The sequence below is a fragment of the Streptomyces sp. NPDC037054 genome (genome assembly GCF_055606745.1).
Map to the genome: position 1 here is coordinate 340,154 of NZ_JBVJSJ010000003.1, position 57,671 is coordinate 397,824.

Annotated in this window: 38 protein-coding genes (2 of these 38 running past the window's edge); 24 read left to right on the forward strand and 14 right to left on the reverse strand. The window is 73.1% G+C overall.

The window, feature by feature from the left end; genetic code table 11:
- Together ACZ7D7_RS10030 and ACZ7D7_RS10035 are read right to left on the reverse strand one after the other, a co-directional pair.
- Window positions 1-628, reverse strand: partial view of a LuxR C-terminal-related transcriptional regulator gene (locus ACZ7D7_RS10030; RefSeq protein WP_470823510.1) — the 5' portion only. 92 nt of this gene lie to the left of the window's left edge; 628 of the gene's 720 nt are visible here — the first part of the coding sequence; its start codon is at window positions 626-628; its stop codon lies off the left edge, out of view.
- A 285-nt stretch (window positions 629-913) separates the two neighbouring features.
- On the reverse strand, window positions 914-2,032 hold the full coding sequence (locus tag ACZ7D7_RS10035; protein ID WP_470823512.1) for a MurR/RpiR family transcriptional regulator: 1,119 nt from the start codon (window positions 2,030-2,032) through the stop codon (window positions 914-916).
- Here ACZ7D7_RS10035 and ACZ7D7_RS10040 point away from each other — a divergent pair.
- Genes ACZ7D7_RS10040 through ACZ7D7_RS10080 form a run of 9 tightly spaced genes read left to right on the forward strand, consistent with a single transcriptional unit; the run spans window position 2,031 to window position 27,334 of the window.
- The gene (locus tag ACZ7D7_RS10040) at window positions 2,031-5,117 is read left to right on the forward strand and encodes an AMP-binding protein (RefSeq protein ID WP_470823513.1); all 3,087 of its coding nucleotides are present in this window, start codon (window positions 2,031-2,033) and stop codon (window positions 5,115-5,117) included. The genes ACZ7D7_RS10035 and ACZ7D7_RS10040 overlap by 2 nt on opposite strands.
- Window positions 5,089-8,097: an amino acid adenylation domain-containing protein gene (locus ACZ7D7_RS10045; protein WP_470823514.1), complete on the forward strand. Its 3,009-nt coding sequence runs from the start codon at window positions 5,089-5,091 to the stop codon at window positions 8,095-8,097. Before ACZ7D7_RS10040 ends, ACZ7D7_RS10045 begins: the two co-directional genes overlap by 29 nt.
- Window positions 8,094-11,366 (forward strand): non-ribosomal peptide synthetase, encoded by a 3,273-nt coding sequence (locus tag ACZ7D7_RS10050; protein ID WP_470823515.1) that lies wholly within the window; start codon window positions 8,094-8,096, stop codon window positions 11,364-11,366. Before ACZ7D7_RS10045 ends, ACZ7D7_RS10050 begins: the two co-directional genes overlap by 4 nt.
- Window positions 11,363-22,051, forward strand: a complete 10,689-nt coding sequence (locus tag ACZ7D7_RS10055; protein WP_470823516.1) for a non-ribosomal peptide synthetase — start codon at window positions 11,363-11,365, stop codon at window positions 22,049-22,051. Before ACZ7D7_RS10050 ends, ACZ7D7_RS10055 begins: the two co-directional genes overlap by 4 nt.
- 10 nt (window positions 22,052-22,061) lie before the next feature.
- Window positions 22,062-23,285 carry an FAD-dependent monooxygenase gene (locus ACZ7D7_RS10060; protein WP_470823517.1) on the forward strand — a complete coding sequence of 408 codons (1,224 nt, stop codon included), beginning with the start codon at window positions 22,062-22,064 and terminating at the stop codon, window positions 23,283-23,285.
- Window positions 23,282-24,511 (forward strand): acyl-CoA dehydrogenase family protein, encoded by a 1,230-nt coding sequence (locus ACZ7D7_RS10065; RefSeq protein ID WP_470823519.1) that lies wholly within the window; start codon window positions 23,282-23,284, stop codon window positions 24,509-24,511. The genes ACZ7D7_RS10060 and ACZ7D7_RS10065 overlap by 4 nt, the downstream gene beginning before the upstream one ends.
- 5 nt (window positions 24,512-24,516) lie before the next feature.
- Window positions 24,517-25,254 (forward strand): thioesterase II family protein, encoded by a 738-nt coding sequence (locus tag ACZ7D7_RS10070; RefSeq protein WP_470823521.1) that lies wholly within the window; start codon window positions 24,517-24,519, stop codon window positions 25,252-25,254.
- The gene (locus ACZ7D7_RS10075) at window positions 25,254-25,859 is read left to right on the forward strand and encodes a class I SAM-dependent methyltransferase (RefSeq protein ID WP_470823522.1); all 606 of its coding nucleotides are present in this window, start codon (window positions 25,254-25,256) and stop codon (window positions 25,857-25,859) included. Before ACZ7D7_RS10070 ends, ACZ7D7_RS10075 begins: the two co-directional genes overlap by 1 nt.
- The gene (locus ACZ7D7_RS10080) at window positions 25,856-27,334 is read left to right on the forward strand and encodes an MFS transporter (RefSeq protein ID WP_470823524.1); all 1,479 of its coding nucleotides are present in this window, start codon (window positions 25,856-25,858) and stop codon (window positions 27,332-27,334) included. Before ACZ7D7_RS10075 ends, ACZ7D7_RS10080 begins: the two co-directional genes overlap by 4 nt.
- 22 nt (window positions 27,335-27,356) lie before the next feature.
- Here ACZ7D7_RS10080 and alr read toward each other — a convergent pair whose 3' ends face one another.
- Together alr and ACZ7D7_RS10090 are read right to left on the reverse strand one after the other, a co-directional pair.
- Window positions 27,357-28,484: an alanine racemase gene (gene alr / locus ACZ7D7_RS10085; RefSeq protein ID WP_470823525.1), complete on the reverse strand. Its 1,128-nt coding sequence runs from the start codon at window positions 28,482-28,484 to the stop codon at window positions 27,357-27,359.
- 119 nt (window positions 28,485-28,603) lie between these two features.
- On the reverse strand, window positions 28,604-29,455 hold the full coding sequence (locus ACZ7D7_RS10090; protein ID WP_470823526.1) for a phytanoyl-CoA dioxygenase family protein: 852 nt from the start codon (window positions 29,453-29,455) through the stop codon (window positions 28,604-28,606).
- 118 nt (window positions 29,456-29,573) lie between these two features.
- Here ACZ7D7_RS10090 and ACZ7D7_RS10095 point away from each other — a divergent pair, with 118 nt between their 5' ends.
- Complete coding sequence (locus ACZ7D7_RS10095; RefSeq protein WP_470823527.1) at window positions 29,574-30,590, forward strand: LacI family DNA-binding transcriptional regulator; 1,017 nt, start codon at window positions 29,574-29,576, stop codon at window positions 30,588-30,590.
- Window positions 30,591-30,608: 18 nt separating this feature from the next.
- Here the strand turns inward: ACZ7D7_RS10095 and ACZ7D7_RS10100 are convergent, their stop codons facing one another.
- Both ACZ7D7_RS10100 and ACZ7D7_RS10105 read right to left on the reverse strand, forming a co-directional pair.
- Window positions 30,609-31,496 (reverse strand): transferase, encoded by an 888-nt coding sequence (locus ACZ7D7_RS10100; RefSeq protein ID WP_470823528.1) that lies wholly within the window; start codon window positions 31,494-31,496, stop codon window positions 30,609-30,611.
- The gene (locus tag ACZ7D7_RS10105) at window positions 31,493-32,824 is read right to left on the reverse strand and encodes a glycosyltransferase family 4 protein (protein WP_470823529.1); all 1,332 of its coding nucleotides are present in this window, start codon (window positions 32,822-32,824) and stop codon (window positions 31,493-31,495) included. Before ACZ7D7_RS10105 ends, ACZ7D7_RS10100 begins: the two co-directional genes overlap by 4 nt.
- 132 nt (window positions 32,825-32,956) lie before the next feature.
- Here ACZ7D7_RS10105 and ACZ7D7_RS10110 point away from each other — a divergent pair, with 132 nt between their 5' ends.
- The 5 genes from ACZ7D7_RS10110 (at window position 32,957) to ACZ7D7_RS10130 (ending at window position 37,797) form a co-directional block, all read left to right on the forward strand.
- On the forward strand, window positions 32,957-34,948 hold the full coding sequence (locus ACZ7D7_RS10110; RefSeq protein WP_470823530.1) for a LamG domain-containing protein: 1,992 nt from the start codon (window positions 32,957-32,959) through the stop codon (window positions 34,946-34,948).
- 80 nt (window positions 34,949-35,028) lie between these two features.
- Window positions 35,029-35,163 carry a hypothetical protein gene (locus tag ACZ7D7_RS10115; protein ID WP_470823531.1) on the forward strand — a complete coding sequence of 45 codons (135 nt, stop codon included), beginning with the start codon at window positions 35,029-35,031 and terminating at the stop codon, window positions 35,161-35,163.
- 44 nt (window positions 35,164-35,207) lie between these two features.
- Entirely contained in the window at window positions 35,208-35,642 is a 435-nt protein-coding gene (locus tag ACZ7D7_RS10120) for a VOC family protein (protein WP_470823533.1), read from the forward strand.
- Between the two features lie 887 nt (window positions 35,643-36,529).
- Window positions 36,530-37,141 carry an RNA polymerase sigma factor gene (locus ACZ7D7_RS10125; protein ID WP_470823534.1) on the forward strand — a complete coding sequence of 204 codons (612 nt, stop codon included), beginning with the start codon at window positions 36,530-36,532 and terminating at the stop codon, window positions 37,139-37,141.
- Window positions 37,138-37,797 (forward strand): hypothetical protein, encoded by a 660-nt coding sequence (locus tag ACZ7D7_RS10130; RefSeq protein WP_470823535.1) that lies wholly within the window; start codon window positions 37,138-37,140, stop codon window positions 37,795-37,797. The genes ACZ7D7_RS10125 and ACZ7D7_RS10130 overlap by 4 nt, the downstream gene beginning before the upstream one ends.
- Before the next feature lie 306 nt (window positions 37,798-38,103).
- Here the strand turns inward: ACZ7D7_RS10130 and ACZ7D7_RS10135 are convergent, their stop codons facing one another.
- Together ACZ7D7_RS10135 and ACZ7D7_RS10140 are read right to left on the reverse strand one after the other, a co-directional pair.
- Window positions 38,104-38,940: an oxidoreductase gene (locus ACZ7D7_RS10135; protein WP_470823537.1), complete on the reverse strand. Its 837-nt coding sequence runs from the start codon at window positions 38,938-38,940 to the stop codon at window positions 38,104-38,106.
- Window positions 38,937-39,521 (reverse strand): TetR/AcrR family transcriptional regulator, encoded by a 585-nt coding sequence (locus tag ACZ7D7_RS10140; protein WP_470823538.1) that lies wholly within the window; start codon window positions 39,519-39,521, stop codon window positions 38,937-38,939. The genes ACZ7D7_RS10135 and ACZ7D7_RS10140 overlap by 4 nt, the downstream gene beginning before the upstream one ends.
- A 213-nt stretch (window positions 39,522-39,734) precedes the next feature.
- On the opposite strand from ACZ7D7_RS10140, the gene ACZ7D7_RS10145 reads away from it, so the two are divergent.
- The 6 genes from ACZ7D7_RS10145 (at window position 39,735) to ACZ7D7_RS10170 (ending at window position 48,466) form a co-directional block, all read left to right on the forward strand.
- Window positions 39,735-40,709 carry a LacI family DNA-binding transcriptional regulator gene (locus ACZ7D7_RS10145; RefSeq protein WP_470823539.1) on the forward strand — a complete coding sequence of 325 codons (975 nt, stop codon included), beginning with the start codon at window positions 39,735-39,737 and terminating at the stop codon, window positions 40,707-40,709.
- A gap of 294 nt (window positions 40,710-41,003) precedes the next feature.
- A complete protein-coding gene (locus tag ACZ7D7_RS10150) occupies window positions 41,004-42,359 on the forward strand; it encodes an ABC transporter substrate-binding protein (RefSeq protein ID WP_470823540.1) in 1,356 nt (451 codons plus the stop codon).
- Window positions 42,360-42,428: 69 nt separating this feature from the next.
- Window positions 42,429-43,340 (forward strand): carbohydrate ABC transporter permease, encoded by a 912-nt coding sequence (locus ACZ7D7_RS10155; protein WP_470823541.1) that lies wholly within the window; start codon window positions 42,429-42,431, stop codon window positions 43,338-43,340.
- Window positions 43,337-44,236 carry a carbohydrate ABC transporter permease gene (locus ACZ7D7_RS10160; protein WP_470823542.1) on the forward strand — a complete coding sequence of 300 codons (900 nt, stop codon included), beginning with the start codon at window positions 43,337-43,339 and terminating at the stop codon, window positions 44,234-44,236. The genes ACZ7D7_RS10155 and ACZ7D7_RS10160 overlap by 4 nt, the downstream gene beginning before the upstream one ends.
- Window positions 44,233-46,269 (forward strand): beta-galactosidase, encoded by a 2,037-nt coding sequence (locus ACZ7D7_RS10165; protein WP_470823543.1) that lies wholly within the window; start codon window positions 44,233-44,235, stop codon window positions 46,267-46,269. Before ACZ7D7_RS10160 ends, ACZ7D7_RS10165 begins: the two co-directional genes overlap by 4 nt.
- A gap of 46 nt (window positions 46,270-46,315) precedes the next feature.
- The gene (locus ACZ7D7_RS10170) at window positions 46,316-48,466 is read left to right on the forward strand and encodes an alpha-galactosidase (protein ID WP_470823544.1); all 2,151 of its coding nucleotides are present in this window, start codon (window positions 46,316-46,318) and stop codon (window positions 48,464-48,466) included.
- Between the two features lie 33 nt (window positions 48,467-48,499).
- Here the strand turns inward: ACZ7D7_RS10170 and ACZ7D7_RS10175 are convergent, their stop codons facing one another.
- Window positions 48,500-49,117 (reverse strand): TOPRIM nucleotidyl transferase/hydrolase domain-containing protein, encoded by a 618-nt coding sequence (locus ACZ7D7_RS10175; RefSeq protein WP_470823546.1) that lies wholly within the window; start codon window positions 49,115-49,117, stop codon window positions 48,500-48,502.
- 68 nt (window positions 49,118-49,185) lie between these two features.
- Here ACZ7D7_RS10175 and ACZ7D7_RS10180 point away from each other — a divergent pair, with 68 nt between their 5' ends.
- A complete protein-coding gene (locus ACZ7D7_RS10180; RefSeq protein WP_470823547.1) occupies window positions 49,186-50,874 on the forward strand; it encodes an immunity 49 family protein in 1,689 nt (562 codons plus the stop codon).
- Window positions 50,875-50,882: 8 nt separating this feature from the next.
- Here ACZ7D7_RS10180 and ACZ7D7_RS10185 read toward each other — a convergent pair whose 3' ends face one another.
- Window positions 50,883-51,764, reverse strand: a complete 882-nt coding sequence (locus tag ACZ7D7_RS10185) for an NAD(P)-dependent oxidoreductase (protein WP_470823548.1) — start codon at window positions 51,762-51,764, stop codon at window positions 50,883-50,885.
- Window positions 51,765-51,860: 96 nt separating this feature from the next.
- Here ACZ7D7_RS10185 and ACZ7D7_RS10190 point away from each other — a divergent pair, with 96 nt between their 5' ends.
- Together ACZ7D7_RS10190 and ACZ7D7_RS10195 are read left to right on the forward strand one after the other, a co-directional pair.
- The gene (locus ACZ7D7_RS10190) at window positions 51,861-52,205 is read left to right on the forward strand and encodes a winged helix-turn-helix transcriptional regulator (RefSeq protein WP_470823549.1); all 345 of its coding nucleotides are present in this window, start codon (window positions 51,861-51,863) and stop codon (window positions 52,203-52,205) included.
- Between the two features lie 42 nt (window positions 52,206-52,247).
- On the forward strand, window positions 52,248-53,033 hold the full coding sequence (locus ACZ7D7_RS10195; protein ID WP_470823550.1) for a DeoR/GlpR family DNA-binding transcription regulator: 786 nt from the start codon (window positions 52,248-52,250) through the stop codon (window positions 53,031-53,033).
- A 97-nt stretch (window positions 53,034-53,130) separates the two neighbouring features.
- Here the strand turns inward: ACZ7D7_RS10195 and ACZ7D7_RS10200 are convergent, their stop codons facing one another.
- The 4 genes from ACZ7D7_RS10200 to ACZ7D7_RS10215 form a co-directional block, all read right to left on the reverse strand.
- Complete coding sequence (locus tag ACZ7D7_RS10200; RefSeq protein ID WP_470823551.1) at window positions 53,131-54,006, reverse strand: geranyl diphosphate 2-C-methyltransferase; 876 nt, start codon at window positions 54,004-54,006, stop codon at window positions 53,131-53,133.
- A gap of 16 nt (window positions 54,007-54,022) precedes the next feature.
- Window positions 54,023-55,501 (reverse strand): family 2 encapsulin nanocompartment cargo protein terpene cyclase, encoded by a 1,479-nt coding sequence (locus ACZ7D7_RS10205; protein ID WP_470823552.1) that lies wholly within the window; start codon window positions 55,499-55,501, stop codon window positions 54,023-54,025.
- A gap of 225 nt (window positions 55,502-55,726) precedes the next feature.
- The gene (locus ACZ7D7_RS10210) at window positions 55,727-57,142 is read right to left on the reverse strand and encodes a family 2B encapsulin nanocompartment shell protein (RefSeq protein ID WP_470823553.1); all 1,416 of its coding nucleotides are present in this window, start codon (window positions 57,140-57,142) and stop codon (window positions 55,727-55,729) included.
- Window positions 57,143-57,363: 221 nt separating this feature from the next.
- A protein-coding gene (locus ACZ7D7_RS10215) for a hypothetical protein (protein ID WP_470823554.1) crosses the window boundary here: on the reverse strand, window positions 57,364-57,671 show its 3' portion. The gene runs 214 nt beyond the window's last position; 308 of the gene's 522 nt are visible here — the last part of the coding sequence; its start codon lies beyond the right edge, outside the window — the gene reads right to left on this strand; it ends in the stop codon at window positions 57,364-57,366.

A 57,671-nucleotide genomic window follows, 5' to 3' on the forward strand; every position in this document is an offset into this window, starting at 1 on the left:
CCAGGACGTTGGACACGTGCCGCTTCGTGCCGTTCTCCGAGATGCCGAGCCGGTGCGCTATCTGCTTGTTGCTCATGCCGTGCACCAGCAGCGTCAGCACCGCCTCCTCACGGGGGGTGAGCTGCGGCCCGCGGTCCCGGCGCCCACCCGACTTCACCTCCGACATCAACTCCCGTACCAGGCTCGGCGGTACGGGCATCTCGCCGCACGCCACCGCCTGGACGGCGTGGGTGAGCGACTCCTCGGTGAGGCCGCTCTCCAGCAGGAAGCCGTCCACGTTCAGACGGCTGGCGCGCTGCACGCACTCGCGGACGGCGTTCGGGAGCATCAGCAGGACCTTGGCCCCGACGAGGCGGACGGTGTCCAGTACTTCCTGCAGCGGACCGGCCTCGAACGTGGCCGGCAGAACCACGATGTCGGGCCGACATCGCGTCAGGACCTCACGGACGGAACGGGGGTCGTCGAGCACCTGGACCGCGCCGACGGCCGGCAGGGAGTGCAACAACGTCTGGAGTCCGCAACGGATGATCGCGTCCTCGTGGAACACCGCCACGTCCAGGGCGTGGGGTGCGGTGCGGCGGTCCCTCAGGCTGACGACGTCGTGATGGTGGATTGCCTGTTCGCTCACCGACCATCCTCCTCGTGGTTGGTCGAACAATGTGGGGATGGGCGCGCAGGGGGACCGTGCCGCACCCATCAGCACGAGTGACCGGTGGATGATCGTCACCGCGGATGGTGTCAGCGTTCCGCGCAACCATGACGCGGACGTTACAACCAAGCCGGTTTTCCGGGAAGATGAAACACGGGATCGATCGCGTCGCACCTGGAAATCCCACGAGAACGGGTAAACCTCGATTGTCGAGCGCGTTACAAGTGGCCTTGCGAGAGGGCGTCTTGTACTACTTGGTTGCTTTCAGTCCGAGGGGTGGCGGTCGCCGGAATCGGCCAGAACTGTCACAAGCGTCTCGATGAGTGCCAGTGTCGGCACCAGACTCGTCCGCGGAACCGGCGACCGCACCGCCGCCGTCAGCACCACGTCGGCGACCTCCGTGACCGGCGAGAACCACGGATCGGTGAACAGCACGATCCGGGCCCCCGACGCCTTCGCCCGCTGGGCGAGGCGCGCGGTGCGCTCCTCGTAGGGCCGGTGGTCGAACAGGACCAGGACGTCCGTGCGCCGCAGGTCCCGGGCGAGCGACGTCAGGGACACCGGATGCTCGGGCATCATGCGCACCCCCTCCCGCAGCCGCATCAGGCGCAGCGCCAGACAGCGGGCCGCGATCCCGGTGAACCGCCCTCCGTCGAGGAACACCCGGTGCCCGCCCCGGCCGAGCAGCCGCACCGCCGCGTCCAGCTCCGCGGACGGCAACGCCGCCAGGGTCTCCCGCGTGCTCTCCGTCAGCAGCGCCGCCGCACGGTCCATACCGGCGTACGGCGCCGGCGCGGCCCGCACCCCGCGCGACACGGCCGGCCCCGCCCGCCCCGTGCCGCCGCCCGTCCCGGCGTTCGCCGACACCTCAGCCCGCAGCGCCTCACGCAGCGCCGTGTACCCGGCGAAACCGCACCGACGGGCGAAGCGGACCACCGTCGGCGCGCTCACCCCGGCCCGCCGCGCGAGCAACGACACGGTCTCCGTGGCGATCGCCGGATCCTCCAGCAGCAACCGCGCGACGCGCCGCTCGCTGCGGCTGAACCGGCTCATGTCCCTCCACAGCCGCGTACGCACCCCCTGGTGTCCTGAGTGCACCCCGGTCACCCCCCTCGCAGACGTCGACCGTACCTCACCGCCCGCACTCGGCACGGACCTCAACTGGCCATCCTGGAGGCGTAGTTGACCGGACTCGCTCGGCCGGGGCGGCGGCCGGGCCCGATCGGGCACCTCGTCCGGCGCACCCGTCGGGCGGGGCCCCCACCGCCCCGGTCGGGCGGATCGGACGACCCTGGGGCGCGCCCGCCGCCGATGCCACCGTGAACCCCCGGTACGGCGCGCCGCGGGCGACCCGGCGCGCACCGCTGCGAGGGGAGCCGCCATGACCCAGACCGTGCCAGGGCGTTCGGCCAGGAACGCGCCGCTGCCCGCCGACGTGCTGCGCTCCCTGTGCGAGCGGGACCCCGACCGCGAGGTGCTGCGCGTGGTCCGGCCGTCGGACGAACCGCACGCCCCGGACCTGACCGTCGGCGTGAGCCGCGGCGCGCTCATGGCCCGCTCGTACGCCCTCGCCGCCGCCCTCGCCGACCGCGTCGAGCCCGGCGACCGGGTGCTGGTGCTGCTCGACGGCGGCCCCGACCTCTTCGCCGCCTGCCTCGCCGCCTGGCACCTCGGCGCCGCCGCCGTACCCGTCCCGCCGCCCGCCGGCACCGACCCGGAACGGGCGCTGCGGCTCGCGGACATCGCCCACGACGCGGAGGTCTCCGCCGTCGTCACCACCCGGCCGGTCATGGACCGCTGCCGCTCCCTGTGGCAGCGGCGCGCCGTGGCCCCCCTGGCCTGGCGCTGCGTCGACGACCTCCCGGACTCCGCCCCGCCGCCGCCCGGGCCCTGCGCCCCGCGGGCCTCCCAGCCGGCGCTGCTGCTGTACACGTCCGGATCCACGTCCAGTCCCAAGGGCGTCGTGGTCCCGCACGAGCGGCTGAGGGCCACCCTCGAACTGCAACGCGAACGCACCGCGCTGCCCGACGGCGGCCACGTCGTCAACTGGCTCCCCGCACACCACGCGCTCGGCTTCGGCAGCGCGCTGCTCGCCGCCTACGTCGGCGGATGCGCCACCCTCATCCAGCCCGGCGACTTCGTCGACGACCCGATCCGCTGGCTGCGCGCCATCACGGCCGCCGACGCCCCCGTCCTCAGCGGCGGCGCCCCCTTCGGCTACGAACGCTGCGCCGCCGCGGCCGACGAGGAGCGCTGCGCCGGGCTGGACCTGTCCCACTGGAAGACCGCGCTGATCGGCGCCGAACGGATCAGGCCGCGCACCCTCGCCGGCTTCACCGACGCCTTCGCCCCGTACGGCTTCCGCACCGGGGCCTGGTTCCCCGCCTACGGCCTGACCGAGACGATGCTGATCGTCACCGGCCACCGCGGCAGCCGGCCCCCGGTCCGCATCGACGCCGACGCGGCCGCCCTGGAACGGGGCAGCGTCGAACCCGCCCGCGACGACACCCCCCGCACACAGACGCTGGTGGGCTGCGGCTCCCCGGGCCCCGGCGCCGAGCTGCTCATCGTCGACCCGGACACCCGCCGCCCCTGCCCCGCGGGAACGGTGGGCGAACTGTGGATCACCGGACCGGTCGTCATGGACGGCTACTGGCGCCGCACCGAGGAGACCGCCGCCACCTTCCACGGCATGCTCACCGACGGCGGACGCCGCTACCTGCGCACCGGCGACCTCGGCTTCCTCCACGAGGGCGAACTCGTCGTCTGCGGGCGCCTGAAGGAACTCGTCATCGTCCGGGGCCGCAACCTCCACCCGCAGGACATCGAGCAGTCCTGCCGCCAGGCCGAACCCCGGCTCACCGGACTGCCCGCCGCGGCCTTCTCCGTCGAGGAGGAGGAACAGGAACGCCTCGTGGTCGTGCAGGGCATCGACGACGCCACCGCCGACGCCGTCGGCGACCTCACCGCCCTCGCGCGCGACCTGGCGCGGGCCGTCACCGCCGCCCACGACGTCGAGGTCCACGACCTCGTCCTCGTCCCGGCCCACCGCATCCCGAAGACCGCCAGCGGAAAGGTGCGCCGCGCCGCCTGCCGCACCGCCCACCGAAGCGGCGAACTCTCCGTCCTGGCACGGGCCGGCACCGCCACCGCACCGGCCACCACCCCGCCCGGCACACCCGGCGACGCCTCCCGCCCGCCCCTCTCCGACACCCTCCGCGCGGCCACCGACGCCACACGCCACGAGGTGCTCGTGGACCAACTGGTCCTGCTCCTCGGCGACATGCTCAGCCGGCCCCTGGACGCCACGGACGCCGAACGGAACCTGCTGCACCTCGGCATGGACTCCCTGCGCACCATGGACCTGCGCGCACGGCTCCACCGCGAACTGGGCGTCCTCCTGCCGATGACCCTGCTGGCCGGCAGCACCCCGCACGACCTCGCGGGCGCCCTGCTGGAACGGCTCCCGCACCACACCGGCGCACCGCCCGCGCCCCCCGCCCCGACGGTCGCGTCCGCGCCCGGGGACCGCTACCAGCCCTTCCCCCTGACCGACCTCCAGCAGGCCTATCTGGCGGGCCGCGACCCCGAGTTCCCGCTCGGCGGCGTCGCCACCCACTTCTACGCGGAGTTCGACGCCGAGGGACTCGACACCACCCGTCTCGGCGACGCCCTGGACCGTCTCGTGACCCGGCACGACATGCTGCGCGCGGTGTTCGCCGCCGACGGCACCCAACGCGTCCTGCCGCCCGAGATGGTGGCCGGCGGTCACCTCACCCAGTACGACGTGCGGGACAGGACGGCCGACGAACTCCGCCGGCACCTGGACGCCGTACGGGAGGAGATGTCCCACGACGTCCTGCCCACCGACACCGCGCCCCTCATGGACATCAGGGTGAGCCTCCTGGACGCGGACCGCTGCCGCGTGCACGTGGGACTCGACCTGCTCGTCTTCGACGTGTGGAGCCTGCGGCTGTTCTTCCGCGAATGGCAGTGCCTCTACGAGGGCCGCGACGACGAACTGCCCCCACTGGACCTGACCTTCCGCGACTACGTCCTCGCCACCCGGCACGACGACGGCCCGGTCCGGGAGGCCGCGCGGGCCTACTGGCACGAGCGCCTCGACACCCTGCCCCCCGGCCCCGAACTGCCCCTGACCGCGGCCCTCGAACCGCGCGCCGGCCACCGCTTCCGGCGCCTGGAGCACCGGCTCGACGCCGGCACCTGGGCCGAACTGCGCCGCCGCGCCGCCACCTACGGCCTCACCCCCGCCGCCGTCCTGCTCGCCGCCTACGCCACCGTGCTGGGCCGCTGGTCCCGCAACCGGCGCTTCACCCTCAACCTCCCCACCTTCAACCGCCACCGGATCCGGCCCGACGTCGACCGCGTCATCGGCGACTTCACCTCCGTCACCCTAAGGGCTGACGCCGGGCGAACTCGTGGCGGTGTCCATCGGCAAGGGCCGTGAGCAGATCGTCGCGGTGCTCGGCGTGCTGATGGCCGGGGGCGCCTACCTGCCGCTCGACCCCGAACTCCCCGCCGAGCGGCGGCACTCCCTCGTGGAACGTTCCGGCTGCCGCGTCGTGCTCACCTCCGGCCGCGAGGCTCCGGCGCAGTGGCCGCGCGGCACCACCGAGGAACTCGTGGACATCGGCGGGCCGCTGGTCGACGCGCCGGTCCCCACCACCGCGGCCGGCCCCGGCGACTTGGCATACGTGATCTATACGTCGGGTTCGACGGGTGTGCCGAAGGGTGTGGCGGTCTCGCACCGGGCGGCGTTGAACACGTGTGTGGATGTCTGTGAGCGGTTCGGGGTGGGGGCGTCCGATGTGGTGCTGGGTCTGTCGTCGTTGAGTTTCGACCTGTCGGTGTTCGACGTGTTCGGGGTGCTGGGGGCGGGTGGGACGCTGGTCCTGCCGCGCGCCGGCACGGGACGCGACCCGGGGCACTGGCAGGACCTCGTGACCGAGCACGGGGTCACCGTGTGGAACTCGGTACCGGCTCTGCTCGGCATGATCGTGGAACACGCGACCCAACTCCCGCTGCGGCTCGTGCTGTTGTCGGGGGACTGGGTTCCGGTGGATCTGCCGGACCGGGTGCGTGCGGTGGCTCCGGGCGCTCAGGTGGTGAGCCTGGGCGGGGCGACGGAGGCGGGTATCTGGTCGATCGCCCATCCGGTGGGGGAGGTGGATCCGGGGTGGGACTCGATTCCGTACGGCAGGCCTCTGCGCAACCAGCGTTTCCATGTGCTGGACGGGCAGTGGCGGGAGTGTCCGGTGTGGGTGCCGGGGGAGTTGTTCATCGCCGGTGCGGGTCTCGCCGAGGGGTACTGGCGGGATCCGGAGCGTACTGCCGCGTCTTTTGTGACGCATCCGGTGTCGGGGGAGCGGTTGTACCGGACGGGGGACGTGGGGCGGTGGCTGCCGTCGGGGGACATCGAGTTCCTGGGCCGGGAGGACTTCCAGGTCAAGGTCGGCGGGTTCCGGATCGAACTCGGTGAGATCGAGGCGGTGCTGGCCGGGTGCGAGGGGGTGCGCGCGGCTGTGGCTGCCGCTCCGGGCGCGCGGCATCACCGGCGTCTGGTCGGTTACGTCGTGGCCGAACAACCCGGCGGCGAGGCGGGGCTGCTGGAGCGGGTGCGGGAGCATGCCGCGCGGCATCTGCCCGCCTACATGGTGCCCCCGGTCCTGAAGGTCATCGACGAGATCCCGCTGTCCGTCAACGGCAAGGTCGACCGCGCCGCCCTCCCCGACCCCACCGACACCGCCCCGGCCCCGCCGGCCGCTCGCGTCGCCGCGCTCGGCCCCACCGCCGCCGCACTGGCCGCACTGGCCGCCGAGATCATCGGCGTCGACGGCATCGACCCGCACGCCGACTTCTTCACGCTCGGCGGCGACTCCATCATGGGTGTCCAACTCGTGTCGCGGGCCGGGGCCCAGGGCATGGACATCACGGCCGCCGACCTCTTCCGGCACCGCACCATCGCCGAGCTGGCCGCCGTAGTGGACGAGCGGACCGCCGGGGCGGAAGCCACCGACGACGAGACGCTGCCGCTCACGCCGTACCAGCGGCACCTGTTCGACCTGGCGGCGCCGGAAACACCCACGGCAGCCCACCGGTTCACCATCGCGGTGGACCCCGGCTTCGCACCCGAGCGGGCCGAGGAACTCCTCGAACTGCTGCGGCGCCGGCACCCCGGACTGCGCATCCGGTTCGCCCGGGGCCCGCAGGGCCCGCACCAGATCGAGTCCAACCGGGCCGACCGGGCCGGCCGGGCCGACGACACCGCCGACCCGGCGACGTACGTCCCGCTCATCGACCTGTCCGCCCTGCCCGCCGAGCGGCGCGCCCCGGCCATGGAGCAGATGGCCGACGACATGCGGGAGGAACTGGATCCGCTCGCCGGCGTCACCGTCAAGGCGGCCCTGTTCGACCTCGGCCCGGACGACCGCCGGCTCGTCTGGCTCTCCCACGCCCTGGTCACCGACCTGCGCAGCGTCCAGTTGCTGCTGAGCGACTTCTCCGCCGCCGCCGAGCTGCTGCGGGACGGCCGGCCCGCCGACCTGCTCCCGCCGACCCGCCCGTTCCCCAAGTGGGCCAGGGCCGCCGCCGCGTTCACCGTGGACGAGTCCGCCACGAGCGACGCCTCCCCGCTCGCCGCGGCGGCCGTCGCGGAGCCGGTGCACCGATTCGCCACCGTGCTGGACCGTGCCGAGGCCGAGCGGCTGCTGGACAGCGCCGCCGCGGCGTACCGGCTCACCGGGCGCGAAGTCGCCTTCGCCGCCCTCGCCGGCGCCGCGTTCGAGGCCACCGGACGGCACAGCCTGCGCTTCGCCGTCGAGGACGACGCCCGCGCGCTCAACCTGGCCGAACTGGACGTCGGTTCAAGCGTCGGCGCGTTCTCCCGCATCCTGTCGGTGGCGCTCGAACGGCACGCCCCCGGCAAGACGAAGGCCCTGCTGACGGCCGCCAAGGAACGCCTGCGGGCGGCCGTGCGCGACGAGACGCTCACCACCGGCCGCACCGCCCCGTTCCTGCTCCTGCGCGACCTCGACGACCTGGCCGAACTGCCCCGCGCCGGACACCCCTTCACCCCCGACGGCCCCGTGGCGCCCCCCGTGTGGGACCCCGGCACGGCACCGGGCCATCCGCTGGTCGTCACGACCTACCGCCTCGACGGCCGCTGGCACCTCGACTGGGCCTGCCGCGGCGAGGCGGCCCGCGCCCTGGCCGAGGACCTGGCCGGGCGCACCGCCGAGGCCCTGCGCACCATCGCCGACCACTGCGCGCAGGCCGGCAGCGGCGCGGTCAGCCCCAGCGACTTCCCGCTCGCCGACCTCGACCAGGCGGCACTCGCCGCGCTGGCCGCCGCCCTGGACGACGGGACGGACCCGGACGGCACAGCCCCCTCCCCGAACGACGGCAGCGACCGCGAGGTGAACCGATGAGGCTCGACGGCATCGAGGACGTGTACGAACTCTCCTCCGTCCAGGAGGGACTCCTCTTCCACAACCTGTTCACTCCGGGCGCCGGCGTGTACCTGGAGCAGATCACCCTCACCCTGCGCGGCGAACTCGACGTGGCCGCATTCCGGCGCTCCTGGCAGACGATCGTCGACCGCCACCCCGTGCTGCGCACCAGCTTCCACTGGGAGGGCGTCGGCAAGGCACTCCAGGTCGTGCACCGCGCCGTGCCGCTCGACATGCCCGAACTGGACTGGCGGGACGCCTCGGCCGAGGAACAGGACGCCCGCTACGAGCGGTTCGCGCTGGACGACCGCATGCGCGGCTTCGCCTTCGACAAGCCTCCGCTGATGCGCCTCGCCCTGCTGCGGACCGCCGACGACACGTGGAAGTTCTTCTGGAGCTTCTCCCACCTCCTCCTGGACGGCTGGTCGTTCGGCCTGTGCTTCTACGAACTGACGCAGCTCTACAACGCGTTCGCCCAGGGCCGCGAGCCCGTCCTGGAGCGCCCCCGCCCCTACCACGGCTACGTCGCCTGGTGGAAGAAGCGCAGCACCGAGCAGGCGGAGAAGTTCTGGACCCGCCACCTCGCCGGGTTCGAGCCGCCGGAGCGGCCCCTCGAACTGGGCAGCATCGACCGCAGGCCGCCCGGCCCCGGCGAGCCCAGCCACGGCATGCTGCCCGACCGCGACCTCGTCGCCCTGGTGCCCCGCCTCGGCGAGGTGGCCCGCGAGCACGGACTGACCGTGAACACGATCGCGCAGGGCGCCTGGATGCTGCTGCTCAGCCGCTACCTGGACCGCGACGACGTGATCGCCGGGTCCACCGGCACCCAGCGCCCGGCCGGGCTCCCCGGTGCCGAGCAGATCATGGGCCCGATGCTCGCCACCATGCCGGTGCGCGCCCACGTCGACCCCGACGCGAACCTCGTCGAGTGGCTGCGCACCCTCCAGCAGGACATGGCGGAGGCCCGGGAGAACGCCGACATCGCCCTGCCCGAACTGCGCCGCCTCGGCGGACTGCCCGGCAGCGTCCCGCTGTTCGACATGGACCTGGCCTACGAGAACGTGCCCGTGCCGGACATGACCCTGCACAAGGTGGAGATCGGCGAGTCCACCTACGACGGGCGCCCACACTTCCCCATCACCATGATCATCATGCCGGGCGAGCGGCTGCCCGTCCCGCGCCTCGTCTACGACCGGACCCGCTTCCCGGACAACGCCGCGCAGCGGCTCGTCGACCACTTCTACACCGCCCTCACGGCGATCATCGACAATCCGGACCGCCGCCTGGCGGACATCCCGGTGCTGCCCGAAGCCGAGCGGGCCCGACTGGCCGCGTTCACCGCCACCGAACCGGTCCCGGTGACGGACACCCTGCACGGCATGTTCGCCGAGCGGGCCCGCGAACACCCCGAGAAGACGGCGGTCGTGTGCGGCACGGACCGGCTGACCTACGGCGAACTCGACCGCCGCGCCAACCGCCTGGCCCGGCACCTCGCCGGCCTCGGCGCCGGCCCCGGCCGCACCGTCGGCCTGGCCGTGGAGCGGTCCACGGACATGCTCGTCGCCGTCCTCGGAGTCCTCAAGTCCGGTGCCGCGTACGTCCCCCTCGACCTGACCCACCCCGCCGAACGCCTCACCTACACCCTGCGCGACGCCGGCGCCTGCGCCCTCGTCACGCACGCCCCCGGCCGCGACCGCGTGCCCGGCTTCGACGGACCCCGCGTCGACCTCGACGCGGACGCCGCCGCCCTCGACGCGCTCGGCGACGAACCGCCCGCACCGCGGGCCGACCCGGACGCACCGGCGTACCTCATCTACACCTCCGGATCCACGGGCCGCCCCAAGGGCGTCGTCGTCACGCATCGCAACGTGGCCCGGCTCGTCGCCGGGGCGGGCACGCGCTTCGACTTCCGGCCCGACGACGTGTGGAGCATGTTCCACTCCTACGCCTTCGACGTGTCGGTGTTCGAGACGTGGGGCGCGTTCCACAACGGCGCGACCCTCGCCGTCGTGCCGCGCGAGGACGCGCGCTCGCCCGAGGCCCTGCACGCCCTGCTGCGCGAGCACGGCGTCACGGTGTTCAGCCAGACACCGTCCGCCTTCCGCGCCTACATGGCGGTGGCCCTGAACGCACGGGACGAGGAACAGCCGCCGCTGCGCTACGTCGTCTTCGCCGGCGAACCACTGGACGCGCCCGCGCTCACGCCGTGGGCGGAGCGGTTCGGCACCGACAGCCCACAGCTGATCAACATGTACGGCATCACCGAGGTCACCGTGCACTGCACCTTCCACCGCGTCACCGACGCCGACCTCACCGGCGGCATCCCCAACAACATCGGCAGGCCGCTGCCCGACGTGGCCGTGCACGTCCTCGACCGGTACGGCAGGCCGGCGCCCATCGGGGTGGGCGGCGAGATGTACGTGGGCGGACCCGCCGTCGCCCGGGGATACCAGAACCTCCCGGAGCCGACCGCCGAACGCTTCCTGCCCGACCCGTTCTCCGACGACCCCGACGCCCGCCTCTACCGCTCCGGCGACCTGGCCCGCTACCTCGAGAACGGCGACCTCGAATTCCTCGGCCGCGCCGACCAGCAGGTCAAGGTCCGCGGCTACCGCATCGAGCCCGGCGAGATCGAGACCGTGCTGCGCGACGACGACGCCGTGCGCGACGCGGTCGTCGTCGCCCGCGAGGACACCCCCGGCGACCGGCGGCTCGTCGCCTACGTCGTCACCGGCGACGGGGCCGACCCGGCCGAGCGGCTGCGGGAGAGCGTCCGCGCCCGGCTGCCCGAGCACATGGTCCCCTCCGCCGTCGTCCGCCTCGACGCCCTGCCGCTCACCGTCAACGGCAAGATCGACCGCGCCGCGCTGCCCGCGCCCGGCGGGGAGCGCCCCGACCTCGCCGCCGCCTACGTCGCGCCCCGCGACGAACGCGAGGAGGCCCTCGTACGGGTGTGGGCCGAGGTGCTGGGCGTCGAACGGGTCGGCGTGCACGACGACTTCTTCGCCCTGGGCGGTCACTCCCTGCTCGCCACCCGTGTCGCCTTCGGCGCGTCGGCCGCCCTCGGCGTCGAGGTCCCCGTCCGGCTCGTCTTCGACCGTCCCACCGTGGCGGCCATGGCGGCCGACCTGGCCGCCGCCGGCCCCGCCGCACCGGCCGACGAACCGCCGGCCCCCGCCGCGGACGCCCCCATCACGCGCCGCGCCCGCGTCACCCGGAACACCGCGGCGGGAGGTGGCGCGGCATGACCCAGGAACTGCCCGCCACCGCCACCACCCCCGACGACGCGTATCTGATGCCCTGCTCGTCCGGGCAGCACCGGCTCTGGCTGCTGGAACAGCTGGAACCCGCGGGCGCCGCCGCGCACGTGGAGCACGTGGCCGTCCGCATGCGCGGCCCGCTCGACGCGACCGCCCTCCACCGCGCCGTGAACCTCCTCGTGGAACGCCACGAGACCCTGCGCACCGCGCTCGTCGAGGCCGACGGCGAACCGGTGCAGGCCGTCCTGCCCGAGCTGACCGTGCCCCTCACCCGGATCGACCTCACCGGCCGGCCCGAGGACCTCGACGCGACCCTGCGTGACCGCGTGCTCGGCCCGTTCCCCCTGGACCGCGCCCCGCTGTTCCGCGTCGCCCTCGTCGCCCTCGGCCCCGACGACCACGCCTTCGTGATCGCCTTCCACCACGCCGTCTACGACCAGTGGTCCGGCAGCGTCTTCCTGCGCGACCTCCTCACCTGCTACCGCGCCCTCGTCGGCGGCGCACAGCCGGAGCTGCCCGAACTGCCCGTCCAGTACGGCGACTTCGCCGCCTGGCAGCGCGAGCGCGCCGGGGACGCCCGGGAGCGCGCCGAACTCGACCACTGGGCACGCCGCTTGTGGGAGCTGCCCGTCCTGGACCTGCCCACCGACCGGCCCCGGCCCGCCGTACGGGCCCACCGCGGCGCCACCCTCACCGGCGACCTGCCCCCCGACGTGGTGCGCGACCTGGGCGAGCTGAGCCGGGCGCACGGCGCCACCCCCTTCATGACCGCCCTGGCCGCGTTCGGCGCCGTCCTGCACCGCTGGAGCGGCCAGGACGACATCCCGATCGGCACACCCGTCGCCGGACGCGACCGGCCGGAGGTCCAGGACCTCGTCGGGTTCTTCGTCAACAACCTGGTGCTGCGCACCGACCTGACCGGCGACCCCACCTTCACCCGTCTCCTGGAGCGCGTCCGCGGCACGTGCCTGGACGCCTACGCGCACGCCGGCGTGCCCTTCGAGCGGCTCGTGGAACACCTCGCGCCGAGCCGCGACCTGTCGCGCAGCCCGCTGTTCCAGGTCATGTTCGTCTTCGGCAACGTCCCCATGCCCGCCACCGACGACCCCGCCCTGCCCCGCCTGGACATGCTGCGCACCGACACCGGCTCCGCCAAGTTCGACCTGTTCTTCGCCCTCGTCCCGCAGGGCGACGGCATGCGGGCCGTGCTGGAGTACGACACCGACCTGTTCGACCGGTCCACCGCCGAACGCCTGCTGGACCACTACCGGCGCCTGCTCGCCGCCGCCGTCCGCCGACCCGACCAGCGGCTGTCCGAACTGCCGCTCGCCGCACCGGAAGAGGAACGCCTGCTCAACGAGTGGGGGTCCGGTCCCGTGCGCCCCGTGCCCGACGCGACCCTGCCCGAGGAGGTCGCCGCCCGGGCGGCGGACCACCCCGACCGCGTCGCCGTCACCTGCGGGCCCCTGACCCTGACCTACGCCCGGCTCCGCGCCCGCGCCGACGAGATCGCCGCCCGGCTCGTCGCCGCCGGCGTCACCCCCGGCTCCCGGGTCGCCGTCGCCCTGCCCCGCGGCCCCGAACTCGTCGCCGTCCTCCTCGGCGTCCTCAGGGCGGGCGCCGCCTACGTCCCGCTCGACCCGGCCCACCCGGCGACCCGCCTCCGCCTCGTCCTCGACGACGCCGCGCCGCGCGCCCTGCTGACGACCCGTCACCTCCATGCCGGTCTTCCGGCCGACGGCATCCCGCCCGTCCTGCTCGACGCCCCCGCCGACCCGCCCCCGCCCGCCCGGCTCCCGGACTTCCCCCGGCCCGGCGACCCCGCCTACGTCGTCTACACCTCCGGCTCCACCGGCCGCCCCAAGGGCGTCGTCGTCCCGCACCGCGCCCTGAGCAACCTCCTGCACGCCACGGCCCGCGAGCCCGGCCTGCGCGACGGCGACGTCCTGGCCGCCGTCACCACCGTGTCGTTCGACATCGCCGCACTCGAACTGTTCCTGCCCCTGGTGACCGGCGCCCGCGTGGAGATCGTCCCGGCCGACGAGGCGGCCGACGGGGAACGCCTCGCCGCCCGGCTGCGCGACTGCCGGGCCACCGCCCTGCAGGCCACGCCCACCACCTTCCGGCTGTTGCTGGACGCCGGCTGGCAGCCGGGGCCGGGCGCGTTCACCGCCCTGTGCGGCGGCGAGACCATGCCGCCCGGCCTCGCGGCGGACCTGGCCGCGACCGGCGCCGCCGTGTGGAACATGTACGGGCCCAGCGAGACCACCGTGTGGTCCACCGCGCACCGCGTCCGGGGCGACGCGGACCCGGTTCCCCTCGGTCGTCCCCTCGCCAACACCGTCGTACGCGTCGCCGGTCCCGACGGGGCACCCCGCCCGCTCGGCGCCGTCGGCGAACTGTGGATCGGCGGCGCCGGACTGGCCGACGGCTACCTCGACAACCCGGAACTGACCGCCGAACGCTTCGTCGAGCGCCGGGGCGGCCGCTGGTACCGCACCGGCGACCTCGCCAGGTACCGGGCCGACGGACGCCTGGAGTTCCTCGGCCGCGGCGACTTCCAGGTCAAGCTGCGCGGCTTCCGCATCGAACTCGGCGAGATCGAGTCCGTGCTGGCCGCACACCCCGCCGTGCGCGAGGCCGTCGCCCACGTACGCGAGGACCACCCCGGCGACCCGCGGCTCGCTGCCTACCTCGTCCTGCGCGACGACGCGGAAGAGGACGCCGTGGCCGCGGTGCGCGCCCACGCGGCCGACGCGCTGCCCGCCCCCATGCTGCCCGCCACGTTCACCGTCCTCGACGCGCTGCCGCTCACCGCCAGCCGCAAGGTGGACCGCGCCGCGCTGCCCGCCCCCGACTCCGGGGCCCTCGCGCACCCCTCCTTCGAGGCCCCGCGCACCCACGCCGAGCGGGAGGTCGCGCAGGTCTGGTGCGACGTCCTCGGCATCGACAAGGCCGGCGTCCACGACGACTTCTTCGCCCTCGGCGGCCACTCCCTGCTCGCCTCCCGTGTCGCCGCCCGGCTGCGCGCCCGGCTCGGCATCGACCTGCCCGTGCGCACCGTGTTCCGGCACCCCGTCCTCGCCGACCTGGCCGCCGTACTCCCCGCGCCCGACGAGACCACCGCCGCCGACGCGGCCGTCCCCGCCCTGCCCCGCGACCCCGAGCGGTCCGGCCCGCACACCGGGGCCTGCCTGCTGCCCGCGTCGTTCCAGCAGCGCCGCGTGTGGTTCCTGCACCAACTCGACCCCGGCAGCGCCTCCGCGTACGTCATGCACGGCGCGCAGCGACTGCACGGCCCCCTCGACGCCGACGCGCTGCGCACGGCCACCGAACTGCTCGCCCGCCGCCACGAGACGCTGCGCACCTCGTTCACCGTGGTCGGTGACGAACCCGTGCAGGTCGTCCACCCCGAGCCCGCCCCGCTGTTCGAACTCGTCGACCTCACCGACCGGCCCGACGACGCGCCGCGTGTCCTGCGGGAGCGGGCCGAGACGCCCTTCGACCTCGCGGCACCGCCCCTCGCCCGGATCGTCCTGCTCCGCCTCGCCCCCGAGGAGCACGTCCTGCAACTGGTCGTCCACCACTCGGTGTCCGACCGCCTCACCGTCGACGTCCTCACCCGCGAACTCGCCGCCGCCTGCACCGCCCTGCACGACGGCGACGAGCCCCGACTGCCCGAACTGCCCGTCCAGTACGGCGACTACGCCGACTGGCAGCGGACGTGGCTGGCCGGCCCCGAACCGGCCCGGCAGATCCGGCACTGGCGCGAACGGCTCGACGGGCTGCCCGTCCTCGACCTGCCCACCGACGCCCCCCGGCCCGCCGCCCCCCGCTACACCGGCGCCACCGCCACCCTCGACCTGCCGCCCGACCTGACGCGCAGGCTCACGGCGCTCGCCGAACGGCACGACGCCACGCTGTTCATGGTGCTCCTCGCCGGCTACGCGCTGCTGCTGTCGCGCTGGAGCGGCCAGGACGACTTCGCCGTCGGCTCCCCGATCGACAGCCGGACCCGGCCGGAGCTGGAGAACCTCGTCGGCTACCTCACCAACAACCTCGTGCTGCGCGCCGACCTCGGCGGCGACCCCACCGTCGCCGAGCTGCTGGCCCGCGTCCGCGAGACCTGCCTGGAGGCCTACGCGCACGCCGACGTGCCCTTCGAGAAGCTCGTCGAGGAACTGCGGCCCGACCGCGACCTCGCCCGCAGCCCGCTGTTCCAGGCCATGTTCATCGCCGTGCACCTGGGCGCCCCCGGCCTGACCCTGCCCGGCGTCCGCGCCGACCCCCTGCCGCCCGTCGCGGAGTCGGCCAAGTACGAACTCACCTTCACCGCCTACCCGCACGACGGCGGGCAGCGGATCGTCGCCGAGTACCGCACCGACCTGTTCCGCCCCGCCACCGTCGAGCGCATGCTGCGCCAGTACGCCACCGCCCTGGACCGCATGTGCGCCGACGACCGGCACATCGGCACCATCGACGTCCTGCCCGACGACGAACACGCCACGCTCCTGCGGTGGGGCACCGGCCCCGCACGGGACATCCCGGCGGTGTCCCTGCCCGGCCTGCTCGTCCCCGCCTTCACGGCGCACGCCGGCCGGACGGCCGTCTCCGACGGCGAACGGACGCTGACCTACGCCGACCTCGACGCCCGCGCCAACCGGCTGGCCCGCGCCCTGCGCGCCGAGGGGGCGGGCCCCGGCACCTTCGTGGCGCTGTTCATGGAACGCTGCCCCGACCTCATGGTGGCCCTGCTGGGCGTCCTGCGGGCCGGCGCCGCCTACGTCCCCATGGAGATCAACTTCCCGCCGGACCGGCTGCGTTACCTGCTGGAGGACTCCGGCGCCGCCCTCGTCCTGACCCAGAGCCACCTCGCCGCCGAACTCCCCGGCACCGGGGCCCGCGTGCTGCGCCTGGACACCGACTGGCCCGGCATCGCCCGCCACCCGGCCGACCCGCTGCCCGACGGCCCCGGCCCCGACGACCTGGCGTACGTCATCTACACCTCGGGGTCCACCGGCCGCCCCAAGGGCGTCGCCCTCCCGCACCGGCCCGTGGTCAACTTCCTGCTCAGCATGCGCGACGAACCCGGCATGCGCGCGGACGACGTCGTGGCCGCGGCCAACACCGTCTCCTGCGACATGCCCGTCCTCGACCTCTACCTGCCCCTGCTGTGCGGCGCCCGCATCGAAACAGTCCCGCTCGCCGACGTACTGGACGGCGAACGGCTCGGCCGGCGGCTGCGGACGGCGGGCGTCACCTACCTCCAGGGCACGCCCACCACCTGGCGCCTGCTCCAGGAGGTCGGCTGGACACCGCCCGCCGGATTCACCGCGCTCGCCGGAGCCGAGAAGGTGCCCGCCGACCTGGCCCACCGGCTCACCGCCGCGGGCGCCACCGTCTGGCACCTGTACGGCCCGACCGAGACCACCGTCTGGTCCACCGTCCACCGCGTCCGCCCCGAGGACGACCCGCTGCCGCTCGGCCACCCCGTGGCCAACACCGACCTCCTCGTCCTCGACCGGGCTCTGCGCCGCACCCCGATCGGCGTGCCCGGCGAGCTGTACATCGGCGGCGACGGCCTCGCGGACGGCTACCTGCACCGGCCCGACCTCACCGGGCAGCGCTTCGTGCCCGACCCGCGCGACCCCGCCCGCCGCCTCTACCGGACCGGCGACCTGGTGCGCCACACCCCCGACGGGACACTGGAGTTCCTCGGCCGCACCGACTTCCAGGTGAAACTCCGCGGCTTCCGCATCGAGCTCGGCGAGATCGAGTCACTGCTGCGCGACCACACGGACGTCCGCGACGCCGTGGTGACCGTACGGGAGGACACCCCGGGCGACCCCCGCCTGGTGGGATACATCGTCCCGGACCGCCCCCGCCCGCCCGAGACGCTCCTCGCGGAACTGGACGCGCTCGCCCGCACCCGCCTGCCCGCCCACATGGTGCCGGGCGCCCTCGTGGTCCTCGACGAACTCCCGCTCACCCTCAACCGCAACAAGGTCGACCGCGCCAAACTCCCCGCCCCCGACGGACGGCAGCGCACCGGCCGCGCCGACCACGTCGCCCCGCGCGACGGCCGGGAGCGCGCCGTCGCCGCCGTCTGGGCCGACCTCCTGGGCCTCGACCGGGTCGGCGTCCACGACGACTTCTTCGCCCTCGGCGGGCACTCCCTGCTCGCCACCCGCCTCGTCACGGCACTGCGCGCGACGACCGGCGGTCCCTTCACCGTCCGGTCCGTGTTCGAACGGCCCACCGTCGCCGCCCAGGCCGGCCTCCTGGCCGACGGCGACGGCGACAGTGCGCGCGAGGGCGACGGCGGTGGCCACGACGGGGAGCGCCAGGCACCCATCCCCGTCCTGGAACGGGCCCCCGGCCCCCACAGCCACCTCCCCGCCTCCGCCCAGCAGCGCCGCGTGTGGTTCCTGGACCGCCTCGCACCCCACAGCGCCGGCGCCTACCTCATGCGGGGCGCGCTGCGGCTGCGCGGCCGGCTCGACGTGGCGGCACTCCAGGGCGCCGTCGACCTCCTCGTCGCGCGGCACGAGGCCCTGCGCACCGGCATCGTGACCGTCGACGGAGCCCCGGTGCAGCGCGTCGCGCGACGGGCGGCGCTGCCCCTGCGCCACGTCGACCTCGCCCGGGTGCCCGCCGACCGGCGCGAGGACCGCCTGCACGACCTGCTCGCCGAGGAGGCGGAACGCCCGCTGCCGCTCGACCGCGCCCCGCTGGCCCGCATCACCCTGGTGCGCCTGTCCGACGAGGAACACGTCCTCGCCGTCGTCACCCACCACGCGGTGTCCGACCGGCTCTCCACCGAGATCATGGTCCGCGAACTCGCCACGGCCTACGCCGCCCTCGCCGACGGCACCACCCCCGAACTGCCCGCGCCACCCGTGCAGTACGGCGACTACGCCGCCTGGCAGGAGAACCGCCTGACCGGACCCCACCTGGCCGAACAGGTCGCCCACTGGACCGGCCGGCTCGCCGGGGTGCCGCCGCTCGACCTGCCCACCGACCGGCAGCGGCCGACCCGGCAGACCTACCGGGGCGCCACCCGCTCGGCCGTCCTGCCGCGCGAACTCGCCGACGCCCTCGGCCGGCTGGCCGCCGAGGAGGACGCCACGCCGTTCATGGCCCTGCTCACCGTCCTCGGCACCCTGCTGCACCGCCTGTCCGGCCGCCCCGACTTCGCCATCGGCACCCCCGACTCCGGCCGCGGCCACCATCAACTCGACGGCGTCCTCGGCTACTTCGCCAACACCCTCGTACTGCGCTGCGACGCCTCCGGCGAACCCGCCTTCCGGACCCTGCTGCGCCGCCTGCGCGACACCTGCCTCGACGCCTACGACCACGCCGACGTGCCGTTCGAGCGGCTCGTGGAGGAACTGCGCCCCGACCGGGACCCGTCGCGCAGCCCGCTGTTCCAGGTGCTGTTCATCCTCATGCCGCTCCCGGCGCCCGCGCTGCGCCTGCCGGGCGTGACAGCGGAAACCGTCGACATGCCGGGCGGCGGCGCCAAGTTCGACCTGACGCTGATCGTGCAGCCGGGAGCCGACGGCGCGGACGACCGCCTGCAACTGGAGTACAACGCCGACCTGTTCGACGACGTCACCGCCGAGCGGCTGCTGCACCGCTTCCTCACCCTCGCCACGGCCGCCGTCGCCCGCCCCGACGCCCCGCTCGCCGAGCTGCCCCTGCTGTCGGCGGACGAGGAGCGTGCGCTCGACCGCTGGGACACCGGCGCGCCCGCCGCACCGGCCACCCGGTGCGTACCTCAGCTCTTCGAGGACCACGCCGCCCGCACCCCCGACCGCCTCGCGGTCCGCTGCGGTGAACACGCCCTCACCTACGGCGAGTTGAACGCCCGCGCCAACCGGCTCGCCCACCGCCTGCGCGGCCTCGGCGCCGGACCGGGCAGCCGCGTCGTCCTCGCCGCCGAACGGTCCGCGCACCTCTTCGTCGGCCTGCTCGGCATCCTCAAGTCCGGAGCCGCCTACGTACCCCTCGACCCGGCGCACCCGGCCGAACGCGTCCGGACCCTGCTCGCGTCCTGCGCGGCCGACCTGCTCGTCACCACCGCCGACGCCGCCGGACGCGTACCGGACGGCGCCCCGCCCGTCGTCCCGCTCGACGCCGACGACCTCGCGGACGAGCCGCACACCGACCCCGGCCCGGCGGCGGGCCCGGACGACCTGGCCTACGTCATCCACACCTCCGGCTCCACCGGCCGGCCCAAGGGCGTCGAGATCACCCACGGCTCCCTCGCCCGGCTGCTCGACGGCCTCACCGGGCTCGGCTGGACCGGCCCGGACGACCGGATGGCGGCACCCACCACGCCCGCCTTCGACCTGTCCGTGCCCGACCTGTTCCTGCCGCTCGTCACCGGCGCCGCGATCGAGGTCGTCCCGCCCGACGAGGCCCGCGACGGAGCCGCCTTCGCGCGACGTCTCAGGGACGCCGGGGTGACCGTCATGCAGGCCACGCCCACCACCTGGCAGCTGCTGCTCGACGCAGGGTGGCGGCCGCCCGCCCGCTTCACCGCCGTGTGCGGCGGCGAGCGCGTCCCCGTGGACCTGGCCCGCCGCCTGGTGAACGGCGGGGCGACCGTGTGGCACATGTACGGCCCCACGGAGGCCACGGTCTGGGCGACCGCCCACCGCGTCACCGGCACCGAGACCCGGCTGCCGCTCGGCCGCCCCCTGCCCGGCACGCGCCTGAGGATCACCGACCCCGCCGGACAGCGCGCACCCGTCGGCGTGCCCGGCGAACTCTGGCTCGCCGGACCCCAGGTGGCGCGCGGCTACCACGCCGACGAGGAGCAGACACGCCGGCGCTTCGTCACCCGCGACGGCCACCGCTGGTACCGCACGGGCGACATCGTCCGGCACCGCGCCGACGGCGACCTGGAGTTCGTCGGCCGCGACGACACCCAGATCAAGCTGCGCGGCCACCGCGTCGAACTCGGCGAGATCGAGGCCGTCCTCGCGGGCCTGCCCCACGTCGCCCAGGCCGTCGTCACCCCGTACGAGGCGGCGCCCGGCGACCTGCGGCTCGTCGCGCACCTCGTACCGGCCACGCCCGGTGCCCTCGGCGACGACGGACGGGAAGCCCTGCGGGCCGCCGCCGACCTGCTGCCCACCTACATGGTGCCCGCGGCGGCCGTCGTCCTGGACCGGCTGCCGCTCACCGCGAACCGCAAGGTCGACCGCGCCGCCCTGCCCGCACCCGGCGGCCCCGCGCACCACACCCGCGACGACGCGCCCCCCTCCACCCCCACCGAACGGCGCCTGGTGGCCCTCTTCGCCGAGGCCCTCGGCACCGAACACGTCGGCGTCCACGACGACTTCTTCGCCCTCGGCGGCCACTCCCTGCTCGCGGCGCGGCTGCACGACCGCATCGCACGGGAGTGGCCCTCGGCGCCCGGCGTCCGCGCCCTGTTCGACCATCCGACCGCCGCCGCCCTGGCCGCCGTGCTCGACGCCCGAGGACACGCGCCCGCCGAGGAGGTGAGCCCCGAGGCCGACGTCACCCTGGACGACGACATCCGCCCCGCCCCGCCCGGCCCCGACGTCCGGCCGCCCCGCGACATCCTCCTCACCGGCGGCACCGGCTTCCTCGGCGCCTTCGTCCTCGCCCGGCTCCTTACCGACACCACGGCCACCCTCCACTGCCTCGTCCGCGCGAGCGACTCCGAGACGGCCGGGCGCCGGATCGTGGACCACCTCACCCGGCTCCACCTGTGGAACCCCGCCTGGACGGGCCGCGTCAGGCCCGTGTGCGGAGACCTCGCCGCACCCCGGCTCGGGCTCACCGACGAGCAGTTCCGCGTCCTGGCGGCCCGCGTCGACCTCGTCCTGCACGGCGGCGCCGTCGTCAACTACGCCCTGCCCTACCGCGACCTGCGCGCGGCCAACGTCGACGGCACCCGCGAGATCCTCCGTCTGGCCTGCGCCGAGCGCGCCACCCCCGTGCACCTGATCTCCAGCCGGGCCGTGTTCGGCCGCGCCCGAGGGGGAGACACCCTCCACGAGAGCGACCTGCCGCCGATACCGCCGTACGACGACAACGGCTACAGCCAGTCCAAGTGGGCCGGTGAGCAGCTCGCCCGCGAAGCCGCGCGGCGCGGCCTGCCCGTCGCCGTGCACCGGCCAGGCCGCATCGCCGGCGACAGCCGCACCGGCCTGTGGCAGAGCGAGGACGTCGCCTGCCACCTCATGCGGGCCTGCGCCCTCACCGGCCTCGTCCCCGACACCGCCCTCGCCACCGACCTCGTGCCCGTCGACCGGCTCGCGGGCGCCGTCACCGCCCTGGCCCTGCGCCCCGACGCCCTCGGCGAGACCTTCCACTACGCCCCGGCGGGCAAGACCCCGCTGCGGCTCCTCGCCGAGGCCCTCCCGGCGGCCGGGCACCCCGCCCGGCTCGTCCCGCCGGCCCAGTGGCACACCGCGGTCCGGGACCTCGCCGACCGGCACCCCGACGACGCCGGACTCGCCCTGGTCGTCCAGGAATACGCGCCGCTCGCCCACGAAGGCGCCGACGACTTCCGCGAACCGGTCCACGACTGCGCCACCACCACCCGGCTGCTCGGCCCGGACGCCGCCCTCCCGGCGGTCGACGCGGCCCTGCTGACCCGCTACCTGCGGGCGATGTCCCACCCGACGACGTAACGGAGAACACGTGCCCACCCCACCGAGCCCCACCAGGCCCGTACTCATCGCCGGCGCCGGCATCGGAGGACTCACCGCGGCTCTCGGCCTCACCCGGCGCGGCGTTCCCGTCGCCGTCTACGAACGACGGCACACCGGCGACATCCTCATGGCCGGCAGCGGCCTGACCATCTGGAGCAACGCCACCACCGCACTCGGCACCCTCGGCCTCGCCGACACCCTCCTCGCACGCGGCGAGCAGGTACGCGGCGGCACCAGCGTCAACGAACACGAACGCGTCATCTACCGCATGCGCACCGCCCGCTTCACCTGGCCGGGCAGCGTCCCCTCCGTCAGCATCAGCCGCGGCGACCTGATCGACCTGCTGATGGAGGCCTGCCGGGAAGCCGGCGTCCCCGTGCACTCGGGCCGGCGGTGCGTCGGCTACGAACAGGAGCCGGACGGCGTCGTCCTGAAACTGGAGGACGGGCGGACCGTGCGGGGCAGCGTCCTCGTCGGCGCCGACGGCATCCGCTCGGCGATCCTCGCCCAGCTGCACGGCGGCCTCCCGCGGCCGGTCTACACGGGACGCTCCACCTACCGCGGCATCAGCCCCACCCCCGAGGGCCTGGACGCCGGCACCGTCTACATGTTCCACCACGCCGGGACCCGTGTCGGCGGCGGCGCCTGGCACGTCGGCGGCGGCCGGGTCGCCTGGACACTCAGCTGCGAGGCCGAACCCGGCGAACGCGAGGACCCCGGCGTCCTCAAGGAACGCGCCACCCGGCTCGCCCGGCCCCTGCCGGGGCTGCCCAGCAGGCTCGTCGCCGCCACCGCCGCCGACGCCGTGATCCGGACCGACATCTTCTACCACGACTGGCGCGAACGCTGGGGCGACGGACGGGTCACCCTCCTCGGCGACGCCGCCCACGCCATGCCCACCGACCTGGGCCAGGGTGCCTGCCAGGCCATCGAGGACGCCGTCGTCCTGGCCGACGCCCTCGCGGGACACGACGATCCGGTGGCCGCCCTGCGCGCCTACGAACAGCGGCGCGTCCCGCGCGTGCGCTGGGTCCGGGAACAGGTGATGCGCCTGGTGAAGTGGCCCCAGATCGACAACCGGCTCGTCAAATGGCTCGTGACGAAGGTGATCGCACCCGTCGTCATCGCCGTGAAGCAGCGGTCCCTGTGGCGCGAACTGCAGCGCCCCCCGCTGCCCCGGAACACCACCACCGCGGTACGGGAGACACGATGACCAGCGCTCAGGACCGGCCCGCCCCGGTCACCTGGCTCACGGACGAGGAACAGTCCTGGCGCGAACAGGTCGCCGCCTTCGTGGAGAAGTCCGTCGTCCCCCGGGTCGCCGAGATGGACCACGCGGCCCGCATCGCACCGGACCTCGTCACGGAACTGCGCGGCGCCGGCCTCATGGCCGTCCACGTCCCCGAACGCTACGGCGGGCGCGGCGGCCGCCTCTTCGACGTCGTCGTCGCCATCGAGGAACTCGCGAAGGCGGACCCCGCCGTCGCCGTGTTCGTCGACGTCCAGAACGCCCTGGTCACCGAGGCTCTGCTCAGCCACGCGAGCGGCGACCAGAAACGCGCCCACCTGCCCGGCCTGGCCGGCGGCGGCGTCGGGGCCTTCGCCCTGTCCGAGGAACAGGCCGGCAGCGACGCGCTCGCCCTCAGCACCACCGCCCGCCCCGACGGCGACGGCTTCGTCCTGCACGGCCGCAAACGCTGGATCACCAACGCCGCCGAAGCGACCCTGTTTCTGCTGCTGGCCCGCGTGCCCGACCAGGGCCTCACCGCCTTCCTCGTCGACCGCCGCGCCGACGGCCTGACCGTCGGCGAACGCACCCCCAAGATGGGCATCCGGGCCACCTCCACCTGCGACGTGCTGCTCAGCGGCGTCCGCGTGTCCCGGCGCGCCGTCCTCGGAGCGGTCGGCCGGGGCGACGTCGTCGCCGTACAGACCCTCGACATCGGCAAACTGGGCATCGCCGCACAACTCGTCGGCCTGGCCCAGGGCGCGCTCGCCGCCGCCGTGTCCTACGCGCGCCGCCGCGTCCAGTTCGGACAGCCCATCGGCGCCTACCAGGGCGTGCGCTTCCCGCTCGCCCGCGTCAGCGCCGAGATCGAGGCGGCCCGCGTGCAGCTCTACAACGCGACCCGGCTCGCCGAACACGGCGTGCACACCGGTGAGCTGACCCGCGCGGCGGCCGTCGCCAAGTTCCTCGCCTCCGAAGTCGCCGAACGCAGCGCCTCGCTGGCCGTGGAGATCCTCGGCGGCCTGGGCTTCGCCGAGGCCGGGGGAGTGGAGAAGCTGTACCGGGACGCCAAGGTCGGCAAGATCTACGAGGGCACCAGCAACATGCAGTTCCGTGCCATCTCCGCCCACCTGCTGCGCGGAGTGACCGAACACACCGGCCAGGCACCCGGGTTGCGGGGCGACACCGGCGCCGCGGACCTCGGGGAGTGAGCGGCATGCGCCTGTTCTGCCTCCCCTACGCAGGCGGTTCCGCGCTGCGCCTCTACCACGCCTGGCAGGCCCTGCTGCCCCCCGACATCGACGTCCGGCCGCTCGAACTGCCCGGCCGCGGCAGCCGGATGGCCGAGTCGCCCTGCACGTCCGTCGACGCCCTCGTGGACGACCTCGTGCCGACCGTGCTGACCGCCCTCGACCGCGGCCCGTACGCGATCTTCGGGCACAGCATGGGCGGCCTGCTCGCCTTCGAACTGGCCCGCCGCCTGGAGCACGTGCACGGCCGGCCCCCCGCCCACCTCCTGGTGTCCGCCTTCGAGGCGCCCGACCTGCCGACCGAACCGGACCGCGACCACCTGCTGCCCGACGACGCGTTCCGTGCCCGCCTGCGCGAACTCGTCGGCACCCCCCGGGAAGTCCTCGACAACGACGACCTGATGGAGATCCTCATGCCCGTGCTCCGGGCGGACTTCACGGTCACCAACACCTACCGGTTCGCCTCCCCGTGGCTCACCCTGACCTGCCCGCTCACGGTCTTCGGAGGCCTGGACGACCCCGAGGCGCCCCCGCACACCCTGCGCGCCTGGCAGCACCGCACCACCGGCCCCTTCCGGCTCCGCCTGCTGCCCGGCAACCACTTCTTCCTCACCACCGAACGCGCTCTGCTCACCGAGGCGGTGCACACCGCCCTGGTCGCGGACGAGGCGGCCGTCGAACGACGCCGCGGAAGGAGGGCCTGATGCGCCCCTGGCTCTACAACACCCTGTACCGGCTGGGCATCGCCCCCTGGGACACCGGAGTACGGCCCCACCTCGTCGACCTGGTCGAGTCCGGGCGCATCAAGCCCGAGAACGGCGACCGCGTCCTGGACCTCGGCTGCGGCACCGGCTCCGAGTCGGTCTACCTGGCCCGCCACGGCTTCGACGTCGTCGGCGTCGACTACTCGCAGGTCGCCCTGGACCGGGCCCGGGCCCGCGCCGCGAAGGAGGCCCCGGAAAGCAGGTGCTGGTTCGCACACGGCGACATCAGCACCTACCCGCTCCCCGGAGTCGACGGCACCTTCGACGTGATCCTCGACTTCGGCGCCCTCGACGACATGACGGGCGCGCCCCGGCAGAACATGGCCCGCCTCGTCCACCGGTACGCCCACCCCGGGACCGTGTTCGTCCTGTGGTGCTTCTACGCCCGCCGGGACGACGTCCCCCGCGTCAAGTTCGCCGGCGTCTCCAGGATGCACAGCATGCTCGAACCCGGCGAGGAACAACGGCTGTTCGGCGACGGCTTCCACATCGAGCGCCTCGACTCCCCGGAGCACACCGCGTGCTTCGTGATGACGAAGAAATGACCGACACCGCGAGACCGGCCCTCCCCGTCGGCCGGCCCGAACGCGTCCTCACCCTCTGCGTGGTCTGCTCCGCCCTGTTCCTGGCCCTCCTCGACAGCACGGTCGTCGTCCTGGCGCTCCCGGCCGTCGGACGGGACCTGGGCGCCGACCTGACCGGCCTGCAGTGGGTCGTCGAGGGATACGTGTGCGCTTACGCCGCGCTGCTGCTCATCGGCGGCTACCTCGGCGACCGCTTCGGCAGACGCCGGGTGTTCCTCGCCGGGACCGCGCTGTTCACCGCGGGCTCCGTGCTGTGCGCCGTGGCCGGGACGGTGGGCGTCCTGACGGCCGGGCGCGCGGTGCAGGGCGTCGGCGCGGCGGCCGTCACCCCGCAGACCCTCGCCCTCCTCAGCCAGGTCTTCCCCGGCGAACGCGAACGCGCCAAGGCACTGAGCACCTGGTCCGCCGTCTCCGGCCTCGCCCTGCTCCTCGGACCGGTGGCCGGCGGATCCTCCGCCGAACTTCTCGGCTGGCGCAGCGTGTTCCTGCTCAACGTGCCCGTCGGCGTGTTCGCCCTCGCCGCCGGCCGACGCCTTCCCGCCCCGGCCGCGGTCCCCGGACGCCCGCTCGACCGTGCGGGACACGTCCTGATCGCGACCTGCCTCGGCTCGGCCACCTACGGCCTGGTGGAGGGCCCCCGCGTCGGCTGGACGGCGATGCCCGTGACCGGCGCCCTGGCCGTCGCCGCCGCGACCGCCCTGGCCCTCCTGACCGCGGAACGGCGGACCGCGCATCCGGCGCTGCGCCTGGACTTCTTCCGCAGGCCCGTCTTCACCGGCGCCACCGGCTCCATGTTCCTGATGGCCGTGGCGCTCAACACGGCGTACCTGGCGCTGAACCTGCTGATGCAGGTCCTGGGCGGGGCCTCGCCCGGCGAGGCCGGGACGCGGCTGCTGCCGACCATGGCGGCCATCGTGGCCGGAGCCGTCGTCGCGGGACGGGCGGGACAGCACCTCCCGGCCTGGCACCTGGTCGCCGCCGGCACCGCCCTGGCGGGAGTCTCCCTGCTGACCGTGGCCGTGCTGGCGGGTGGCCACTCGTACGCGGTCTGGTGGCCCGGCGCCGCGCTGATGGGGCTCGGCATGGGCCTGGTGATGTCGCCCAACAACGGGGCGATGATCGGCGGCGTCAGCCCGGAGGACACCGGCCAGGCCGCGGCCATGGGCGGGGTCCTGCAACAGGTCGGCGCCCTGCTCGGCGTCGCGGCACTGGGCGCCGTACTGGGACCGTCCGCGCTCGACGGACACGCCGCCGCCGAATCGGCCCGCGACCTGGAGAGCGGGCTGCGCCACGGACTGCTGCTGGCCGGGGTGTGCTGTCTGCTCGCGACGGCGGCGACCGTCCTGCTCACCCGGCCGCGAGGGGGAACCGTCACCGCGCCGGGACCGCCTCGCCCTCACGTCCCGCGCCGGCCACGGCAGAACGCCGACGACTGACGGGGATCACGGCCGGCCGGCGTCACGGCGTGTCGTCGTAGACGCGGGTGACGCGCGCGCCGATCCGGACGACGATCTCGTTGGCGATGGTGTCGAGCCCTCGCACCCAGTCGGCCAGGGTCGGCTCCCCGTCCAGCCCCGCCCCGAACAGCACCACCTCGTCACCGGCCGCCGCCGGGGCGTCGCCGAGGTCCAGCACGAACTGGTCCATGCAGACCCGGCCGGCGATCCGGTGGCGGACCCCCGACACCCACACCGGCACCGTGTTCCCCGCCGCCCGCGGCACCCCGTCGGCGTACCCCAGCGGCACCAGCCCGAGCCGGCCGGCGCGCGCGGTGCGGTAGGCGTGCCCGTACGAGACGCCCTGCCCGGCGGGCACCGCCTTCACCTGGGCCAGCCGGGCCCGCAGCGACATCGCGGGCCGCAGGCCGGCGTCGGTCAGCGGTTCCTCGGGCCACAGCCCGTACAGGGCGATGCCGGGCCGCACCAGGTCGAAGCACGCCTCGGGAAGCGTCAACGTGGCCGCCGAGTTGGCCAGATGCCGGACGGCGCCCCGGATCCCGGCGCGCTCGGCGAACTCGGCGGCCTGCCGGAACAGTTCCACCTGCGCGAGACAGCGCGGATCGCGGGGGTCGTCGGCCGAACCCAGGTGGGACCACAGTCCGGCCACGTGCAGCGTGCCGTCCGCCGCTCCCTTCAGCGCGGCGTCGACCAGCGCGGGCCACTCGGTGAGCGGACAACCGCCGCGCCCCAGACCGGTGTCCGCCTTCAGGTGCACCCGGGCGGGGGAGCCGCAGCGCGCCGCCGCCCGCCCGATCTCCGCCAGCAGGGCCACGTCGCCCGCGGAGAGGTCGACGCCGTGGGCGACGGCGGTGCCCCAGGCGGCGCCCGGTCCGTTGAGCCAGGTGAGCAGGGGGGCGTCGATGCCGGCGGCGCGCAGCCGCAGCGCCTCGTCGATGGTGGCGGTGCCGAGCCAGGTGGCCCCGGCGGCGAGGGCGGCCCGGGCGACGGGCACGGCGCCGTGACCGTAGCCGTCCGCCTTGACCACGGCCATCACCTCGGCGCGGCCCGCCCGCCCGCGCAGCAGCCGGGTGTTGTGGCGGACGGCGTCGAGACTGATGCGGGCCAGGGCTGCCGGTTCATCGCTCACGCGCGACAACCGTAGGGCGGCGCGGCGGGCGCGGGCAGACCCGGCCGTGCGGTCGGTCGCCCTGCCCGATCGGGTAGCAAGCCGGGGGCACCGCGACCGGACCGCCGACCGGCGGGGGCTCATGCGTCCCCCATCACCAGCCCTTCGATGGTGTGCTTCTGCGTCACCGGCGTCAGCTCGTCCACCACGGCGCAGTCGAGGTGCCGGCGCACCCGCTCGGACAGGGTGTCCCAGTAGCCGCGCGTGACCGCCATGTCGTGCCGCTCGCCGTTGTCCGCCTCGGGGCCGTCGACACCGAGGACCAGGACGGGGCGGGACATGGCGGACTCGTTGGCCGTGCCCCGGTGGATGGTGAGCGCCGTACGGGCGGAGATGTCGCCGCGCTGCGGGTACTTGCGCACGGCCCGCTCCTGGTAGCGGCCGTAGCTGGACCGGGGCGGGAACATGCCGTGCTCGAACTCGGGGCCGTCGTCCCACTGCGTGCCCGGCGCGATCTCGAACGGCCCCATGTCCGGTGTGGTGTCGACGGTCGTCAGGTTGAAGGCGAGCGAGGTGAGGCGCCGCTCGCGCCGGGTCTCCTCCGGGGCGGGGAAGTCGCGGTGCCAGGGCTGGTTGACGGCGCCCGCCAGCGGTACGTCGAAGCCCAGTTCCACGACGCGGTACTCCGGCCCGAGGACCGCCGTGCACACGGAGCGCACCCACGGGTGGTCGACCAGCTCGACGAAACCCCTGATCTGCTCGGGGTGGATCTCCACGTAGTAGCGGTTCGGGCCGCGCCCGACCGCGCCGCCGGGGCGGGAGAGGGCCTCCTCGAACGCGGCCTCGACGTCCTCGCGGAGCCGGTCCACCCACGGCACGGGGAAGGCACCCTTCAACGCGGTGATGCCGTCCTCGTAGAGGGCCGACACCTCGGCCGTGACGTCGACGTCCAGCTCACTGGCGCTGATCCCCGCAAACACGTGCGACCCCATGGTGCCCCTCCTGGCCCTCGGTGACTGGCTCACATGGTGCATCGATGATTGCAACGTTGCAACAGGGCCGGGCAAGATCCCTGGTGCCGCCCCCGGCCGACGTGGGAGGATGACCGCCGTGAGGAGCCGTCTGAAGGATGTCGCCGCCGTGGCAGGCGTGTCGGTACGCACGGTGTCCAATGTCGTCAGCGGCTCGGCGGCCGTGGCGGAGGAGACCAGGGCACGGGTCCAGGCGGCCCTCGACGAGCTGGGTTACCGCCCGAACCTCGCCGCGCGCAACCTCCGCGCCGGCCGTACGGGGCTCATCGGCCTCGCCATCCCCGAACTGCACTCGCCGTACTTCTCGGAGCTCGCCGGCCTCCTCGTCGACGCCGCGCAGCAGCGGTCCTGGACCGTCGTCATCGACCAGACCTTCGGCGACCCGGAGGCGGAACGCAGGCTCCTGGAGGACAGCGGCGGCCGGCTGGTCGACGGCCTGATCATCAGCCCGTGGTCCGTGAGCCCGGAGGAACTCGCCCTCCGCGCCCGCGACGTCCCCGTCGTCCTGCTGGGCGAGCAGGACCCGAACGGCGCCGCCGACCGGGTGGCCGTGGACAACGTCCTCGCCGCCGACCAGGCCACCACCCACCTCATCGGAACGGGACGCCGCCGGATCGCCGCCATCGGCCTCCAGCCGCACCTGCACAACGGCACGGCCCGCCAGCGGCTCGACGGCTACCACAACGCCCTGCGCCGCGCGGGCCTGACACCCGACCCGGCTCTGGAGAAGCCGGTCGCCGCCCTGCACCGCCGCGACGGCGCGGAGGCGATGACCGATCTGCTGAAGTCCGACGCGCGGCCGGACGCCGTCTTCGCGTTCAGCGACGAACTCGCCCTGGGCGCCCTCCACGTGGCGTGGCAGAGCGGCCTGAGCGTCCCGCACGACCTCGCCGTGGCCGGCTTCGACGACGTCGAGGACGCGCGCTACTCCAACCCGCCCCTGACGACCGTCGTCCCCGACAAGCGGCAGATCGCCGAATGGGCCCTGCAGTGCCTGGCGGACCGCATCTACAGCCCCGCCGCGGACGTGCCCCCGCTCGACGTGGTCGTCCCGCACCGCCTGGAGATCCGCGGCAGCACCGTGCGCGCCGGCTGACGCGACACGCCGGAGGCCTCAGCCGGCCGGTCTCACCTCCACCGACAGGTCGTTGTCGACGGTGTAGTAGGGGCGCACGGCGGCGGAACGGGGAGGCGGGCCGGCGACGCGGACCGTGGCCGCCGGGTGGACGAAGACGTCCTTGCGGTCGGCCACGTCGTCCAGCAGCCGCCCGACGCGGACGGACGGGCCGCTCTTCGGGTGCAGGCGGATGTCCCAGACGCGGTTCCCGGACCCGCCCTCGGCGGCCAACTCCGCGTGGTCCACGGTGAAGGAGAACCGCGGACCGCCGTCCCCGACGCGGGCGGGCAGCTCCTTCGCCCGGCCCTGCCCGTCCCTCGGGTGGAGCCGCACGACGGCCGGCCCGGAGAGCGGGACGCCGCCGTGCACACGGGCCCTGACCGTCATCGACCGGTCCGTGGTGTCGATGCCCTCGACCTCGGCATGGGCGGTGCGCAGCCACGTCCGCAGCGCGAGGAAACCGTCCACGGTGGTGTACGGCACCCGCACGGCGACCGGCGACGGCCAGTCACGGGTGTGCCCGTCGACCAGGGCCCGCAGATCCCGGAGCCCCGGCCGCAACCGCTCCCGCGCGGCCGACGGCTCACGCAGCAGATACACGTCCCAGCGCCCCTCGGCGAGGGCGGGCCGAGGCGGGAGAACGGCGCGCAGGCACCCGCCGCCCGCGGTCTCGTCGGCGACGGGCTCAAGGTCGAGGGGGAGCAGGGTGGTCTCGGGCTCCCCCTGCCGGGGCCGCAGCCGAAGCAGCAGCCGACTCGAAGGACCAACGCCCATGACCGGTACGGCAGTCCGGGCACGCACGACGAACGTCACCCGCCCGTCGGCGTCGATGGTGCAGTCGACGCGGGGCGGCGCTTCGGGGGCCGGGCCGGTCACCTCGTTCACCGCTGCCTCCTCACGACGGTGCGCAGCGCACCACGGGCGGCGCCACGGGCAGCGGCGTGCGCGACGTCCCGGGCGGCGTAGTAGGTCTGTTGGACGAGTGCACGGCGGGACCCTCGGGAGTCGGTCGCGGGTGCGGGTGCGGGTGCGGGTGCGGGTGCGGGCGTGGACGTGGGCGCGGAGGGCCGCCCGCGTCCTCTCCGAGCCGCCACAGCCTCGGAGATGAGCTGCTCGGCCTGGTCAAGGACCGGACCGGGGGCGAAACGCGCCGAGTTCCGCGCGGCGGCCCGGCCCATCCGGCGCCGCCGCTCGTCGTCGCGGACGAGCTCCAACAGGGCGCCGCCCATGGCCTCGTGGTCCCCGACCGGCACCAGACGGCCGTCGACCCCGTCCTCGATGATCTCGCGGGGCCCGTGCGGGCAGTCGGTGCTCACGACCGGCAGTCCGCAGCGCATCGCCTCGACGATGGTCATCCCGAACGGCTCGAAGTCGGACGCGGCGACCCCGATCGACCCCTTGACCCACTCGGCCTCCATGGGAGCGGCGGCGCCCATCAGTAAGGCGTTCTCGCACAGGTCGAGACGCTCGATGAGATGCCGCAGGGAGGCCTCTTCCTCACCCTTGCCGTAGATGCGCAGCTGCCAGTCCGGGTGTTCGGCGGCCACCGCGGCGAAGGCGCGCACGAGCAGGTCGTAACGCTTCACCGGAACGAGGCGGCCCGCCGCGATCACCACCTTCCCGGTGCCGTCCGCGGCCGGGAGCACCGGATCCGGAACACTGTTGGGCAGGGCCGCCACGCGCACGCCGGGCAGCCGCATCTTGCGCCGGTAGGCGGCTGCGTCGGCCTCCGTGACGGTGGTCAGCACGTCCAGCCCGCGATAGGCCCGGCGCAGGCCGGTGCGCAGCCGCGGCGGGTGGTTGTCCAGGGTGAGGTGCTCCTGCCCCACACGGGCGACCCGCTGCGGCGCCTGCCGCGCGAGATGCACGTTGAGCCCGGGCCGCGTCCCGATGACCGCGTCGGCGTCCGTGGCGGCGAGGAATTCGCCGATGCGCAGGTCGGTCAACTCGCTGTACTGGTGGTACCGGTACTCGGCCCTGGGGAAGACCCGCGCCGGTCTGCGGTGCAGTGGATGCTCCTTGTCGCACCGCAGATCCACCAGGGGGCGCAGGGTCACGCGCGGATCCAGCGCGAAGTTGGGGTTCTCCCGGTGCCGCAACACGGAGACGATCTCCACCTCGTGCCGTCCGGCGAGGGCCTGGGCCAGATTGAAGGTGGTGGTGATCGTGCCCCCGATCCCGTAGGCGTTGTGCAGCAGGAAAGAGATCTTCATGGCGGACTAGACCTGAGGGGAGGCCCGAGGGTTGCCCGCTGTTACGGGTTTGTGCCCGCGACTCCGCCGCTGCGGGGCGACAAGAAATCGCTTCTGCGTGTCAGTGGCCTCTGTTAACTTCATGCGGCTCTGGTGATCAAGAGCGTCAGGGCGAGAGCCTACGTCGCGGCGCCACCGACCCTCGGTGCCGTCCTGCACGATCCGACGGAGGACGACCGGCCCGGCGAAGGCAATCGGGTCAAGGGCGAGTTCGAGGCCTGGTGGACCGACGCGGAAGGAGTGGAGCAGCGCCGCTCCTACACCACCTACGAAGTGCCCTCCGGGTCGCGGTCGCTGTGGCGGATGCCGGCGGACGTCCCGGCGAACACGGTGGTGTCGTGGCACGTCCGCGCCAACGACGGTACGACGACGTCCGCGTGGAGCTCGGAGGGCGACGGGTCGGTCTGCCAGTTCGAGTACGACGACGTCAGCCCGGAGAACGCGGTCGTCACGTCGACCGACTACCCGGAGGACCAGATCCAGGACGGCGTCGGCGTCTACGGCAGCTTCACCGTGGCCTCCCCGTCGGACGACGTCGCCGAGTACCGCTACGCCTTCATCGGCGGCACCTACAAGACCGCGAAGCCCGACGAGCTGGGCGGCCCCGCCACGATCCGGCACCTGCCGCTCAGGACCGGCCCGGACTACCTGAGCGTCCGCGCGATCGACCGCGCCGGCCGCAGCAGCGGGACCACCACGTACACCTTCCGGGTCAAGTCCGGCCGTGCACCCGTCGCCCACTGGAAGCTCGACGACGCGGCAGGAGCCACGAGCGCCGCCGCGCAGACGGGTACCGCTGCCCGCGCGGGCAGCGGCGTGACCTTCGGAGGCCCGGCGCCCCGGGGCACCGCCGCGACCGCCACCGCCGCCTTCGACGGCAGCGCCCACGGCTTCCTCACCCCGGACGCCCCGGCCACCGATGTCGGCGAGACCTTCGCCGTCAGCGCCTGGGTACGCCCCGCCCAGACCGACCGGACGATGACCGTCGCCAGCCAGGACGCGGGAGAGGCGGCAGCGTTCCGCCTGGGCCTGAGCAGCCGGGACTCCGGGCCGGCCTGGTCGTTCGGCATCGGCGACGCCCGGGTGTCGGGCGGCGCTCCCGAGACCGGTGAATGGGCCCACCTGCTGGGGCTGTACGACGGCGAGACCGGCAAGGCACAGCTGTACGTCAACGGCCACCGGGTCGGCACCGCCGCCGACGCCACGCCCGTCGGCACGAACGGCGCCTTCCAGATCGGACGGGCGCGCAGCGGGGACGGTTACCAGGCGCGGTGGCAGGGCGACATCGGTGACGTGCGGGTGCACGACAGGGTCGTGGTGCCCGACGAGGTGGCCGAACTGGGCCGCCGTATCGCGAAGTTGCTCGGCCACTGGTCACTGGAGAGCGCGACGGGCGGCGCGAGCCCCGAGCAGAAGGGCGGCGCGCCGCTCACGCTCGGCACGGGCGCGACGATTTACCGGATCCCCGACGGCTCCTGCCTCCCTGAGGCGGATCCCGACTGCGTGCCCGTGCCGCCCGCCCTCGTCGGCGACGGACACCTGCGGCTCGACGGCACGACCGGGCACGCGGCCACCGAGGGCCCGGTCGTGGACACCGGGGACAGCTTCACCCTGGGCGTGGTGGTCCGGCTGGCGGACTCCGAGCCGGACCACCCGATGACGGTGGTGTCCCAGGCCGGTGAGCACACCGACGCGTTCAAGGTGCGGTACGAGCCCTCCGCGCACGCCTGGCAGCTGATCATGCCGGAGAAGGACGAGGCCGGCGCCGCCGAGACGGTGGTGTCCCAGATGGAGATGCCGGACGGCGGCGAGGGCCCCGGGCACCGCCTAGCCGTGGTCTACGACGACGCCACCGACACGGTGAAGCTCTATCTGGACGGGGTGACCAACGCCCAGGCGACGGGAACCGTCCCGAACGGCTGGCGCAGCTCGGGCGCGCTGCAGATCGGCCGGGCACAGGCCGGCGACGGCTGGGGCGAGTACCTGCACGGCGACGTCGACGAGGTCCAGGCGTACGCCGGGGCGCTCAAGGACTCGGCCGTCAGCATGCTGGGCTGGGGGACGGACCCCTGCGTCGAGTGCTAGATCGCGTCTGAGAAGGGCCTCGCCCTGCGCCGCGATGACTGGGGTTTGGGGCGAGGGGTCTTTCCGACGATCAGTGGGCCGTGCTGGAGCCGGTGCCGGTGCCGGTGCCGGTGCCGGTGCCGGTGGTGGTGGTGCGAGGCGGGGCTTCAGCCTGCGGCCCACGCATCAGCCTCGAAGACGCGACCGGCTCCTGGCTCGCCCTCAATGCCGACTGACAAATGAGGGGCGGGGTGCTCCTGGTACGCGGTACGGTGCGCCGATGTCAGAGATCAAGAAGTTCCAAGTCACCTTTGACTGCGCAGAACCTGAGCGCCTCGCTCGCTTCTGGTGTGAAGTGCTGGGGTACGTCATGCCACCGCCACCCGAGGGGTTCACCACGTGGGACGAATTCAACCGCACCCTGCCTCCTGAGAAGCAGGGATCATGGTCCGCCTGCAGTGATCCCTCAGGCGTGGGCCCGCGCCTGTTCTTCCAGCGCGTCCCTGAAGGCAAGATCGTCAAGAATCGGGTGCATCTCGACGTCCGGGTCGGCACCGGGCTAGTGGGGGACGAGCGCCTCGCCGCGCTCGAAGCCGAGTGCGCACGACTGGTCGCGCTCGGTGCGACCCATGTGCAGACGTTGTATGCCGATGAGGAAAACGAGTCGTGCATCCCGATGCTGGACATCGAGGGCAATGAGTTCTGCATCGACTGACCATCCTTCGAGCCGGACGACGGTTCGGAATGAGCAGCCCGGCGCCCCGATGGCCACCGTCCGCGATGACAGACATGACCGATCAACTGATCGGCCCATCGAGGCCGAGTCCTCCGCGATTTCGAGGTCGAGATGGCAGCGACCCATGGCGCTGCCCGCGCCGGTGACCGCGCCGTCGAGCTCGAACGCCGCCTCCACGGCCTCCTCGACCTCGTCACGATCGATCGGCAGCCCCACGAGCACCATCTCGATGAACACCCGATCCTCCCTCCCGATCGGGCGAACCATAACGGGAAGCGGGGCCTGCCCACTGCCCCACGGCAGTACGAGGGTGCCTCTTGAGGGAGCGGGCGACGCGACGGCGCGCTTCGAGGTTGATTCCCGAGCTTGACTCGTTGGGCTCGCGGTGGGCGCAGGCCCTGCGTGCCACGATGGGCGGCATGAGCCACCCTCCGCACCAAACTGCGGGATGCTCATGAAGGTCCCGGGCCAAAGGGCGTCCCGTAGAGGCCGACTGGGCAGGCAGCCATGCACGACCTCTCCCCAGGCCGGGCTGCCGCGCCCGAGTTGGGTTCAGGCCCGGACACAAGCACGTGTGACGGAGAACACGGTGGGCCCGAGTTGGCCCGCCCCCGCTCCGGGGCGCACTCGTCATGCCTGGTCAGAGGTCTACGGACGGTGATGGGCGGCGCTCGTCGAAGATCGCGTTGCGTTGCCCCTCAGGAACGGATCGTAATTTTCTCCGGTCGCATGAGTGTTCCGCCCTCACGCTCACTTAGGTAGGAGACAGGCCCAACAGCCCACCGGTACCCGCGAGTTGGCGCCGGTGCCCTGCCGACCTCAATGGAGAGGATCTCGCTCATGTCCCTTGTCGAGGGGAGCGGCGCGTGAGCCACGACAACGCCTGCGAGAGTTCCCCGCCGCCTGACCACCACACCGGACTGTCCCAGTCGATGTACGTCCCGCTGGACCTCCCGCTGGACTTCGAGGCGTTCTACCTCGGCCACCAGGAAGCCTTCCACGCCTACGCCGAGCTGCACTTCGGCACCCGCGCCGCCGCCGAGGAGGTCATCCACGAGGTCTTCCTGGAGATCCACGCCGGCTGGACGGAACTGCTGAGCGCTGGGAGCCTCGAACAGGGCGCGTGGGCGATAGTGCGGCGAGCCGTGCACGACCAGTTGGAGGCCGAGGGGCGGGCGCCCGCGTTCATCATCAACGGGCCGATCGCCCAGGCGCTGGCCGCCACCAAGGACAAGCTTCGGACGATGGAGTCCACCACCGGCCTGTACGAGGCGATCGCCGAGCTGCCCAACCGCCAGTTCGAAGTCATCGTGCTGCGCTACCTCCTGGGCTACCCCACCTCCAAGGTCGCCTGGTTCATCGGCATAGACGAACGCACCGTCGGCCACCACCTCCGCCGCGGCAAGGAGCGGCTCCGCGTGCGGCTCGGCATCCCCGACGACCGCAAGAAGCCCAAGCAGAAGGGAGAACGACCGTGAACACCACCATTGATGACCTCCTGGCCGAAGCCAAGATCCCGGTGTCCTCGCCGGACGGCTTCGACGTCGCGGCGGGCCTGCGCCGACTCGCCGCCGATGCCTCCCGCCGAGCCCCGGCCGCCGAGACCACCCGCGCCGCGCAGGCCCTGCAGCGCCTGGGCGTGGTGTGCCGGTGGGTCCTCAACGAGCCGGACGCCGCCGTCCACGTCGACAAGATCGCCGAAAGCCCCGACCGGGGCTCGGAGATCGACGTCGACGGCGCACTCGTCTTCGCCTGCCTGCTGTACCTGACCGGACACCCGGAATCCGCACAGTTCTGGTGGCAGCTCGCGGCCGGTGCCGGAAGCCGTGCCGCCGCCTACTGCCTGCACCTGCACCACCTGTCCGTGGGCGAGTCCAAGCGGGCCCGGCATTGGTTCCACCAGCTCACGCACTCCATGGCCGACACCGCACCGCCGGACGCCGCGTTCATAGAAGGGCTGGAGATCTTCGCGCGCTACGTCCGTACCAACGGATCCCGCGCGCTGCCGCCCACCGGCCGCCTGGAGAGCGAGATCGACCGGCTCGCCGCGCGCACCTCCGGCTGCTCTGTCATCGTCGCCCGCCCCGACCGTCAACTCGTCGCCCGACTCGAGGAGTTCACCGCCAGCCGCTGATCCACGGCCGGCCTGGTCCACGACCTACGACAACACCGCCACGACGACGTCATCCAGAAGGGGATGTCCCCGTGCTCCCTGCCCACCACCAACCCCCTCCGCACCACCGCCCGCGCCCCCGCCGGCAGTGGCTCACCACAGTCCTTCACCGGGCCGCCCGGCACCGCCGCACGGCACTCGCCCACATGCTGCGCGGAGCCTGCTACGGCATCGGCACCGGAGCGATCAGCCTCGTCTACGTATGGGTGGAGCGCCTTTTGCAGGCCCACTGAACGACGGGTCCCGCCCACGCGGATGTCGACGCCGTCACGCCCTCCCGAACTGCGCCCTCAGATACGCGTCGAAGGCCCTCCCGCCCAGCAGGCGGCGCATGTGGACCAGGGCCACTGCGGCGGGGGTCACCACGTAGCGCGTGCGGGGGCGGGCGGTCGTGATCGCGCGTTCGACGGCGCCGGCCACGGCGTCCGGGCCGGCGGAGAGGAGCCGGGAGCGGTAGGAGTCCGTCATCTTCCGGCCGACGGTCCTGGTGAGCGCGGCGTACGCGCTGTCGGCACCCTGGGATTCCGCGAGCGTGCCGGAGGCCGTGCCCTCGAAGCCGGTGCGGATCAGGCCCGGTTCCACCAGGGACACCTTCACCCCGAAGGGCGCGGCCTCGAAGCGCAGGGCGTCGCTCAGCGCCTCCACGGCGTACTTGCTGGCGTGGTAGTAGCCGCCCACGGGGAAGACCAGACGCCCGCCCATGGAACCGATGTTGACGACGCGACCGCGGCCGGCCGCGCGCATGCCGGGCAGGACCAGCTGCGTGAGGCGCGCCAGGCCGAACACGTTGGTCTCGAACTGCCGGCGCACCGCGGTCAGGTCCGTCTCCTCGACCGTGCCGTACTGGCCGTACCCGGCGTTGTTGACGAGCGCGCCCACGGCCCCGTGGCGTTCCTCCACGTGTGCCACGGCCGCCCGCATCGAGTCCTCGTCGGTCACGTCCAACGCGAGCGTGTGGATGCCGAGTCCGGCCAGGTCGGCGAGCGACTCCGGGCGTCGCGCCGTGGCGTAGACGGTCAAGCCGTCGCGCCGGGCCAGGCGTTGGGCGGTGGCCCGGCCTATCCCGGAGGACGCGCCGGTGATCAGAACGGAAGAAGTCGTCATGCGAAGTCCTTCGGGCCGCCGGTGAGGCCGGCGATCATCAGCTCGACGCCCTGGCGGAGCAGGTCGAGGGGGGTGTCGGGGTCAGTCGGGTCCGCTTCGAGGCCACGGGTGAGCGCCAGCAGGAGCTCCGCGACGCTCGCGGCCCCCGGCTTCCCGCGATCCGTGCCGCCGGACTGTTCGAGGGCGTCGCGCAGCAGCCCCCGCATCGTCTCGTCGTAGCGCGAGAGGAGGTCGCTGGACACGCGGGCGTCCACCGCGAGCAGTTCCGCGGCGTGCGCCGGGCTGTCGCGCCAGACCCGCATGACCATGCGCAGCTTGGCGTGCAGCGCGCCGGTGAGCCGCGCGGCCAGGTCGCCGTCCCGCGCGAGTGCCTCCCGCGAGGCGTCGAGCGCCTCGTCGAGCATCCGCTCCACGAGGCGCCGGAAAGCGTCCTCCTTGTTGCGTACGTGCTGGTAGACGGCCGGACGGGACATGTCGGCGGTGCGGGCGATGTCCTCCATCGTCGTGCGGCGGACGCCGTGCCGTGTGAAGCAGGTGTAGGCCGCGTCGAGGACGAGGCGCAGACGTTCATCGGCGGACATGCTGACAATCTATGCGCAGAATGTCACAGCGTCAAGGTGTCGGCCCGCGTCAACGGCGTTCGGTCCCCGCAGCGGCGTCGTCCCCCATCAACGCCGTCGGCGCGCGTCAATGCCGGCGGCCCGTTGCCCCCTGGAAGCGCTTCCACCCGCGCCCGACCCGTGAAGTAGGGTGACCGCTCGAAGGGAGCGTGAGCAGTGCAAGAGCGGGTCACCATGGCAGACGTCGCCCGTGCGGCCGGAGTCTCCTCCGCCACGGTCTCCTACGTCCTGTCCGGCAAGCGTGCCGTGGCCCCCGAGACGCGGGCGGCGGTGGAGTCCGCCATCGCCGAGCTGGGATTCACCGTGAACACGGCGGCGCGCAGCCTTCGGACCGGCCGCTCCAGCATGGTCGCGCTCATCGTGCCCGACATCGCCAACCCCTTCTTCGCCCAGCTCGCGGCCACTCTTCAGGAGGAGCTGCGGGGCATGGGCATCCACGTGGTCGTCTGCAACACGCGCGCCCGCCGGGACGAGGAACGCGCCCTGCTCGCCGAGGCGGTGCAGCAGCGCTTCGCCGGTGTCGTGATCACGCCGTTCCGGCTGCTGCCCCGCGACATGGAGACGCTCACCGCCGCCGGTATCCCGGCCGTCGTGAGCGCGGACGTGTCGTTCGGCCCCGTCGACCTGGTCACGCCGGACGCCCGGACCGCGACCCGGCAGGCGCTGGAGCGCGTGACCGCCGCCCAGCGGCGCCGCATCGCGATGATCGCCGGGCCGCGGGACGCGACGGGCGGCGACCCGCGTCTGGAACTCCTCAGGGCGCTGGCCCGGCAGTTCGGCACCGCCCTGCCGCGCGAGCTGGTGATCAGAGGGGAGCACACGCGCGAGGCGGGCGCCTCCGGATTCGCCGAGCTGATGAGCCGCCGCTACCGCCCGGACGCCGTGTTCTGCGCCAACGACGTGATCGCGGTCGGCGCCATGGACAAGGCCCGCGAGCTGGGGATCGACATACCCGGCGAGGTGGCGCTGGTGGGCCACGACGACGCCTCCTTCGCCTCCCTGGTCCACCCGCAGCTGACGACGATCCGCTACCCCGCGGAGAGTGTCGGCCGGGCCGCCGCCCGGCTGCTGAAGGAGCGGCTCGACGGCCGCAGCGTCCATCGGACCGTGCGGGTCAGGGCCGAGTTCGTCGCCCGCGCTTCAGCCTGACCCAACCGTTCAAAACGGCACAAAAGCACTCAACGTGGCTCTGCTCTGCCTTGATGAGCCACCGTAGCGTAATCGATTCCGCATGACGAGACCGCCTGGCACATGGATCGAAGAGGAGAAGAAAGTAGCAGGTAAAACCCCATGTAGCCGGTCGTTGTGCGGCGAAACCGAGGGTCACGAAGTGAACTCGATGGCCGCGAATTTCGCCAAGACTGTTGACTTCTGTGGATTCCTGTTGTGAAGGTTGCGGCCACCGCTTCAACGGGGCGGACCCTCGGCACAAGGAGCAACCTCATGGCGACGCGTGATCGCACTTCCCTCATGGCCAGACGCTGCGTGATCGGTGCGGCGGTCGTGGCCCTCACCGCGGCCACCGGCTGCGGTGGCGGCGGCAACGACGACGCCGGGGCCGACGACTCCTGCAAGGAGTCCTCGGGCAAGGTCACCCTGCAGTACTGGTCCTGGGTGCCGGGGATGCAGGAAGCGGTGGACGTCTGGAACAAGCAGAACCCGGACATCCAGGTGAAGTTGAAGACCACGCCGGCGGGCAACGCGGGCACCTACCAGAACCTCTCCAACGCCCTGAAGGCCGGCAAGGCCCCCGACCTCGGCCAGATCGAGTACGACTCCCTGGCCAGCTTCCGCCTCAAGGAGGGCCTGCGCGACATCTCCGCCTGCCCCGGAGTGGACGCGGCGGGGGAGAAGTTCGTCGACTGGACCTGGTCCCAGGTGGAGTTCGGGGCCGACGGCAAGGACGGCGTGTGGGCCGTGCCGCAGGACACCGGCCCCATGGCGCTGTTCTACCGCAAGGACGTCTACGACAAGCTCGGCCTGAAGGCCCCCGCCACGTGGGAGGAGTACGCGCAGCAGGCCCGCGCGATCAAGAAGGCCGGCAAGTACATCACCCACTTCTCGCAGACGGACCCGAACTGGTTCACCGGCCTGCTGTGGCAGAACAAGGCCACCATGTTCGAGCGCGACGGCGACGCGTGGAAGGTCGCCGTCGACCGGCCCGAGAGCCGTCAAGTAGCCGACTACTGGCAGAAGATGATCGACGACAAGCTCGTCGCCACCGACCTCCAGGGCTTCTCGCCCGCGCTGTACAAGGCGTGGAACTCGGGCGAGGTCGTCACCTGGATCAGCGCCGCCTGGGGTTACAGCACCATCCGCGACAACGCCAAGGCGACCGGCGGCAAGTGGGCCGTCGCCCCCATGCCGCAGTGGGAGGCGGGCGGCAAGCAGGCCGGCAACTGGGGCGGATCCACCACGGCGGTGCTCGGCAAGAGCGAACACCCGGCGGAGGCCGCCAAGTTCGCCCTGTGGCTGAACACCGACCCCGAGGCACTGGAGATCCTCAACCGCGAGGGCGGGCTGTACCCGGCCGCGAAGGCCGGACTCGAACTGCCCGCGCTCAAGCAGCCGGTGGACTTCTACGGCAAGCAGAAGATCTTCGACGTCTTCGCCGAGGCCTCCGGGAACGTGGACACCGACTTCACGTGGGGACCGACCATGACCGACACCTATCGCTACCTCAGTGACGGCACCGCGAGTGTGATCGGCGGCAAGAGCACCCTCGCCGACGTGCTGAAGCAGACCGACTCGCAGAGCGCCGAGTCCCTGCGCAAGCAGTCGCTCGACGTCCGCGACTGACCGGTCGTCCGACCTGCCACGTCCCTGCCGCCCGCGCGCGGCAGGGATCAGCACCCGCAAAGGCCTCCCGTGACTTCCACCACCGCCCCGCCCGGGGAACGCCGCCGGCCGCGCCGGACCCTCGCGCCGTACGGGTTCCTCGCCCCGTTCCTCATCCCCTTCGTCCTGTTCACCCTCGTACCGGTCGGCTACGCCTTCTGGCAGAGCCTGCACAAGACCGAGCGCACGGGCGGCACCTTCGGCCGCACCCAGTCGGTGTTCGCCGGGTTCGAGCAGTACGCCGACATCATCGAGGCGCCGTTCTTCACCGAGAGCGTGCTGCGCGTCACCGGCTTCGCCCTCGTGCAGATCCCCGTCATGCTGCTGCTGGCCCTCGCCCTCGCCCTGCTGCTGGACTCGGCCGTGGCCCGCGCCAAGCGGTTCTTCCGCCTCGTCTACTTCGTGCCGTACGGCATCCCCGGCGTCGTCGCCGCCCTCATGTGGGCGTTCCTGTACGACCCGCGGCTCTCGCCGATCGTCGACCTGCTCGACTCGGCCGGGGCGCACGTCGACCTGCTCGGGCCCGGCGCCATCCTGTGGTCCATCGGCAACGTCGTCACCTGGACGTACACCGGCTACAACATGCTCATCCTGTACGCGGCCCTGCAGGCCGTGCCGTCCGACATCGAGGAGGCGGCCCGGATGGACGGGGCGAGCGGCTGGACCATCGCCCTGCGCATCAAACTCCCCATCATCCGGCCCGCCCTGATCCTCACCGGGGTGTTCTCCATCATCGGCACCTTCCAGCTGTTCACCGAACCGCAGGTCTTCCGCTCCATCTCCACGAGCGTGACCAGCACCTACACGCCCAACCTCGCCGCGTACTCGCTCGCCGCCGGCGACGACTACAGCGGAGCGGCGGCCCTCTCGGTCCTGCTCGCCGCGGTGACGTTCCTGCTGTCCTTCCTGTTCCTGCGCTTCACCTCCAGGAGGCAGTCATGAGCATCCTCACCCGCACCGAGGGCGCCCACGCCGCCGTCGCCCCGGCCGCACGACGGCCCCGCGTCACCGTCTCGACCGTCGTCGCCGTGACCTTCATGGTGCTGGTCGCCTGCTACATGCTGCTGCCGGTGTACTGGCTGCTCGTCTCCGCCACCAAGAGCCAGAGCGACCTCGTCAGCACCCAGGGCCTGCTGCCCGCCGAGTGGCACCTCGGCGACAACCTCGGCTCGCTCTTCGCCCAGCAGGACGGCGTGTTCGCCCGCTGGCTGCTCAACAGCCTGCTGTACGCCGGGTTCGGCGCGGCCGTCGCCACCCTGCTGGCCGCCGCGGCCGGCTACGCCCTCGCCAAGTACACCTTCCGCGGACGCGAGGCCGTCTTCTCCGTCGTGCTCGGCGGCGTCCTCGTCCCGGCCACCGCCCTCGCCCTGCCGCTGTTCCTGCTGTTCGCGCAGGTCGACGCCACCAACACGTTCTGGTCGGTGTTCCTGCCCAGCATCGTCAGCCCGTTCGGCGTCTACCTCTCCCGCATCTTCGCCGCCGCGTCCGTACCCGACGAGGTGATGGAGGCCGCCCGCATGGACGGGGCGAGCGAACTGCGCATCTTCCGCACCATCGCGCTGCGCCTCATGGCACCCGCCCTGGTGACGATCTTCCTGTTCCAGTTCGTGGTCATCTGGAACAACTTCCTGCTGCCCCTGGTGATGCTGCAGGACGACCGTCTCTACCCCGTCACCCTCGGCCTGTTCACCTGGCAGTCGCAGACCAGCAGGCTGCCCGAGCTGCAGACCCTCACCATCGTGGGAGCCCTCATCTCCGTCGTGCCCATCGTGCTCACCTTCCTCCTCCTGCAGCGCTACTGGCGCGCCGGACTCGCCGCCGGAGCCGTGAAGTCGTGACGCATCCCCTCACCGGACTCAACCGCCGCCTCGGGGGCATCGCCTACGGCGGCGACTACAACCCCGAGCAGTGGCCGCGCGAGGTGTGGCACGAGGACGTACGACTGATGCGCGAGGCCGGGGTCAACCTGGTGACCGTGGGCGTCTTCTCCTGGTCCCGTCTCCAGCCGCGCCCCGGCACGTACGACTGGAGCCTGCTCGACGAGGTGCTCGACCTGCTCCACGAGCACGGCATCGCCGTCGACCTCGCCACCTCCACCGCGGCCCCGCCCCCGTGGTTCACCCGGCAGCACCCGGACGCCCGGCCCGTCACCGCCTCCGGCGTCCGCCTGGCGCACGGCAGCCGGCAGGTCTTCTGCCCCAGCCACCCCGCCTACGCCGAAGCGGCAGACGCCCTCGTCGCCCGACTCGCGGAACGCTACGGCCGGCACCCCGCGCTCGCCCTGTGGCACGTCCACAACGAATGGGGCAACCACAACGCCCTGTGCTACTGCGACATCAGCGCCGCCGCCTTCCGGGTCTGGCTCCAGGAGCGGTACAAGACCCTGGAGAACCTCAACGAGTCGTGGGGCACGGACTTCTGGGGCCAGCGCTACGGCGACTGGGAGGAGATCGACGCGCCCCGCGACACCACGGCGTTCCGCAACCCCGGGCAGGACCTGGACTACTGCCGCTTCTCCTCCGACTCCCTCCTCGCCCGCCACCGTGCCGAGGCGGACCTCCTGCGCCGCCTCGCGCCCGGCGTTCCCCTGACCACCAACCACCTGGGCACCCTGGAGAAGAAGGTCGACGCCCACGCCTTCGCCGCCGAGTGCGACCTCGTCTCCCTCGACCACTACCTGCCCGCCGCCGACCCGGACGGCCACATCGACCTGGCCCTCAACGCCGACCTGGCCCGGGGCATGGCCGGCGGACGTCCCTGGCTGCTCATGGAGCACTCGACCTCCGCCGTCAACTGGCAGCCCGTCAACGTGGCCAAACGCCCCGGCGAGACCCGGCGCAACAGCCTCACCCACCTGGCCCGCGGCGCGGACGGCATCATGTTCTTCCAGTGGCGGCAGTCCCGCGCCGGCGCCGAGAAGTGGCACTCCGCGATGCTGCCGCACGGCGGCACCGACACCCGGATCTGGCGAGAGGTGCGCGCCCTCGGCGCCGACCTGGCACGCCTCGGCGACGTGACCGGCACGCGCGTCCAGGCGGACGTCGCGATGCTCTTCGACTGGCAGAACTGGTGGGCCCTCGAACTGGAGGCCCGCCCCTCCGCCACCCTGCGCTACCTCGACATCGTGCGCGACTGGTACGAGGCGCTGTGGACCTCGAACATCACCTGCGACGTGGTCCCGCCCGGCACCGACCTGACGCCCTACAAGGCGGTCTTCGCCCCCAACCTCTACCTCCTCGCCGACCGGCACGCCGACGACCTCGCCCAGTACGTGCACGGCGGCGGGCACCTGGCCGTCGGCTGCTTCAGCGGAGTGGTGGACACCTGCGACCGCGTGCGCCTGGGCGGCTACCCGGGCGCCCTGCGGGACGTACTCGGTCTCCTCGTCGACGAATACCTCCCGCTCCGGCCGGGCGAGACGATCCGCCTCAGCGACGGCACGTCCGCCGGGCACTGGGCCGAACGCGTCGAGCCGAAGGGCTGCACCCCGACGCTCCACTTCGCCGACACCCGCGACGGCGGCCCGGCCCGCGGCGGACCGGCCCTGACCCGCCACACCTACGGCGAGGGCACCGCCCGGTATCTCGCCACCCGCCCGGCGCGCGACACGCTGCGCGAACTGGTCCGGCAGGTCGGCGAGGAGGCGGGCGTCCGTCCCGTCGCCGACGTCCCCGAAGGCGTCGAGGCCGTACGCCGCACCGGACCCGACGGCTCCTTCCTCTTCCTCCTCAACCACACCGACACCGACGTCGAGGTGTCCGCCGGCGGAACCGCACTGCTGGACGCCGCCGGCGGCGACGGCTCCCGCACCGGGATCCCGGCCGGAGGCGTGGTCGTCCTGCGCGAGAGCGGTCCCGCGCAACACACTTGACCGAGCGGCCCCGCACCACACAATCCGCCCTTCGAGGAGTGCCCCCATGCCCGCCCAGCCGACGTCACCGCCCGCCCACGGCACGGTGGAGATCGACGAACCCAGCGGCACCGTACTGCTGCGCACCGTCGCCTCCTGCTACGTCATGCGCCTGGACGCCGGCACCGTCCGCCACGTCCACTGGGGGGCGCACATCCCCCTGGTCGACGTGGCGGCGCTGCCTGCCTGGGCCGACCACGACAACAGCTTCGCCGGACGCCTCGACGGGGTGGAGGAGTACCCGGTCGAGGGCGGCGCACGGTTCGGCACCCCCGCGCTCGAGGTCCGGTTCGCCGACGGCAGCAGCCCGGTGGAGCCGGTGATCGAGGGACTGAGGACCGTCGGCGAGGGACACGTCGCCGTCTCCTTCCGGGACCGGTCACGGCCGCTGGCCTGGGAACTGCACTACCGCGTCCCGTCCGGCGGAGACCTGATCGAGCGGTGGACGGAACTCACGCACACCGCCGCGCCCGGCAGCGAACCACTCCTCCTGCTGCGCTGCGCCTCCGCCCACTGGCCGCTGCCCCAACGCCCCGGCTGGCGGCTGTCGTCCGTCCACGGCGGCTGGTCCGCCGAAACCCACCTGGAGCGGACCACGCCGGCGGTCGGGGAGACCACCCTCACCAGCAGGCGCGGCCACACCGGACACCACACCAACCCGTGGGTCATGCTCGACACCGGCCTCGCCGACGAGGAGCACGGCGAGGTGTGGGCCGTCGCCCTCGCCACCAGCGGCAGCTGGCGCCTCACGACGCAGCGCACGCCCGCCGGACGCATGAGCGTCGTCGCCGCGCAGGGACACGAGGGCATGGAGATCGCCCTGGCACCCGGGCAGCGGCACACCACCCCGGTCAGCGTGGCGACGTACGGCACCGGCGGTCACGGCGGCACCAGCCGCGCCTTCCACGCCCATGTGCGCCGGCACGTCCTGTCGCACCCGCGGGAGATCCGGCCCGTGCTCTACAACTCCTGGGAGGCCACGTACTTCGACGTGAGCGAGGAGAACCAGCTGGGCCTGGCCAGGCGGGCCGCCGCGCTCGGCGCGGAACTGTTCGTGGTCGACGACGGCTGGTTCGGCGCACGCGAGGACGACCGGGCCGGACTCGGCGACTGGACCCCGAACCGGCACCGCTTCCCGCGCGGACTGCGGCCCTTCGCCGACGAAGTGCACCGGCTGGGCATGGCGTTCGGCGTGTGGGTGGAGCCGGAGATGGTCAACGCCGACAGCGACCTGTACCGGCAGCACCCCGACTGGGTCCTGCACCTGCCCGACCGCTCGGCCACCGAACTGCGTCACCAACTCGTCCTGGACTTCTCCCGGCCGGAGGTGGCCGACTGGGCGCACGCCTGGCTGCGCGGCCTCGTCGAGGACAACGACGTCGACTTCCTCAAGTGGGACTTCAACCGCTCCTTCACGGAAGCGGGCGTGCACGCAGGCGGGCGCGACGCGCGAAGCGTGTACGTCGGGCACGCCGAGGGCCTCGCTCGCGTGCTGGACCGGCTGCGCGCCGACGTCCCGCACCTGCGCGTCGAATCCTGCGCGGGAGGCGGCGGCCGGGTCGACCTGAGCATCCTGCGCCGCACCGACCAGGTGTGGACGTCGGACAACACCGACGCCGTGGACCGGCTCACCATTCACCACGGCTTCAGCCAGATCTACCCCGCCGCGGTGATGTCGGCGTGGGTCACCGACAGTCCCAACCCCCTGACGGGGCGTGCGGTTCCGCTGCGCTTCCGCTTCCACTGCGCCATGGCCGGCGTCCTGGGCATCGGCGGCGACCTGACGCGCTGGACACCCGAGGAGATGGACGAGGCGAGGGAACTGGTCGAGCTCTACAAGGACATCCGGGAGGTGGTGCAGCACGGCCACCAGTACCGCCTGCTCCCGCCGTCCCGGGGCGAGTTGACCGCCGTCGAGTACACGGACGCCGAAGCCGACCGCGCTGTCGTGCTGATCTGGCGGCCGCAGACCTCCTTCGGCCCCGACCACCCCCCACTGCGGCTGCGCGGGCTCGACACGAGCGCCCGGTACCGGGACGAGGACACGGGCGCCGAGTGGTCCGGAGCGACACTCACCGCCTTCGGACTGCCGGTTCCCGCCCTGCCGCCCGGCGACTGCTCCAGCGCGCTGGTACGACTGCGCCGCGTGGCACGCTGATTCCGGGACTGCCGGGCTTCGCACCGCCGAGCCTCAGAGGCTGCCCAGCAACGCGTCGAGCGGGGCGGGGACCCGGTCGGGATCGAGGGCCTCGACGAGGACACGGCCGTAGCGGATCTTGCGTCCCTTCTTCGTGCCGAGGAAGCGCTTGACCTGCTGCTGCGGGGGACGGCCCTGCTGCGCGGGCTGGCGCAGAAACGTGCGCAGCGCACGCTGCTCGCCCTCCGCCCGGACGAGCTCCGCCACGCGCGGCACGCCCAGCGCGCGGATGAGCTCGTCCTCCAGGTCCGCGGCACAGACGAAGAAGTCGTGCTGTGCCGCACCGGCCAGACTGAAGCCCCGCGCGTAGTAAGGCCGTTCCGCCTCGTCGCACAGTCCCGTGATCCGAAGCCCGAGCCCGGGCGACCCGACGAGCCGGGCGTACCGCTCGATGCTCATGGCCCCGCCGATCGACATGACGCAGACGCCCTCGGCCGCCAGATCCCGGCCCCGCCGCTCCGCCAGCGCGTCCACGGCGGCGACATCACTGGCCCCTTCGACCAGCACGGCCACCCGGACGTCCATCCGCGCGGCCAACTCGCGCGCGAGGCCCCCCGAACCGCCCGCGGCCCATGCGGAGACCGCGCCCCGGAACGCGCTCATGTCACTCATGGCACGAGTCTCGGCCCGTTCGGCCGACGACGCGAGGGATTTTGCGCCGGCGACTAGGGTGGAGGGAAATGATCAACGAGCGTGTGGGGGAGCGGGGCGTGCGGGTGGAGCGGCATTCGGTGGGTGAGGCGGCCGTGGCGGCGGCGAGGGACGACTTCGCCAACCGGATCGGCGGGCAGGTGCACTCCATGTCGAAGGCCGGGCGCATCACCGGGGACGACTGGTGGATGGTCGCCGAGGAGTTCCTCGACTACCTGGGGGCGCTGTCCGTGACCCGGCCCGACCTGGACCTTCCCGAGGCCAAGGCGGTGCTGCTCGACGCGGCGGAGGCCGCCGTGGGCAAGGTCGCGTTCGCCGCCTACTACCCGGTCGCCCGGTTCGACGTCTTCCTGCACTACGTGAACTTCGGCATGACCTACGACGCCGAGGACTCGCGCGAGGGAGCGGAGTCGATCTTCACCGGGGAGTGGATCGACGCCTTCTGCCTGGCCGTGCTCACCGGACGGGTCGAACGGGACAGCGAGGCCTTCCACTTCGCCCGCCAGAAGTTCCACGCCGACACGGCCGGGCGCCCGGCCGGACAGCTCGTCGCCGGGCTCATGGCGTACGTCCTCGGCGACCTCGGCGACGACGACCAGGACTTCCCGCCGTCCCGTGCGGAGCAGCTCGCCGCGCTGGACGCCGCGCTCGCCCGCACCCGGGCCGACGGCCGGGCCGACAGCCTCGAAGCGATCGCGCTGTCCGCGCTGCGCGCCATGGCGGCCGACGACCAGCAGGCCTTCGGCGCCGCCCTCACCACCCTGCTCAGCACGTACGCCGGCACACCCGGCCCCGGCGCCGCGCCCCGCACCCTGCTGCCGCTCCTGCCCCTGGCCCTGGCCGCGCTCGCCCACCGCCGGCAGGGCTGGCAGCCACCCGTCCGGTCCGACTACCTGCCGCGGGCCCTGGTGACCGGCTTCGAGTCCGCGGGACCACGCGTCAAGGCGTACGGCCGTGACCGCCGCCCCGACGCGGTCGCGCAGCTCGCCGCCGGACCCGTGCACGTCGCGCGCCCGGAGAATCCGCGCTCGATCGACCCGGAGGCCGAGGCCTTCTTCGAGGAGGACACCCGCGCCATTCTCGCCCGCGGCGACGAAGACACCCCCGCCGCACGCCTGTTGGACGCCATGCGGGACCAGGAACTGCTGTTCAAGTTCCGGGCCACCCTCGGCGCCGACGTCAGCGACCGGCAGCTCGAGAACCTCACCCTGGCATCCCGCTTCGGCGCGGCCGCCGCCGCCTCGGTCACGGCACCGCAATGGCTCACCGCCACCTGCTTCGCCCTGATCACCGGCAAGCGGGAGAACCTGGCGCCGCTGGTCCTGATCGACCCCGCCGTCCTCGCCGACGGCTCCGCCTACGCCTCGTACTACCAGGCCCTGCACGCCTACCTGCGCGCCGACGATCCCGAGCCCGCCATGGACCGCGCCCTGGCGGACGTGGGCAAGGTGACCGGGTGGGGCTTCAGGCAACCCCCGACCGTCCTGCTGTCCCAACTCGTAGAAGGGGACGAGGAAAGCTACAACCTCGCCCTCCTCGACGCACTGGAGGCCCACCGCGACCACTACGCCGTGGCGGACCGCAGCGGCACCTGCGACGCCGCGATCGACCTGCACGTCCTCGCCCTCACCTGCCACGCCCGCCGCAGGGGCATGCGGATCCTGGTCGACTCCCCGTATCTGCCGCCCCGGCTGCTCGACGCGGCCCGGCCCCGGTAGCCGGCCGGTCAGCGCACCAGCAGGTCGATCACGCCCGTCAGGTCCTCCTCCCCGCCGCCCTCGGAGAGCCGCCGGCGCATCAACGCGAAGTAGGGGCTGAGCAGTTCGGTGCTGACGCCCTGCTGCTCGGCGGTGCTCAGGAACGTCGGCGTGCCGGCCACCTGCATGGCCAGGTTGGAGACGACGCCCTTCGTGTAGTCGCCGCTGCGGAGCTGGTCGGCGGTCTGGTGGACCGCCGGGGCCATCGCGACGAGCCAGTCGGCGAGCAGCGGGGCCAGCGACGCGGGGTCGAGGTCCTCCTCGCGGATCAGGGCGAAGGCGTGCGCGGCCCCGGCGAACATCCCGTACATGGCGCTGAGCAGGGCCACGTCGTGCAGGGCCGCGAACCCCGCGTCCTCGCCGACGTACTTGGTGCCGAGCGGGACGGCCAGGGTCTCCCGGTGTCGCTCGAACAGCTCGCGCGAACCGCTGTAGAAGACGTAGCCGCCGGCCTCCGGGACGCCGACCATGGGCGGTACGGCCATGATCCCGCCGTCCAGGTGGCGGGCGCCGCGCTCCCGGGCCCACGCGGCGCGGGAGCGGGCCTGGGCGGGAGTGCCGGTCGTGAGGTCGACCAGGTCCCGGCCGGTGAGATCGGCGTCGGCGAGCGCCTCGCCGACCGACGCGTCGTCCAGCAGGCAGACCACGACGAGGGTGTTCGCCGCCACCGCTTCGGCGGCATTGCCCGCGACGGTCGCGCCCTCGGCGGCGAGTGCGGCGGCGCGGGCCGGGGTGCGGTTCCAGACGGTGAGGGGGTGCCCGGCGGCAAGCCAGGCGCGGGCCAGCGCGGTACCCATCGCACCGAGGCCCAGCAGAGTGAGGGGAGTCTTCTCAACGGCGTTCTGTGTCATGGCGATTAGGCTGGTCGCCGGCCCCGGGGCGGACAAGTACGCACTTCGGAGTGGGTGGTTACCCCGGGGTGAGCGAGCACGTCGGAGGGATGGGGCATGGCGACGCTGAACCGGCCGGGCACACCTGACGGACACGTCTGCGGGATCGACACGGCGATGGAGGTGATCGGCGGCAAGTGGAAGGTCCTCATCCTCTGGGCCCTCCACGAGCACCCCCGGCGCCGCTTCGGCGAACTGCGCCGACTGCTCCCCGGCATCACCGAGAAGGTGCTGGCCTCGCACCTGCGCGAGATGGAGGCGGACGGCATCGTGCGCCGCACCTCCTACGACGAGGTGCCGCCCCGCGTCGAGTACGCGCTGACGCAGGACGGCGTACGCCTCAACGCGGCACTGGAGCCACTGGCCGAGTGGGGACGCCGGCGGTCGGCCGTCCACCCGTAGATCCGTACGCGTAGACTTTCGTGACGGAGCGAGGAGGAGTACGTGGCGGCACATGAGCGGTGGACCCGGCTGCTGGAGATCCTCAGCAACGAGGGCCAGGTCGACGTGCTCGACGCCGCCGAGCGACTGGGGTGCTCCGCCGCCACCATCCGGCGTGACCTGGACGAACTGGCCCGGCAGAACCTGCTGACCCGCACCCGCGGCGGCGCGGTCGTGAGCGCCGTCGCCTACGACCTGCCGCTCCGCTACAAGGTGGCGCGCAAGGCGGACGAGAAGCTGCGCATCGCGAAGGCCGCCGCCGCGCTGATCCCGGCGGGCTCCACCGTGGGGATCAACGGCGGCACGACGACGTCCGAGGTGGCCCGGGAGCTGGCCGTGCGGCCGGACTCCGCCGAGGACAGTGGCACTCACACGCTGACCGTCGTGACCAACGCGATCAACATCGCCAACGAACTGGCCGTACGTCCCCACGTGAAGATCGTCGTCACCGGCGGAGTCGCCCGGCCGAACTCCTACGAGCTGGTCGGCCCGCTGGTCAACTCGGTGCTCGACAACCTGTCCCTGGACTACACCATCCTGGGCGTGGACGCCGTGCACCCGCGTCTGGGGGCGGCCACCCACGACGAGTCGGAGGCCGGCGCCAACCGTGCCCTGGCCGACTGCGCGGGCAAGGTGATCGTCGTGGCCGACTCGTCGAAACTGGGGCGCCGGGCCTTCGCCCTCGTGTGCGAGCTGAGCGCCGTGTCGGTCCTCGTGACGGACAAGGAAGCGCCCGCGGACATCGTCGAGGAGATCGCGGCCAAGGGCATCGAGGTGCTCTGCGTCTGACGGGCGCCCCGCTGCCGATCGCCCGTGAGGACCGTGACGCCGGGGTGCCGGTCCGCGGGAGACGGACCGGCACCCCGGGCAGGATCCGGTACGGGCGTCAGACGCGGTCGGCCGCGATCAGCACGTACTGGAAGGAACCGTCCCGGTACGACTCGATGAACGCCTCCTCGATCCCCGTGACCAGGGACGACGTCGCCCGCAGCTCCCAGTAGGGCAGCGTGTCAGGGGTGAGGTCGATGACGGTCTGCGGTACGAGGCGGTTGTCGGCCATGGCCCGCAGGTACTCGCGGCGCGAGTGGATGTTGCACTCGAAGTGGGCGTTGATCTGCGAGACCCACTTCGACGGCTGGCCGTAGCGGGGATTCCAGCAGCCCGTGATCGTCACGTACCGCCCGCCGACCCGCAGGAAGCGGGAGTGCTCGGCGAACAGGTCGTGCAGGTCGACGTACATGGTCGACTCGTTGTTCCACGAGGCGGCGACGCTGCCCTTCTCGAAGGGCGTGTCGAGCATGTTGCACACCTGGGCGCGCACATGGTCCTCGATGCAGAGTTCCCGCGCGCGCCGGTTGCCGAACTCGGCCTGCGACGAGGACAGGGTGACGCCCTCGACCTTGCAGCCGAAGCGCTGGTGGGCCATCACCATCGACCCGCCGCGCCCGCAGCCGGCGTCGACGAGGGTGTCGTCGCTCCTGATGGGACCGAGGTGGTCCAGGAGGACCTCGGCCTGGGCCGACTCGAGGCGGTGCAGCTCGGCGATCAGCCTCTTCTCGTACGCGCTGTCCGCGGTGTTGCCCAGCGCGTCGTGGTCGACGGCGCCGATGCCGTAGTGGTGGTGGTAGAGCCCGTCCACGTCACCGAGGCGCAGGTTCACCGGCCTCGCCTCGCTGTTCCAGTAACGGGCGATGTCCCGCTGGTAGGGCGTCGCCGGGGCCGGGATCATCTTGGCGGAGGTGGGGGTGAGTTCGGTGGTCACAGAGGTGTTCCGTTCCTTACCAGAAGTCGGGCAGGCTGTAGCGGTAGGTGTTGGTGCGGTGCCAGTAGTGGTTGCCGTCGACCCAGGCGGCCACGCCCTTGAGGAAGCGCAGCACGGGGGGCAGGGGGCAGGTGGCGGCCAGTTCGGCCGCGGCGGCCTCGAAGGCGTGCATGAGTTCGTTGTGGACCTCGACCGCCTTCAGGTACGCGTCCCGTTCGGAGAGCTGCTCGCGTTCCGCGATCACCACCGGGAGATTCAGGTGCCGGCCCGGGCTGTCGAGTTCCTTGGTGTACGAGTAGAGGTCGTTGACGATGGTGGTCGCGTTCCCGGCGAGCGCGATGACCCGCTGCATGTCCGGCCGGGCGTGCAGGTCGGCGGGCAGTTCGTAGCCGCCCACGGTGTCGGTGATGGTGGGACAGGGGCGGAAGTTGTTGAACTGGCGCATGGCCAGGTACTCCCACACCTCCGGCAGGTGGTCGGTCTCGGCCCACGCGGCCTCGGCCAGGTAGCCCATGTGGAGCCGGGCCATGTCGTGCCGGTAGCGGTCGGCCTGCGAGGGGGTGGACGCGCGGACGAAGTAGTCCATGGCGCTGCGGTAGGCGCGCCGCGGGGCGTCCGAGCCGAGCGACTCCGCCCAGCCCGGCGCGTACTCCGGGGTGGTGTGGAGATGGTCGAGCGCGGTGTGCGCGAGGAGGAGGCGTCCGCCGAGACCGACGGGTGAGCCGCCGTGGTCCTCGCAGTAGCAGTCGTCGACGGCGTTCTCGGCGACCATCAGCCGGGTGGCGAGCATCAGGTGGTCGACCGTGGGGGCGTCCGGGTGGCAGGCCACCATGTAACGCCCCACGGAGAACCCGTCGAACTGGCCCTCCCACTCCTCCGGGTAGAGCTGGACCTCGTCCTCGGCCCAGCGCTTGATCCGTCGGCTGACCTCCTCCACTCGTGCGGGGTCGGGTTCCGGAACGGGGTGGTGGTAGAGGCCCGGAACGGCGCGGCCCTCGGCGGGCGGCACGGGTTGCGGGGGATCCGAGGACACCGGGGGATCCAGGGAACCCGGGCGGCCCGAGGACTCCGAGGACTCCGAGGACTTCGGCGGTTCCGTGACCTCCGGTGCCGGCGGTGGACCGAGTCGGCGGGCCAGGGAGAGGGACGCCGTGCCCAGGCCGGCCGGTCCGCGCAGGACCCGCTGCACGGCGGCGTCGGCGACGGCCGCGGCCGGAGCGCTCGGCGTGGGCGGAGTGGGCGGGGTGGACGGGGCGGGCCGCGAGGGCGGGGTGATCGGCGGATGCGGGGCGGCCGGCAGGCCGGGGGGCGACGGCACGGACAGCGCGTCCGGCCCGTCAGGTGGTGCCGTTGCCGACGGTGGCTCCGCCGGTGCCGCGTGCGGTGCGGGTGGGTTCTCGGAGCGGGCGGGGGCCCGGGCGAGAACGGAGGCCGCGGCGCCGGGCGCGGTGACGACCGGCACCGACGGCTGCGGGACGGGTCCGGGGTCGGACATTCCGTGGCTCCTCTCTGCGGTGGTCTGGGGCGGGTGCGCCGACGAAGGGCGACGAGCCGGGCCGGGCCGGACGCCTGGGCCGGTCGGCCGCGCGCCGACCCTGCCGGGGCCTTGGCTGGGGCCTTGGCGGGGGTCTTGGAAGTGACCCGTTCGACGCTCGTGGCCTTCGAGGCCCGCGCGGCGTCGGCTCCGGCACGGGCCGCCCGCCGAACGGGCCCTGCGGCTCTAGTCCCGCGCGCGGGCGATCTGCACGTTCTCCATCACGCCGAGCGCGTCGGGCACGAGCACGGCGGCGGAGTAGTACGTGGTGACCAGGTAGGAGATGATCGCCTGCTCGCTGATGCCCATGAACCGCACGGAGAGGCCCGGCTCGTACTCGTCCGGGAGGCCGGTCTGCCGCAGGCCGATGACGCCCTGGTTCTCCTCGCCCAGACGCATGGCGATGATGGAGCTGGTCTGCTCCTTGGTGATCGGGATCTTGTTGCAGGGCAGGATCGGGACCCCCCGCCAGGCCGGCACGGACTGGCCGCCGAGGTCGACGTGGTCCGGGTAGAGACCGCAGGCGTTGAAGCCGCGCCCGATCGCGGCGATCGTCCGCGGGTGGGCGAGGAACAGCTTGGTCCCGCGCCGACGGCACAGCAGCTCGTCCATGTCGTCCGGGGTGGGCGGGCCGGAGTGGGGCTGGATGCGCTGCTTGAAGTCCGCGTTGTGCAGCAGGCCGAACTCGCGGTTGTTGATGAGTTCGTGCTCCTGGCGCTCACGCAGCGCCTCGATGGTGAGCCGGAGCTGCTCCTCCGTCTGGTTCATCGGGCCGTTGTAGAGGTCGGCGACCCTGGTGTGGATCCTCAGCACGGTCTGTGCGACGGAGAGTTCGTACTCACGCGGCTTCAACTCGTAGTCCACGAAGGCGCCCGGCAGTTCGGCCTCGCCCACGTGGCCGGCCGACATGGGGATCTCGGCCTCGCCGTGCTTGTTCTGCCGCTGCCGGCCGAGTGAGCTGAACTCCTCGATGTGCGCCTGGAGGTTCGGTGCGGAGGCCTGTACGGCGGCGAAGTCGGAGCGGGAGAGCGTGAGCAGGGTGCCGGACGTCTCGGCGGTGGCCGTGTAGTCGTAGCGGGCGTCGGCGTCCAGCAGGGCGTTCTCCCCGAAGTGGTCGCCGTCCGCGAGCACCGCGATGGCGACCTCCCCGCCGTACTTGCCCTCGGAGGTCTGCCGGACCCGGCCGTGGGCGATCATGTGGATCCGGTCGGCCTCGGCGCCGCTCTCGACGAGGACGTCCCCCGCCGCGAAGTCGCGCTGCGTGCAGCGGCCGGCGAGGGCGGTGAGGACCTCGGAGTCCGTGAAGCCGCGCAGCAGGGCGAGCTCGCCGAGTTCACCGGGGATGACCCGGACCGTGGCCCCGTCCTGGACGAAGTCGATGCGCCCGTCGCCGACGGTGTAGCGCAACCGGCGGTTGACCCGGTACGCGCCGCCCTTCGTCTCGACCCAGGGGAGCATCCGCAGCAGCCAGCGGGAGGTGATCTCCTGCATCTGCGGGGCGGACTTGGTGGTGGTGGCGAGGTTCCGGGCGGCGGCCGTACTCAGGGACTGCTGCGGCGCGGATGGTGCGGCCTGGGTTTCCGGGCTGCTGTCGACGGTCATCGAGGCGAGTTCTCCTTAGGGATCCGTGCAGGTCCCGAAGGACAGTAATGACCACTCGGCGCGCAACGCCCGGAGAACCCGGAGGGGTTACCCCGAAGCAGTGACAATCATTTGAGTGCGGTTTATCTGCTCCGTCGGCGACATTTGCGCCACTTCACCGGAGCGGCCAAGACGCGTGGGGCGCGACCACCGCTCCGTGAAGGCGCAGTACCTCGAACGTGTCACAGAGGATCCGGCCAATTTGCCGTCACCGTGCTGCGGTGGGGTGCGTGGCGGTGACGTAAGGTGCCGTGGGCACGGGCCAGTTCGCGCAGGGCCTGCTGCAGCGCGAGTTCCATCGCCGCCGGTGAGTTGAGGGTGCCGCTGCCGTCGGGCGGGGAGAGCCAGCGGAGGTCGCCCCAGCGGCAGTGCGGGGCGGGAGCGGCGATCCAGCCGCCCTCGGTGACGTAGCGGACGTCGCGCCCGATCCACACGGTCCCGGGGGCGGGCGGCAGGAAGAAGCCGACGTGTTGGCTCCTGCTGTCGAGGA

Excerpts from the sequence above, each read along its gene's own strand:
- ACZ7D7_RS10040 (WP_470823513.1), top strand. The coding sequence starts at position 2,031 with ATGACCCAGACCGTGCCAGGGCGTTCGGCCAGGAACGCGCCGCTGCCC.
- ACZ7D7_RS10035 (WP_470823512.1), bottom strand. The coding sequence starts at position 2,032 with ATGGCGGCTCCCCTCGCAGCGGTGCGCGCCGGGTCGCCCGCGGCGCGC.
- ACZ7D7_RS10050 (WP_470823515.1), top strand. The coding sequence starts at position 8,094 with ATGAGGCTCGACGGCATCGAGGACGTGTACGAACTCTCCTCCGTCCAG.
- ACZ7D7_RS10055 (WP_470823516.1), top strand. The coding sequence starts at position 11,363 with ATGACCCAGGAACTGCCCGCCACCGCCACCACCCCCGACGACGCGTAT.
- ACZ7D7_RS10065 (WP_470823519.1), top strand. The coding sequence starts at position 23,282 with ATGACCAGCGCTCAGGACCGGCCCGCCCCGGTCACCTGGCTCACGGAC.
- ACZ7D7_RS10070 (WP_470823521.1), top strand. The coding sequence starts at position 24,517 with ATGCGCCTGTTCTGCCTCCCCTACGCAGGCGGTTCCGCGCTGCGCCTC.
- ACZ7D7_RS10075 (WP_470823522.1), top strand. The coding sequence starts at position 25,254 with ATGCGCCCCTGGCTCTACAACACCCTGTACCGGCTGGGCATCGCCCCC.
- ACZ7D7_RS10080 (WP_470823524.1), top strand. The coding sequence starts at position 25,856 with ATGACCGACACCGCGAGACCGGCCCTCCCCGTCGGCCGGCCCGAACGC.
- ACZ7D7_RS10090 (WP_470823526.1), bottom strand. The coding sequence starts at position 29,455 with ATGGGGTCGCACGTGTTTGCGGGGATCAGCGCCAGTGAGCTGGACGTC.
- ACZ7D7_RS10105 (WP_470823529.1), bottom strand. The coding sequence starts at position 32,824 with ATGAAGATCTCTTTCCTGCTGCACAACGCCTACGGGATCGGGGGCACG.
- ACZ7D7_RS10120 (WP_470823533.1), top strand. The coding sequence starts at position 35,208 with ATGTCAGAGATCAAGAAGTTCCAAGTCACCTTTGACTGCGCAGAACCT.
- ACZ7D7_RS10135 (WP_470823537.1), bottom strand. The coding sequence starts at position 38,940 with ATGACGACTTCTTCCGTTCTGATCACCGGCGCGTCCTCCGGGATAGGC.
- ACZ7D7_RS10140 (WP_470823538.1), bottom strand. The coding sequence starts at position 39,521 with ATGTCCGCCGATGAACGTCTGCGCCTCGTCCTCGACGCGGCCTACACC.
- ACZ7D7_RS10145 (WP_470823539.1), top strand. The coding sequence starts at position 39,735 with ATGGCAGACGTCGCCCGTGCGGCCGGAGTCTCCTCCGCCACGGTCTCC.
- ACZ7D7_RS10150 (WP_470823540.1), top strand. The coding sequence starts at position 41,004 with ATGGCGACGCGTGATCGCACTTCCCTCATGGCCAGACGCTGCGTGATC.
- ACZ7D7_RS10160 (WP_470823542.1), top strand. The coding sequence starts at position 43,337 with ATGAGCATCCTCACCCGCACCGAGGGCGCCCACGCCGCCGTCGCCCCG.
- ACZ7D7_RS10170 (WP_470823544.1), top strand. The coding sequence starts at position 46,316 with ATGCCCGCCCAGCCGACGTCACCGCCCGCCCACGGCACGGTGGAGATC.
- ACZ7D7_RS10175 (WP_470823546.1), bottom strand. The coding sequence starts at position 49,117 with ATGAGTGACATGAGCGCGTTCCGGGGCGCGGTCTCCGCATGGGCCGCG.
- ACZ7D7_RS10180 (WP_470823547.1), top strand. The coding sequence starts at position 49,186 with ATGATCAACGAGCGTGTGGGGGAGCGGGGCGTGCGGGTGGAGCGGCAT.
- ACZ7D7_RS10185 (WP_470823548.1), bottom strand. The coding sequence starts at position 51,764 with ATGACACAGAACGCCGTTGAGAAGACTCCCCTCACTCTGCTGGGCCTC.
- ACZ7D7_RS10190 (WP_470823549.1), top strand. The coding sequence starts at position 51,861 with ATGGCGACGCTGAACCGGCCGGGCACACCTGACGGACACGTCTGCGGG.
- ACZ7D7_RS10205 (WP_470823552.1), bottom strand. The coding sequence starts at position 55,501 with ATGTCCGACCCCGGACCCGTCCCGCAGCCGTCGGTGCCGGTCGTCACC.
- ACZ7D7_RS10210 (WP_470823553.1), bottom strand. The coding sequence starts at position 57,142 with ATGACCGTCGACAGCAGCCCGGAAACCCAGGCCGCACCATCCGCGCCG.